This is a genomic window from Notoacmeibacter marinus, from assembly GCF_002238045.1.
GTDB lineage: Bacteria > Pseudomonadota > Alphaproteobacteria > Rhizobiales > Rhizobiaceae > Notoacmeibacter > Notoacmeibacter marinus.
This window is the reverse complement of record NZ_NBYO01000002.1, coordinates 170,056-225,683: the sequence shown is the minus strand read 5'-3', so window position 1 is coordinate 225,683 and position 55,628 is coordinate 170,056. Positions and strand designations below refer to the sequence as shown.

At 60.6% G+C, this 55,628-nt stretch carries 58 protein-coding genes, 1 tRNA gene and 1 pseudogene (2 of these 60 only partly in view); 25 read left to right on the top strand and 35 right to left on the bottom strand.

Annotation, left to right across the window (positions count from 1 at the left end; all coding sequences use genetic code 11):
- Positions 1–42, top strand: partial view of a 3-carboxy-cis,cis-muconate cycloisomerase gene (locus tag B7H23_RS09265; RefSeq protein ID WP_094077153.1) — the final stretch only. The gene continues 1,059 nt to the left of window position 1, outside the view; the window shows 42 of its 1,101 coding nt (coding positions 1,060–1,101); its start codon lies off the left edge, out of view; the stop codon is at positions 40–42.
- Between the two features lie 21 nt (positions 43–63).
- Here B7H23_RS09265 and B7H23_RS09260 read toward each other — a convergent pair whose 3' ends face one another.
- The 7 genes from B7H23_RS09260 to B7H23_RS09230 all read right to left on the bottom strand — a co-directional run bounded on the left by B7H23_RS09260 (position 64) and on the right by B7H23_RS09230 (position 6,157).
- Positions 64–1,194 (bottom strand): quaternary amine ABC transporter ATP-binding protein, encoded by a 1,131-nt coding sequence (locus tag B7H23_RS09260; RefSeq protein ID WP_240535042.1) that lies wholly within the window; start codon positions 1,192–1,194, stop codon positions 64–66.
- Positions 1,191–2,081, bottom strand: coding sequence for an ABC transporter permease (locus B7H23_RS09255; protein ID WP_094077152.1), 891 nt, complete (start codon positions 2,079–2,081; stop codon positions 1,191–1,193). The genes B7H23_RS09260 and B7H23_RS09255 overlap by 4 nt, the downstream gene beginning before the upstream one ends.
- Before the next feature lie 98 nt (positions 2,082–2,179).
- Positions 2,180–3,199, bottom strand: a complete 1,020-nt coding sequence (locus B7H23_RS09250; RefSeq protein WP_094077151.1) for an ABC transporter substrate-binding protein — start codon at positions 3,197–3,199, stop codon at positions 2,180–2,182.
- A gap of 273 nt (positions 3,200–3,472) precedes the next feature.
- Positions 3,473–4,207, bottom strand: coding sequence for a transporter substrate-binding domain-containing protein (locus tag B7H23_RS09245; RefSeq protein ID WP_158215801.1), 735 nt, complete (start codon positions 4,205–4,207; stop codon positions 3,473–3,475).
- Between the two features lie 71 nt (positions 4,208–4,278).
- Positions 4,279–4,926, bottom strand: coding sequence for an energy-coupling factor transporter transmembrane component T family protein (locus B7H23_RS09240; RefSeq protein ID WP_094077149.1), 648 nt, complete (start codon positions 4,924–4,926; stop codon positions 4,279–4,281).
- On the bottom strand, positions 4,923–5,600 hold the full coding sequence (locus B7H23_RS09235; RefSeq protein WP_094077148.1) for an energy-coupling factor ABC transporter ATP-binding protein: 678 nt from the start codon (positions 5,598–5,600) through the stop codon (positions 4,923–4,925). The genes B7H23_RS09240 and B7H23_RS09235 overlap by 4 nt, the downstream gene beginning before the upstream one ends.
- Positions 5,597–6,157 carry a biotin transporter BioY gene (locus B7H23_RS09230; RefSeq protein WP_094077147.1) on the bottom strand — a complete coding sequence of 187 codons (561 nt, stop codon included), beginning with the start codon at positions 6,155–6,157 and terminating at the stop codon, positions 5,597–5,599. Before B7H23_RS09230 ends, B7H23_RS09235 begins: the two co-directional genes overlap by 4 nt.
- Before the next feature lie 505 nt (positions 6,158–6,662).
- On the opposite strand from B7H23_RS09230, the pseudogene B7H23_RS16235 reads away from it, so the two are divergent.
- Positions 6,663–7,361: pseudogene (locus B7H23_RS16235) on the top strand (transposase); the annotation flags it as partial.
- 66 nt (positions 7,362–7,427) lie between these two features.
- On the opposite strand, the gene B7H23_RS09220 reads toward B7H23_RS16235, so the two are convergent.
- From B7H23_RS09220 to B7H23_RS09180, 9 genes are all read right to left on the bottom strand, one after another.
- Positions 7,428–8,429 (bottom strand): ABC transporter permease, encoded by a 1,002-nt coding sequence (locus tag B7H23_RS09220; protein WP_094077145.1) that lies wholly within the window; start codon positions 8,427–8,429, stop codon positions 7,428–7,430.
- 10 nt (positions 8,430–8,439) lie between these two features.
- Positions 8,440–9,195 carry an ATP-binding cassette domain-containing protein gene (locus B7H23_RS09215; RefSeq protein ID WP_094077144.1) on the bottom strand — a complete coding sequence of 252 codons (756 nt, stop codon included), beginning with the start codon at positions 9,193–9,195 and terminating at the stop codon, positions 8,440–8,442.
- Between the two features lie 18 nt (positions 9,196–9,213).
- Entirely contained in the window at positions 9,214–10,365 is a 1,152-nt protein-coding gene (locus B7H23_RS09210; protein WP_240535086.1) for an ROK family protein, read from the bottom strand.
- 156 nt (positions 10,366–10,521) lie between these two features.
- Positions 10,522–11,166 (bottom strand): nucleoside/nucleotide kinase family protein, encoded by a 645-nt coding sequence (locus B7H23_RS09205; protein WP_158215800.1) that lies wholly within the window; start codon positions 11,164–11,166, stop codon positions 10,522–10,524.
- Positions 11,159–12,007 carry a PfkB family carbohydrate kinase gene (locus B7H23_RS09200; protein WP_094077694.1) on the bottom strand — a complete coding sequence of 283 codons (849 nt, stop codon included), beginning with the start codon at positions 12,005–12,007 and terminating at the stop codon, positions 11,159–11,161. The genes B7H23_RS09205 and B7H23_RS09200 overlap by 8 nt, the downstream gene beginning before the upstream one ends.
- Positions 12,004–13,077: a class II fructose-bisphosphate aldolase gene (fba, locus tag B7H23_RS09195; RefSeq protein WP_094077141.1), complete on the bottom strand. Its 1,074-nt coding sequence runs from the start codon at positions 13,075–13,077 to the stop codon at positions 12,004–12,006. The genes B7H23_RS09200 and fba overlap by 4 nt, the downstream gene beginning before the upstream one ends.
- A gap of 10 nt (positions 13,078–13,087) precedes the next feature.
- Positions 13,088–14,575: a family 43 glycosylhydrolase gene (locus B7H23_RS09190; RefSeq protein ID WP_094077140.1), complete on the bottom strand. Its 1,488-nt coding sequence runs from the start codon at positions 14,573–14,575 to the stop codon at positions 13,088–13,090.
- Between the two features lie 77 nt (positions 14,576–14,652).
- The gene (locus B7H23_RS09185) at positions 14,653–15,714 is read right to left on the bottom strand and encodes a sugar ABC transporter substrate-binding protein (RefSeq protein WP_094077139.1); all 1,062 of its coding nucleotides are present in this window, start codon (positions 15,712–15,714) and stop codon (positions 14,653–14,655) included.
- Positions 15,715–16,013: 299 nt separating this feature from the next.
- Complete coding sequence (locus tag B7H23_RS09180) at positions 16,014–16,352, bottom strand: pyocin activator PrtN family protein (protein WP_094077138.1); 339 nt, start codon at positions 16,350–16,352, stop codon at positions 16,014–16,016.
- Positions 16,353–16,417: 65 nt separating this feature from the next.
- On the opposite strand from B7H23_RS09180, the gene dusA reads away from it, so the two are divergent.
- Positions 16,418–17,425, top strand: coding sequence for a tRNA dihydrouridine(20/20a) synthase DusA (gene dusA, locus B7H23_RS09175; protein ID WP_094077137.1), 1,008 nt, complete (start codon positions 16,418–16,420; stop codon positions 17,423–17,425).
- A 33-nt stretch (positions 17,426–17,458) separates the two neighbouring features.
- Positions 17,459–18,280 carry a sulfite exporter TauE/SafE family protein gene (locus tag B7H23_RS09170; protein WP_094077136.1) on the top strand — a complete coding sequence of 274 codons (822 nt, stop codon included), beginning with the start codon at positions 17,459–17,461 and terminating at the stop codon, positions 18,278–18,280.
- Between the two features lie 18 nt (positions 18,281–18,298).
- Here the strand turns inward: B7H23_RS09170 and B7H23_RS09165 are convergent, their stop codons facing one another.
- Together B7H23_RS09165 and B7H23_RS09160 are read right to left on the bottom strand one after the other, a co-directional pair.
- Positions 18,299–18,997, bottom strand: a complete 699-nt coding sequence (locus B7H23_RS09165; protein ID WP_094077135.1) for a retropepsin-like aspartic protease family protein — start codon at positions 18,995–18,997, stop codon at positions 18,299–18,301.
- On the bottom strand, positions 18,991–19,215 hold the full coding sequence (locus tag B7H23_RS09160; protein ID WP_094077134.1) for a DUF1289 domain-containing protein: 225 nt from the start codon (positions 19,213–19,215) through the stop codon (positions 18,991–18,993). Before B7H23_RS09160 ends, B7H23_RS09165 begins: the two co-directional genes overlap by 7 nt.
- Positions 19,216–19,370: 155 nt before the next feature.
- On the opposite strand from B7H23_RS09160, the gene B7H23_RS09155 reads away from it, so the two are divergent.
- Positions 19,371–20,363 carry a nicotinate-nucleotide--dimethylbenzimidazole phosphoribosyltransferase gene (locus B7H23_RS09155; protein ID WP_094077133.1) on the top strand — a complete coding sequence of 331 codons (993 nt, stop codon included), beginning with the start codon at positions 19,371–19,373 and terminating at the stop codon, positions 20,361–20,363.
- A gap of 34 nt (positions 20,364–20,397) precedes the next feature.
- On the opposite strand, the gene B7H23_RS09150 is transcribed toward B7H23_RS09155, so the two are convergent.
- Positions 20,398–21,939, bottom strand: coding sequence for a sensor histidine kinase (locus B7H23_RS09150; protein ID WP_094077132.1), 1,542 nt, complete (start codon positions 21,937–21,939; stop codon positions 20,398–20,400).
- A 211-nt stretch (positions 21,940–22,150) separates the two neighbouring features.
- On the opposite strand from B7H23_RS09150, the gene B7H23_RS09145 reads away from it, so the two are divergent.
- From B7H23_RS09145 to B7H23_RS09135, 3 genes are all read left to right on the top strand, one after another.
- The gene (locus tag B7H23_RS09145) at positions 22,151–22,762 is read left to right on the top strand and encodes a glutathione S-transferase family protein (RefSeq protein ID WP_094077131.1); all 612 of its coding nucleotides are present in this window, start codon (positions 22,151–22,153) and stop codon (positions 22,760–22,762) included.
- A 16-nt stretch (positions 22,763–22,778) separates the two neighbouring features.
- The gene (locus tag B7H23_RS09140) at positions 22,779–23,429 is read left to right on the top strand and encodes a uracil-DNA glycosylase family protein (RefSeq protein ID WP_094077693.1); all 651 of its coding nucleotides are present in this window, start codon (positions 22,779–22,781) and stop codon (positions 23,427–23,429) included.
- A 94-nt stretch (positions 23,430–23,523) separates the two neighbouring features.
- Entirely contained in the window at positions 23,524–24,000 is a 477-nt protein-coding gene (locus B7H23_RS09135) for an Lrp/AsnC family transcriptional regulator (RefSeq protein WP_094077130.1), read from the top strand.
- A gap of 12 nt (positions 24,001–24,012) precedes the next feature.
- On the opposite strand, the gene B7H23_RS09130 is transcribed toward B7H23_RS09135, so the two are convergent.
- From B7H23_RS09130 to moaA, 7 genes are all read right to left on the bottom strand, one after another.
- The gene (locus B7H23_RS09130) at positions 24,013–24,894 is read right to left on the bottom strand and encodes an NAD(P)-dependent oxidoreductase (RefSeq protein WP_094077129.1); all 882 of its coding nucleotides are present in this window, start codon (positions 24,892–24,894) and stop codon (positions 24,013–24,015) included.
- A 79-nt stretch (positions 24,895–24,973) separates the two neighbouring features.
- Positions 24,974–25,801, bottom strand: coding sequence for an ABC transporter permease (locus B7H23_RS09125; RefSeq protein ID WP_094077692.1), 828 nt, complete (start codon positions 25,799–25,801; stop codon positions 24,974–24,976).
- A 38-nt stretch (positions 25,802–25,839) separates the two neighbouring features.
- Positions 25,840–26,556, bottom strand: a complete 717-nt coding sequence (locus tag B7H23_RS09120) for an ABC transporter permease (protein WP_094077128.1) — start codon at positions 26,554–26,556, stop codon at positions 25,840–25,842.
- A gap of 89 nt (positions 26,557–26,645) precedes the next feature.
- The gene (locus B7H23_RS09115; protein ID WP_094077127.1) at positions 26,646–27,404 is read right to left on the bottom strand and encodes a transporter substrate-binding domain-containing protein; all 759 of its coding nucleotides are present in this window, start codon (positions 27,402–27,404) and stop codon (positions 26,646–26,648) included.
- 96 nt (positions 27,405–27,500) lie between these two features.
- Positions 27,501–28,136, bottom strand: a complete 636-nt coding sequence (gene mobA, locus B7H23_RS09110) for a molybdenum cofactor guanylyltransferase MobA (protein ID WP_094077126.1) — start codon at positions 28,134–28,136, stop codon at positions 27,501–27,503.
- 234 nt (positions 28,137–28,370) lie between these two features.
- On the bottom strand, positions 28,371–28,856 hold the full coding sequence (locus B7H23_RS09105; RefSeq protein ID WP_094077125.1) for a hypothetical protein: 486 nt from the start codon (positions 28,854–28,856) through the stop codon (positions 28,371–28,373).
- A 111-nt stretch (positions 28,857–28,967) separates the two neighbouring features.
- Complete coding sequence (moaA, locus tag B7H23_RS09100; RefSeq protein ID WP_094077124.1) at positions 28,968–29,978, bottom strand: GTP 3',8-cyclase MoaA; 1,011 nt, start codon at positions 29,976–29,978, stop codon at positions 28,968–28,970.
- 108 nt (positions 29,979–30,086) lie between these two features.
- Between moaA and B7H23_RS09095 the strand changes: the two genes are divergently transcribed.
- The 3 genes from B7H23_RS09095 (at position 30,087) to B7H23_RS09085 (ending at position 32,176) form a co-directional block, all read left to right on the top strand.
- Positions 30,087–30,437, top strand: coding sequence for a gamma-butyrobetaine hydroxylase family protein (locus B7H23_RS09095; protein WP_094077123.1), 351 nt, complete (start codon positions 30,087–30,089; stop codon positions 30,435–30,437).
- On the top strand, positions 30,434–31,048 hold the full coding sequence (locus B7H23_RS09090) for a pyridoxamine 5'-phosphate oxidase family protein (RefSeq protein ID WP_240535041.1): 615 nt from the start codon (positions 30,434–30,436) through the stop codon (positions 31,046–31,048). The genes B7H23_RS09095 and B7H23_RS09090 overlap by 4 nt, the downstream gene beginning before the upstream one ends.
- A 75-nt stretch (positions 31,049–31,123) precedes the next feature.
- Positions 31,124–32,176 (top strand): DUF3179 domain-containing protein, encoded by a 1,053-nt coding sequence (locus tag B7H23_RS09085; RefSeq protein ID WP_206608884.1) that lies wholly within the window; start codon positions 31,124–31,126, stop codon positions 32,174–32,176.
- 60 nt (positions 32,177–32,236) lie between these two features.
- On the opposite strand, the gene B7H23_RS09080 is transcribed toward B7H23_RS09085, so the two are convergent.
- Both B7H23_RS09080 and B7H23_RS09075 read right to left on the bottom strand, forming a co-directional pair.
- Positions 32,237–32,854, bottom strand: a complete 618-nt coding sequence (locus B7H23_RS09080) for a L,D-transpeptidase (protein WP_094077121.1) — start codon at positions 32,852–32,854, stop codon at positions 32,237–32,239.
- A gap of 152 nt (positions 32,855–33,006) precedes the next feature.
- Positions 33,007–34,644 carry a fumarate hydratase gene (locus tag B7H23_RS09075; protein WP_338044333.1) on the bottom strand — a complete coding sequence of 546 codons (1,638 nt, stop codon included), beginning with the start codon at positions 34,642–34,644 and terminating at the stop codon, positions 33,007–33,009.
- 244 nt (positions 34,645–34,888) lie between these two features.
- Between B7H23_RS09075 and B7H23_RS09070 the strand changes: the two genes are divergently transcribed.
- Positions 34,889–36,934 (top strand): L,D-transpeptidase family protein, encoded by a 2,046-nt coding sequence (locus tag B7H23_RS09070; RefSeq protein WP_094077119.1) that lies wholly within the window; start codon positions 34,889–34,891, stop codon positions 36,932–36,934.
- Positions 36,935–37,062: 128 nt separating this feature from the next.
- A tRNA-Val gene (locus B7H23_RS09065) sits at positions 37,063–37,137 on the top strand.
- A 5-nt stretch (positions 37,138–37,142) separates the two neighbouring features.
- Here B7H23_RS09065 and B7H23_RS09060 read toward each other — a convergent pair.
- Positions 37,143–37,841: an HAD family hydrolase gene (locus tag B7H23_RS09060; protein WP_094077690.1), complete on the bottom strand. Its 699-nt coding sequence runs from the start codon at positions 37,839–37,841 to the stop codon at positions 37,143–37,145.
- Between the two features lie 133 nt (positions 37,842–37,974).
- Between B7H23_RS09060 and rpiA the strand changes: the two genes are divergently transcribed.
- From rpiA to B7H23_RS09035, 5 genes are all read left to right on the top strand, one after another.
- Complete coding sequence (gene rpiA / locus B7H23_RS09055) at positions 37,975–38,676, top strand: ribose-5-phosphate isomerase RpiA (protein WP_094077118.1); 702 nt, start codon at positions 37,975–37,977, stop codon at positions 38,674–38,676.
- A gap of 15 nt (positions 38,677–38,691) precedes the next feature.
- Positions 38,692–39,261: a DUF2059 domain-containing protein gene (locus tag B7H23_RS09050; RefSeq protein ID WP_094077117.1), complete on the top strand. Its 570-nt coding sequence runs from the start codon at positions 38,692–38,694 to the stop codon at positions 39,259–39,261.
- Positions 39,262–39,355: 94 nt separating this feature from the next.
- Positions 39,356–40,753, top strand: a complete 1,398-nt coding sequence (gene gor / locus B7H23_RS09045) for a glutathione-disulfide reductase (protein ID WP_094077116.1) — start codon at positions 39,356–39,358, stop codon at positions 40,751–40,753.
- A gap of 85 nt (positions 40,754–40,838) precedes the next feature.
- The gene (locus tag B7H23_RS09040) at positions 40,839–42,521 is read left to right on the top strand and encodes a class II 3-deoxy-7-phosphoheptulonate synthase (protein ID WP_094077115.1); all 1,683 of its coding nucleotides are present in this window, start codon (positions 40,839–40,841) and stop codon (positions 42,519–42,521) included.
- 193 nt (positions 42,522–42,714) lie between these two features.
- Positions 42,715–43,068, top strand: a complete 354-nt coding sequence (locus tag B7H23_RS09035; RefSeq protein ID WP_094077114.1) for a diacylglycerol kinase — start codon at positions 42,715–42,717, stop codon at positions 43,066–43,068.
- A gap of 65 nt (positions 43,069–43,133) precedes the next feature.
- On the opposite strand, the gene B7H23_RS09030 is transcribed toward B7H23_RS09035, so the two are convergent.
- The gene (locus tag B7H23_RS09030) at positions 43,134–44,348 is read right to left on the bottom strand and encodes an NADP-dependent isocitrate dehydrogenase (RefSeq protein ID WP_094077113.1); all 1,215 of its coding nucleotides are present in this window, start codon (positions 44,346–44,348) and stop codon (positions 43,134–43,136) included.
- Between the two features lie 141 nt (positions 44,349–44,489).
- Here B7H23_RS09030 and B7H23_RS09025 point away from each other — a divergent pair, with 141 nt between their 5' ends.
- The 3 genes from B7H23_RS09025 to murI all read left to right on the top strand — a co-directional run bounded on the left by B7H23_RS09025 (position 44,490) and on the right by murI (position 47,082).
- On the top strand, positions 44,490–45,386 hold the full coding sequence (locus B7H23_RS09025; RefSeq protein ID WP_094077112.1) for an alpha/beta fold hydrolase: 897 nt from the start codon (positions 44,490–44,492) through the stop codon (positions 45,384–45,386).
- A gap of 119 nt (positions 45,387–45,505) precedes the next feature.
- The gene (locus tag B7H23_RS09020) at positions 45,506–46,285 is read left to right on the top strand and encodes an RNA methyltransferase (RefSeq protein WP_094077111.1); all 780 of its coding nucleotides are present in this window, start codon (positions 45,506–45,508) and stop codon (positions 46,283–46,285) included.
- Positions 46,282–47,082 carry a glutamate racemase gene (gene murI, locus B7H23_RS09015; protein ID WP_094077110.1) on the top strand — a complete coding sequence of 267 codons (801 nt, stop codon included), beginning with the start codon at positions 46,282–46,284 and terminating at the stop codon, positions 47,080–47,082. The genes B7H23_RS09020 and murI overlap by 4 nt, the downstream gene beginning before the upstream one ends.
- Positions 47,083–47,085: 3 nt before the next feature.
- Here murI and B7H23_RS09010 read toward each other — a convergent pair whose 3' ends face one another.
- Positions 47,086–47,973, bottom strand: coding sequence for a DMT family transporter (locus B7H23_RS09010; protein ID WP_094077109.1), 888 nt, complete (start codon positions 47,971–47,973; stop codon positions 47,086–47,088).
- 232 nt (positions 47,974–48,205) lie between these two features.
- On the opposite strand from B7H23_RS09010, the gene B7H23_RS09005 reads away from it, so the two are divergent.
- The 4 genes from B7H23_RS09005 (at position 48,206) to ttcA (ending at position 52,534) form a co-directional block, all read left to right on the top strand.
- A complete protein-coding gene (locus B7H23_RS09005; RefSeq protein ID WP_094077689.1) occupies positions 48,206–50,164 on the top strand; it encodes a PhoX family protein in 1,959 nt (652 codons plus the stop codon).
- 145 nt (positions 50,165–50,309) lie between these two features.
- On the top strand, positions 50,310–50,735 hold the full coding sequence (locus B7H23_RS09000) for a (R)-mandelonitrile lyase (protein ID WP_094077108.1): 426 nt from the start codon (positions 50,310–50,312) through the stop codon (positions 50,733–50,735).
- Between the two features lie 207 nt (positions 50,736–50,942).
- Positions 50,943–51,560: a 30S ribosomal protein S4 gene (rpsD, locus tag B7H23_RS08995; RefSeq protein ID WP_094077107.1), complete on the top strand. Its 618-nt coding sequence runs from the start codon at positions 50,943–50,945 to the stop codon at positions 51,558–51,560.
- Positions 51,561–51,652: 92 nt separating this feature from the next.
- Positions 51,653–52,534: a tRNA 2-thiocytidine(32) synthetase TtcA gene (gene ttcA / locus B7H23_RS08990; RefSeq protein ID WP_094077106.1), complete on the top strand. Its 882-nt coding sequence runs from the start codon at positions 51,653–51,655 to the stop codon at positions 52,532–52,534.
- A gap of 3 nt (positions 52,535–52,537) precedes the next feature.
- Here ttcA and B7H23_RS08985 read toward each other — a convergent pair whose 3' ends face one another.
- The 4 genes from B7H23_RS08985 to purL form a co-directional block, all read right to left on the bottom strand.
- On the bottom strand, positions 52,538–53,848 hold the full coding sequence (locus tag B7H23_RS08985) for a multidrug effflux MFS transporter (RefSeq protein ID WP_240535039.1): 1,311 nt from the start codon (positions 53,846–53,848) through the stop codon (positions 52,538–52,540).
- 84 nt (positions 53,849–53,932) lie between these two features.
- Positions 53,933–54,268 carry a Grx4 family monothiol glutaredoxin gene (gene grxD, locus B7H23_RS08980; RefSeq protein WP_094077687.1) on the bottom strand — a complete coding sequence of 112 codons (336 nt, stop codon included), beginning with the start codon at positions 54,266–54,268 and terminating at the stop codon, positions 53,933–53,935.
- Between the two features lie 100 nt (positions 54,269–54,368).
- Positions 54,369–54,611 carry a BolA family protein gene (locus B7H23_RS08975; protein ID WP_094077686.1) on the bottom strand — a complete coding sequence of 81 codons (243 nt, stop codon included), beginning with the start codon at positions 54,609–54,611 and terminating at the stop codon, positions 54,369–54,371.
- 70 nt (positions 54,612–54,681) lie between these two features.
- Positions 54,682–55,628 carry the 3' end of a phosphoribosylformylglycinamidine synthase subunit PurL gene (gene purL / locus B7H23_RS08970; RefSeq protein WP_094077105.1) on the bottom strand. It continues 1,294 nt past the right edge of the window, so the window shows 947 of its 2,241 coding nt (coding positions 1,295–2,241); its start codon lies beyond the right edge, outside the window; its stop codon occupies positions 54,682–54,684.

The window sequence follows — 55,628 nt, the reverse complement described above, 5'->3', positions numbered from 1 at the left end:
CTGCTCGGTCAGATCGAAATGATGGGAAATCTAGCAAAGTGAGAAAAGGAAAGCCGTTGCGCGTCAGGCGGCTTCCGTTTTCTTCACCTCCTCATCATCTTCGTTTTCCGGAATGCGTGGCACCAGTGCCCGCACGACATCTTCCATATGAAGATTGCCGACCAGTTGCCCGTTCTTGAGAACGAGATAATCGCGATCTACCTCGCCGCGCGACCGGGCGATCACTTCTTCCAGCGTATCGTCATGGTCGATGAGGTGATCCTTCGCCTCGATCTGGGCCGCCTGTTCGGCTGTGGCCGGACCTTCCAAAGGTTCCATCACCGAGCGGACCCGCAGGACGCGCGCGCGATTGATGTCGGCGACGAAGTCTTCAATATAGGGATCGTTCGGATGAAGCAGGATATGCTGCGGCTCGCCCTGCTGAATCACTGCGCCATCTTTCAGAATAACCAAGCGGTCCGCCAGCTTCAGCGCTTCGTCCAGGTCGTGCGTGATGAAGATGATGGTCTTGTTCAGATCCGTCTGCAGTTCCAGAAGAAGGTTCTGCATGTCGGTGCGGATCAGCGGATCGAGCGCCGAGAAGGCTTCATCCATCAGGAGAATTTCGGCATCCGTCGCGAGTGCCCGCGCCAGCCCGACGCGCTGCTGCATGCCGCCGGATAGCTGGTTCGGATAGCTGTCTTCATAACCGGCAAGGCCGACCTTTTCAGTCCAGCGGCGGCTCGCCTCGGTCGCTTTCTTCTTGTTGATGCCCTGAACCGTCAGCCCGTAGGCGACATTTTCCTCGACCGTTCTGTGGGGAAAAAGGCCAAAGCGCTGAAAAACCATCGATGTTTTGTGGCGCCGGAAGTCCATCAGCCGTTTCTGATCGAACTCCAGAACGTTCTCGCCATCGACGATGACTTCTCCTGCCGTCGGATCGATCAGTCGGTTGATATGACGGATCAGGGTCGATTTTCCCGACCCCGACAGGCCCATAATGACCTGCAACTTGCGTGCGGGAATATCGACATTGATGTCCTGAAGACCAAGAACATGGGCATGCTTTTCCAGCAGTTCCGTCTTGCCCATGCCGTTGCGGACATTGTCAATATGAGCTTGCGGGTTATCGCCGAAGATCTTGTACAGATTGCGGATCGAGACTTTGACCTCGCCTCCCGTGGAGGCAGGCGCGATAGTGTTAGCCTTGTTCAATGGCCAGCTCCCTCTTCACGATGGCTCTGCATTCGGCGACCGAAGCGCTGCGAGACACGGTCGAAAATGATCGCAAGCGCTACGATGGCCAGCCCGTTCATCAGACCGAGCGCCAGATACTGGTTGGAGACCGCCCTAAGAACCGGCACACCAAGGCCCGCCACGCCGATCAGAGAAGCGATGACCACCATGGATAGTGCCATCATGATCGTCTGGTTCACGCCGGCGAAGATGGTCGGCAGCGCCAGCGGAATCTGAACGCCGAACAGCTTCTGCTTGTAATCCGCGCCGAAGGCCGTCGCGGCTTCCAACACTTCCTTGTCGACCAGCCGAATGCCTAGATTGGTCAGACGCGCCATCGGGGGCAGGGCGTAGATGCAGACGGCAATGAGACCCGGAACCTTGCCGATTCCCAGAAGCATGACGACCGGGATGAGGTAAACGAAACTTGGAATGGTCTGCATCACATCCAGCACGGGTGTGATCGCCGCCTGAAACTTGTTGGAACGGGCCATCAAAATGCCCACCGGTAGGCCGATGGCTATGCATATGATGGTCGCGACCGAGACGATGGCCAGGGTCGCCATCGTGTCTTCCCACATGTCCAGATAGCCGATCACCATGAAACAGACGATCGTGGCGATCACCATGGTGACGGATCGCGCGCCGAACCAAACCAAAGCCGCAATCGCACCCAAAACAATGGGCCATGGCGTATTGACCAGGAGCCTTTCGAACCAGACGAGAAAGTGCAGAAGCGGATCGAAGAAATTTTCCAGCCCCTCGCCATAGGTGCGCGAGAACTCGCGGAAACCGCCATCGATCGATTTCTTCAGATCGCGAAGGTCTGAACGCCCCATCGTCGGGAATTCGTCTAGGAATTCCATTATACCCCACCCATTGTCTTATTGCCCTTGCCCCGCCGAACGGTCCCGGTGAAGAAAAAAGGAGCCGCCCGACGGGCGACTCCCTGAAATTCGTAGCCTTAGAGCTTTTCCTGAACCTTCTTCGCCACGTCCTCTGAAACCCATTCGTTCCAAAGATCCTTGTGCGTTTCCAGGAAGTAGAACGCGGCGTCCTCGCCGCTGGCCTGCTCGTCCTGCATGTAGACCAGCATCTCGTTCATAATCTCGCCGGGGAAGACACGTTTGGAGAGGTACTCCTGGGCCGGACCGGACTTTTCGGCGAATTCGTCGGTGATGACGGTCCGCACCTCGGATTTGGTCCAGGCGGTCTTCTTCGGGTCTTCGCAATCCTGCTCGGCAAGCGCGATGCAGCCGTTCCAGTTCTCATCGCCGGCATATTCGGCTTCGAACGGTAACAGCACCATCTTGTACTTGCCGATCATCGCGGTCGGCGACCAGTAATAACCGAACCAGGGTTCGTCACGCTCATTGGCTTTCGACATCGAACCGTCCAGACCCGCGGCCGAGCCCGGATCGACCAGCTTCCAGCCCTTCTCTTCCATATCGAATGCACGATAGAGATTGGCATTGATGAGCTGGCAACCCCATCCGGCCGGACAGCCGATGAATGCGCCCTTCGATTCGTCTTCCTGGTCGGGGAAGAGATCCGGCCGCTCCAGAATCTTCTCGACCGTGTCGAGATCGGGATGCTCTTCGGCGAATTTCGGCGTCACCCACCAGCCTTCGCCCAGATCGGTGATCGGACCGTCATTGACGATCTTCAGTTCACCTTCCTCGATACCCTTTTCCAGAAGGTCGCGAACCGCGTTGATCCACAGTTCGCCAGCCACTTCCGGCTCGCCCTTCTCGTTCATGGATGCGAAGATGGTGGTCGTTCCGCCGGTGACGAGCTGCACGTCGCAGCCATAGCCCTCTTCCAGAATGATCTTGTCGACATTGGCCATCAACTCACCGGAGGGCCAGTCGAATTCCGCCATCGAAACACTTCCGCAGCTGGAATCCTGAGCGGCAGCGCCTGTTGCGCTGAACGCGAGAGCAGCCGCGCCGGCGGCTAGGGTAAGAAGTCGTTTGTTGATCATATGTCGTCGTTCTCCCATAATTTTTTTGATGGATCGCGCATGTAGTTCGAGCCCGATCAAAAGGATTAGTTGTGTTACCATAACGCTTCTCAAAGCCAAGGCAACCGGGGCGCTGGTTCACCTTGCGTCCCCCGAAGGCTCCGCTGCGAAGACTATTTTCCGTTCTGCGGCGTCTACTTAGTCAGGCCGAGCCGGAGCATCAGATGCCGTTCGAGAAAGTCTTTCCTATTCTACGAAGCAAGTCAGTCTTTCTATCTCCGAATCGTCCGTCATTCAGTCCGTGGGCGGTGCAATCTTCACCGTATCGTCGCCATTTGCACGCAGGCGCTCGGCGATGAAGCCACTGCTCTTGGCCTCTTCGATGAAGCTAGATAGTGCGGCCAAAGCGAGCGGGCGGCCTTTGGGAGCGCACATTGCCTGATGGATCGAGATGAAGCTGCCCGGCAGGATGTTGATGTCGTTGCGGTTCGCATAGCGCGCTTCCAGTGTCTGCCGGACGCCCGCCACCGCGTCGTGTCCGCCGCGATCGAACTGGTCCAGGGAAGCGCCTGGCGTTTCGGCGCGAACGATTTCCGCTGCCTTCAGCGCAGTGGACAGATAGAGGTCGTAGGCCGAGTTCTGCGCCACCAGTATCTTGGCGTGCGGCACGTCGAGTTGATCCATTTCCTGAAAGGGTGAATCGACGGGAACAGCGTAGGTACCTTCGATCTCCACGTAGGGCGCGGTATAATCCACCTTGCGCGCACGGGTTTCGTCCACGGCTAGGAATGCGACGTCCCAAACATCGCTGTCGACATCTGCGAAGGTCTTGCCGGCGCCTTCATAGATGATCGTCTCCAACTCCAGACCCGTTTGCCGCGCCAGCTCGCGCGCCAAATCGGGGGAGATACCCGCCAATTGGCCGCCATCGCCCCGGCGTGCCAAAGCCGCGTTACCGAGATTGATGGCCGCACGAAGGCGGCCTTTCGGCGCCAGTTCGGCCAGGGTGTCCTTGTCGAATGTCGTCATGATCGTCCTGTCAACACCTGCTGTTGCATTCGAAATGGCTCGCGATCGCATCCTGACAACCGCCCATATTGCTATCGGCGTGGTTCGAAGGCGGATGTGGGCCGGCGCGGGGCCTCGGCGTCGCCAAGACCGAGACCGCGCGCCTCCAAGGCTTCCGCCAGTTCGTCGGCAAGTTTCAGTGTGCGGATGATGGTTGGCCCGGCGCTTCGGAAGAAACGGTTTCGCCCGCCGCGCGCCCGCTGCGCCTCGCGAACGTCCTCGCCGGCCTGCGATATGACTGGGATGAAGCGGATCGCGAGCGTCATGGCCAGGGCGATCTGCTCCGCCGGCAAGCCAAACCGCTTGAACGGCCTCATTGCCGAAAGCATCGCATCAGACAGGGCGGCCGGTGATGTAGTGAGCGACAAAAGGGCGGCCAGAAGGATCAGGCCGCTGAAACGCAGAACGGTCTCAACGGCTTCCACCCAGCTCGCTGCAAAGACCTGAAACATCGCGATCAGCAGAATGAAGGGCAGGGCCGGCCGAAGTTGCCGGTAAAGCGTCTGCGCATCGAAACGGGCCGTCGCATAGAGCGCGACGGTTATCACGGGCACGACCGCCAGGGCCCAGCCTTCCATGAAGAAGACGATCGTGCAGGTGATCGCCAGCAGAAGCAGCTTCGTTCCCGCGCGAAGGCGGTGAATAGGGCTCGCGCCCGGACGGTAAAGCCCGTTGATCATATCATCGCCCGTTTATAGGCCGCGATGGCATTGGCAGGATCACCGTCGGCGATGATCCTGCCATCGTCCAGTACGATAACTCGGTCGAAGTCGACCAGCAAATCCAGATGATGCGTGACGAAGATGACTGTTTGGGGCAGGGCGGCGATGTGGTTTGCGATGCGCCGGCTGTGCCGCAGATCGAGAAGGGTCGTCGGCTCGTCAAGGATCAGCAATTCCGGCTCGGTCACCAGAACGCCAGCGAGCGCCACCAACTGGCGTTCGCCGCCGGACAGTTCGTGCGCCAGGCGCTCGCGCAGATCGGTTATGCCAAGCCGGTCCAGAACATTGCCGATGCGCTTTCGATGCTCGGCCTTCGCAAAACCGCGTTCCTTAAGACCGAAGGCGAGATCTTCCTCGACGATCGGATAGACGATCTGGCTGTCCGGGTTCTGAAACACGAAGCCGGTTATCCGCCGGACGGCTTTGTCATCTCGCGCCGTGTCGTATCCCGCCACCGTCACCGCACCCTCCGACGGGCGGATCAGACCGCCCGCCATCCTTGCGAGAGTCGATTTGCCCGAGCCATTCGCGCCGATCAATCCGATCCGGCGCTCCGTCAATTCCAGATCGAGCGGATGCAGAACGGTCTTGCCGTTCCGCACCAGCGTGGCGTCGGTGAAGGTGAGTTTCACGAAATGGCGCGTCCGCGCGTTTCGATGAGCGGGTAGGACCGGCGCACCATCAGGGCGACAGCCGATGCGATCGCAGCCTTGATGAAATCGCCCGGCAGGTAGGCGGCCGATCCGATGGCGGTCTTGAGCACCGAAATATCCGTCGCATAGGCCAGCCAGAGAATGCCGAGCGGATAGATGGCTAGGATGCCGCCGACCACGCAGGCCAACATCATCCAGGCGAAATTCATTCGGTTCCAGAACCGTTCGGCAAGCCAACCGACAATGCAAGCGCCGATCGGCCAGGAGAAGAGAAAGCCGGCGGACGGACCCATGAAGACGCCCAGGCCGCCCCGTCCACCTGGCAGAAGCGGCAGGCCGATGGCCACGAGAACCAGAAAGAGCAGCACGGCAAGTGCGCCGCGTTTGGCGCCGAGAACCGCGCCGGCCAGCATGACGCCGAAGCTTTGCGCGGTGATCGGCACCGCCAGTACCGGAATCTGAACGGCCGGCACAAGGCCGAGCACCGCGATGAAGGCGGCGAACAAAGCAATAAAGGAGAGACTGCGTGTATTCATATCGAACCCTTCGAAACCCCGTAGCCAAGGGTAGCCTTCATCAAAATCCCACCTTCATGCCAATCGGTCGATGCGCATTCAGTGGGACGGAAAACCTGTCGGCGGGTTCTATATTCGTTGATGTGCAAGGAGCAAGGCTTGGCAAACAGACCTTGGTATGTGCATCGCGCAAAGGGGCGTGATATAGGGCGGACATATCCAGCCTTGCCGGTCGTCCGGTACCATGTCGAAAGCCCGCAAAACGCGCGATGCCCATCCATTCTTCAGCCTTTGCCGTTGCGCCCATGATCGATTGGACGGACGTGGCGAAAAACGTCGAGAAGTCAATAAGTAAATAGTTTCAACATTCTAAAGTTGTACTTTTGCTGTACTCGGCGGCGCGTTTGACGCTGCTCTTGGCGTAGTGTTGGTTATTAGTGCATATCCGGCGCAGGTTGAATCGTTGTTGGGGTGACATGACGTTACGGTTCTGAACCAAATTCTCCAACCATGGAGGGTGATTTGGATGGGCCGTGCACTGAGCCACGATTTGCGTAAACGCGTTTTACAAGCCTCGAAGGGTGGGCTCCCTGCCCGTAGATGTGCCGAACGATTTGGCTTCGCTGCTTCGATGGCAATCCGCTGGATCGACCGCGCCGCCAAAGGCGAGACGAAACCGCGCAAACGAGAAAGATGCGCCTCGCGCCTCGAGGCACACGAAGCCTTCATCGACGCCATCATTGAGGACCACAAGGACACCACGCTTGACGAGATGGTGGTGTGCCTCGCCGATGAGCGCGCCGTGAAAATTGGACGATCGGCGCTCAGCGCCTGGCTGCGCTCGCGCGGTTGGACATTCAAAAAAGGACCACACATGCATTGGAGCAGGAACGTCCGGGCCTGCTGAAGCAGCGGCAGGAATGGTTCGATGAGCAGCTTGATCTCGATCCGGAAAAGCTCGTCTTCATTGATGGTGAGACTGACAAGCAATCGATCCGGTGAATCGATTGCCCGTCGAACGGGCTCAACACGAAGATGGCGCGCATTCGCGGCCATTCCCTAAAGGCGAGCGCTGCGGGCAGGTATCCCTCACGATCATTGGAAAACGACGACATTCACCGGCGCTTTGCGCCTGACCGGCATGACAGCGCCCATGGTGCTCGACGGCGCCATGAACGGCACAGCATTCCTAGTTTATGTCGAGCAGGTTCAGGCGCCAACGCTCTCGCCATCCGGTGCTTGGGCATCGCAACGAGCGATCCCGGCAACATCGCCGCGTTGTTCGGCGCCGTCACTTCACCACGTCCACCTTGCTTCTGTTCAGCGATATGGCGATGGCCGCGATTAAGAGAACGCCGAGGGCGACTTGGCTCCAGGACGGCGGAACGCCGGCAATCGTTAGTCCGTTGCGGACGATGGTCAGGGTGAGGGCCCCGATGATCGTCTTGACCACGCTGCCATAGCCGCCGGTAAGCGGCGTTCCCCCGAGCGCCACCGCGGCGATGGCGTCAAGCTCGATCATCAGGCCGGCCTGCGGGGTGGCGGCTCCCGCCCTCGCCAGATTGACGCACGCCGCGAGCCCGACCATCAGCCCGGCGGCGGCAAACACCTTGATCTTGAACGTCGTGACGTTGATGCCGACAAGACGCAGCACTTTCTCGTTGCCGCCGACCGCGCGCAGTTGCTGGCCGAAAACGGTTTTCTCGTAGAACGCCCACATGAAAAGCGCGACGATCGCCGCAAGAATGAAGATCGCGGGAAACTTGCCCATCGAGAGCAGCCATGGAGCTGCGACCGACGATATGTTGGTGCCGCCGGATACGCTGTCATCGGTAATATAGATCGCCGTGCCGTCCGAGACGATGATCACGACGGCCCGCACGATGATGAGCACCGCCAGCGTCGTGACGAAGGACGGGATTTTCAGCAGCGATATGATCAGACCGTTCGTCATCCCGACCAGACCGCCGGCGAAGATCCCCACGATCAGCCCCGCATCTCCGAACCACAGCATTCCAAGCGCGCCGAGAAAGGACGAGAACGCCAGGCTCGATCCGATCGAAATGTCGATCGAGCCGGTTGTCACGATCATCAATTGCGCAAAGGCCAGCAGCATCAGGACAGGCGTCTGCTGCGCGATGAACGTCCAGTTGCGCATCGACATGAATCGATCGCCCGAAATCGCCCAGAACAACAGGATGACCAGCGCAATGGCGATGAACGGAACGTAATCGCGCAACAACTCTGCGCGCTTGGGTGTCAGAAGCGGAAGGGCGGCGCTTGTATCGGTCATGTCGTCTTCCTCATTCGCCAAGCGTGATGGCCTTGACGAGGCGATCCGACGTGATCTCGTCGCGCTTGAATTCGCGCGACGTCACGCCGTGATGCGTCACCAATATTCTGTCGGCAAGACGCCGCACCTGATCGAGGTTGTGACTGATCAGGATGAACGATGTCCCGTGCTGATCGCGCACGTCCTCAACCAGTCGCTCGACCTCGGCGGTCTCGTTCGGTCCGAGGGCTGCAGTCGGTTCGTCCAGAATGACGATGTCGCTGCCCCAGGCGATGGCGCGCCCGATGGCGATGCTTTGCTGCTGTCCGCCGGACATCGACGAAATCGGCTGGGACAGGTCCTGCACGGTGGTGACATTGAGTTTCGCCAGAACGTCGCGGGTCTTCTCGCGCATCGCCCGCTCATCCACGAAGATGCCCCACTTCTTCGGAATACGCCCCAGGAACAGGTTGTAGGGCGCCGTCATGTTGGGAACCAGCGCGAGGTCCTGATAAACCACTTCGATGCCGCGCGCCTGCATATGCGAGACGCTGTGCTCGGAGCGGAGCACCTCCCTGCCCTTGATGACGATGCGCCCGCCGTCGGGAACATGCGCCCCGGCCACGACCTTGATCAACGTCGATTTACCGGCGCCGTTACCGCCGACAATGGCCAGAACCTCGCCGCGGTTGAGATCGAAGGATCCGTCGCGCAACGCCTGCACGCCGCCGAAGGATTTGGAGACATGTTCGACCAAAAGGAGCGGGGAAGCGTCATGGTTGTTCATTTGCGTTTCCTTCCCGTCTCATCCGGCTGCTTCGGCGACGCGGCTTTCCGGCTCGACCCGGGGCGAGCCAAGATATGTCTGGGCGAGGACGTCCAGATAGGCCCCACGCAACACGGTGTCTTCGCAGTGCTGGCTCAACTCGATGTTCACCGCATCAAAAATGCTGGGAAGGACCGCCTTTTTCACATGGGTCTTGATCTCGTCGAGGAATCTTTCGCCAAACCCGGCATATTCATCGCCGATCACCACCAGATCGGGATTGACGAAATTGATGCAGTTTGTGATCCCCTGCGCCAGATAGCGCGCGACTCTGTGTACCTCCTCGCTGGCAAGGTCGTCCCCTTCGGTATAGGCTTTCAGCACGTCGACAAAATCGCTGTCTGACCTCAACTGTGTGCCGCCGGCTTCGCTCGCGCGTTTGCGAATGGCGCGCAGCAGGGAAATGCGGGAGGTAAAAAGTTCAAGGCAGCCGCGATTTCCGCATTTGCACCTGTCGCCATCGACGCTGATGGAGGTATGGCCAAGTTCGCCCGCCAGACCCTGCGCGCCGCGGTGAACATGGCCATCCACGACCAGCGCGGAGCCGATTCCCTGACCGGCCGACACATACAGCATGACCTTTGCTCCCAGCACCCGGGCACGGTGGCGCCATTCGGTCAAGGCGGCCGCCTTGGCGTCGTGGGCGGAGTGAACCGGGACATCCGGGTAGCGAGCGCGAAGCTCGGGAACGAGGTCGAACCCTTGCCATTGCGGGCTTTCGGTCATCAGGATGACCCGCTCGTCACGCTCCAGAAAGGGACCCGGAACGGCAACCCCGATGCCGTCGACCTGCTTCAGTTTGGCGATATGGCTATCCAAGATGGCGGAAATCTCGCCAAAGGTCCGTCTTGCCGAACTGTCCCGCGCGATCGGGAACTCGGTTGTATCCAGAAGATCGCCTCGCAGATTGAACGCAGCGACGGAAAAGCTGCGCCGCTGCAATCTCAGGCAAAGGATGTAGCGGCCGGAGCCCGAGAAGCTCAGATTGATCGACCGCCGCCCGCGTCCGCCGCGAACAAGCCCCACTTCCTCGACGATGCCATCATCGATGAGTGGGGCGATCCCGCGGGTGACCGTCGCCTGATCGAGGCCGGTTGCGACGCTGATTTCCTTTCGCGAGCACGCCCCCATGTCTTGCAGGGCCGCGAGAATGACACGCCGGTTGTGGTTTTGAACCCCCTCAATCGACAGGCCTCTTTGAACGATTTTCATGTCTGGACCCCAGTTTCTTCGCACTGGCCCAAACATAGCGAAGATTGGTTGCAACTTGCAATGAATTGACTGGCGCTACCCATCGGCACCACCCTGAAAGAGCAGGTCGGCATGGTTCGCAGTTCTGCGAATGGCCACTGCATTCGCCAGATCGGTTTGCTCGATCTTTCTCTTGGCTTCGGCCGCGCTCTTGCCGCCGCTCTGGTGGCGGTGCATGAGGCGCCGAAGGAGCACCTCATCTGGCGCATCGATGAAGATGCGCAGGCCAAATCGGCCGCTGACCGATTTCCACGGCTCCTCGTCGCTCAGGATATAGTTGCCTTCGACAATATAGACGGTTTCATTGCCGTCGATCCGGGTGCCTTCCGGGACCGGATCGTGCCTGTGCCGCGAATATCGGGGCCACCAGAAGGCGTCTTCTCCCGACAATCGCGCAACGGCATCGACAAAGGCGCCGCCGTCGAATGTGTCGATGCGGCCCTTCACACCACGCAGTCCCTCGGCGTCGAGCCGAGCGTTGGTTTTGTGAAACCCGTCCATCGGGCAGTAGGCAACAGTTTGTCCCGCGAGCTGCAAATCCTCCGTAAGCCGCTCCGCCAGCGTCGACTTTCCGGTCGCCGGAGGCCCCGCAATGGCGACAATGAGCGGTTGCGGTCCCACGCCGATCCGCGCCGTGATCGTGCCCAGAAGGCCGGCATAGTCGGAAACAAGTTCAGGCATCCATCCAACTCCGTGTCCCGGCATGGGCGCAGGATGTTCCGGCAATCTCGTTTGCTGAGTTAAGCGCCTCGACAAACGATCCCGAGGCCAGGTAGGCGTGGCAGAAGGCGCCATGAAACACATCGCCCGCGCCGAGGGTATCGACGGTTTCCACGTCCGGTGCGGGTATCTCGCCTTCACTGCCTTGATCGTGCCAGATGACACCGGCCCGCCCGCGCGTCATAGCCCAACGGGAAATGCCGAGTTCGGCGCACATGTTGGCGAAAGCGCGCGGACCGTCCGGGCAAAACACCTCGCTGACGATCGGAATGTCCGCCAGACGCAGGAAATCAGCCGACCAGTCTTTCCAGCTTCCGCCGTCAAGGACGATGGGCCCGGTAAAAGCGCGCAACGCATCTTCGTGCGCCGCCACGAAGTGCCGTTCATACTGGTCGATCTGAATAAGATCGACATCTTCCCCGATCAGGTCGCGTCGACTCAGTACAGTTTCGCATTCCTCTTCGGCGCCGTTAACGATCATCCTGGCGCCAAGGCTGCGGGTTGAGACGACCGTCGACAGGGGAAGCTTGTAGCCGGGATCATCGCAAATGTCGTGAACCGCGACCTTTCGCGCGCCCAGATCCTGCAACAGGAGCTCCTTCATTGGCCCAGGGGCTCCGAGCGACGTGGCGAGAGAAGCCGTTCCGCCAAGATGTGCGAAGGTCACGGCCGCATTCAGAGCCGACCCGCCCGGGATCACGTCATTGGCTAGGGCCCGGACCTTTCCGTCGGGACCGGGAAAATCCTCGACCAATGCGGTGACGTCCAGCACCGAACGCCCTATGAACAGGGCCCGGCTCACGCGGCTTCCAGACATGGATCGAGACTGCCTTCGGCGTACCGCCGCGCCATGTCGGCAAGCGGAATCGGCTTGATCCGGCATCCGTGTCCCGCGGTTCCGAACCGCTCGAAGCGATCTCGAACAAGTGTTTCCAGTTCCGCCATCCCGGCCAGGATAAAGGCGCGGGGGTCGAAATTTGCGGGGTTTTCCAAGGCGAACCGCCGCATCGCGCCGGACATAGCCATCCGGCAGTCGGTGTCGATATTGACCTTGCGCACCCCGTGGCGAATGCCGCGCTCGATCTCCTCCACAGGCACGCCCCAGGTTTGCGGCATCTCGCCACCATGGGCATTGATCAAGTCTTGAAGATATTGGGGTACCGAGCTCGAGCCATGCATGACCAGATGGGTGTTCGGCACCCCGTGGTGGATCGCCTCGATCTGGCTGATGGCAAGGATGTCGCCGTCCGGCTCTCGCTTGAACTTGTATGCCCCGTGCGATGTCCCGCAGGCGATCGCCAGCGCATCGACCTTGGTTGCGGCAACAAATTCCGCGGCCTGACAAGGGTCAGTCAGAAGCTGGTCGAAATCCAACTTGCCCGCCGCCCCCGAGCCGTCCTCTTCGCCCGCCTCGCCGGTTTCCAGCGAGCCGAGTACGCCCAGTTCGCCTTCAATCGAAGCTCCCGTCCAATGGGCGATCCGTGCGACACGGGCTGTGATGTCAACGTTGTGGGCATAGCTGGCCGGCGTCCTGCCATCGCTCATAAGCGACCCGTCCATCATCGCCGAGGTGAACCCGGCGGAGATGGCGCTGACGCAGGCCTGTTCGTTATGGCCGTGATCCTGATGCAGGCAGATCGGATTCTCGGGATACATATCGGCCAGCGCATTGACGATCGCCACGATCATCCGGTCGCCGGCATAGCTGCGGCGAACATTCAGGCTGGCCTGGAGGATCACGGGCGCGTCGCAGACTTTTGCCGCGTTCATGATCGCCAGACCCTGCTCCATGTTCGAGATATTGAACGCAGGAACGCCGAAGCCGTGTTCGGCCGCGTAGTCCAGCAATTGTCGGAGGGAGATAAGGGGCATGCCTTCGCCTTTACTTCCGGAACTTCAAGTCGTGGAATGTCGCCGCGCCTTCCTGCACGAACAGCCCCCAGGCATCCGTGTTCGAGATGTCGTACACCCGGAACGATGCGACGACCTGTCCGGCGACGAAACACTCGATGGCCGACCCGTTGCGCAGAATCTGGACCCGGTAACGGCCATCGTCGGGTGTGAAGGCAAGTGGACGCTCCACCAACGGGCTGTCGATCTCCTGGCTGACTTCGATGCCATGGCGCTCCTTGAGCACGAGGCTATCCCAGAGCGGGTCCATCGCGGCGGGCCAGCGGTCGAAAAGCACACGCCCCTTCATCGGCTCGATGGAAAGGCTATAGCCGCTGTCCAGATGATCCCCTCCACGGGGTTCGATCAGGATGCCGACGGCTTCAGTGTGGGGCGCAGGCTCAATGATGACGTCGAGGTGAACATCGTCCCGGTCCGGACCATCAAGAAATGCATATCCATAGAAGCCGGTCGCGTCGCAATGCACGCCTTCGCCCCGGGTCCAGTCGCCCAGCATCGGGCGCAGGGTATGAGGTGCTTCTTCTGCATAGCTCGCATCCACCTCCTGCGGCAGCCGACTGATCAGCGTCCCGTCGGGCAGGGACATCAGTTCGCGTGGGCTGCCCAGTTCGCCGCCCCAGACCCAACTGCGTTTGGGGCCGTGATGCTTGCGGAACGGAATCCAGGCGAAACTCATGCGCCGTTCGCCATCGCTCGCCGACTTCGCAGCATAGAAACGGCGGCCGTCAAGACTATCGAGCTTACGGCTTTCCCACGGACCCTCAGGGGACTTCGCAACGCGATAAACTGTTTGCATGCGTTCCGAATAACGGCTTTCGACCAGATACCACCAATCGCCCAGCTTGAAGAGCTCGGGGCATTCCGGGCAGTGGGTCAACATGGATGACGCGAGCGGCGGGCCAACCTCCCATGCCTCGAGGTCATCGGAGGTCGCCACGGCGATGCAACCCCGGCGGAACTGCGGACCGTCCTTCAGACGGGCCGAAATCAACATTTTGAAACATCCCGCTTCGTCATCGCGGTAGACGAAGGGATCGCGCCAGTCGACGGTTTCGTACCAGCGCGAGTCGGGCGAAATCATCGGGTTCGCGCCGGATTTTTCCCACGTCGCGAGATCGGTGGAGGTCGCCTTGCAGATCGTCTGCGGCGAGGCCGACTGGCGATTGTAGCCCGTGTAGAAAAAATGGAACTTGCCTTCGTGTTCTATGACCGAGCCGGTCCAGATACCGTCGCCATCGCAATCGCCATGGGCACCGGGGCCAAAAGCATCGGGCATCACGTCCCAGGTCACGAGATCGTCAGACTTGAGATGGGCGGTCGAGACCCGTGCTCGCTCGACATATTCCCAGGCGCCGACCGGCGGCTGGGAGAAGAACAGGTGCCATGCGCCGTTATAATAAAACGGCATCGTATCGCCGGCCGCGGCGCCACGCTCCGGCGCGTATCCGAACAGTTTCATTGATTAACCCCGGTCAAACTTATGGTGCTTGGATCCCCCCCGGCCTGAAGACCGGGGGGATGACGTGCTCGGGAGGGTTATTGCACGTAGTCTTGCCAGTTTGCCTGCCAGGCGTCGATAAAGGCGGGCAAATCGGCGTTCGGGTTGTGAACCTTGCTGAGGCCACGGATCGTATCCGGAGAGAGAATGCAGCCGTTGAGGAGGCTGTTTGCGTAGGTGTCCACATTCTCAGCCGTAACCGGGATGAGGCCGACACGCGGTTGAGTGTCCTCGATCGGGTGCCCGTGCAGATAGTCATAAAGCTGGATCAGGCCGAAACCGCCGACCATCCAGTGGCCGCCGATCGAAAAATCCAGCTTGCCGTCCTTGATGAACTGCGCAACCTGCTCGTCGATATCGGTGGTGATGATGGCGATGTCGTCGCGACCGGCCTGATCAACGGCGAACTGGCTGCCTAGCCCGGCCACCGCGCCCAGCACGATAATCGCATCGACTTCCCCGGGAGCAAAACGGGCGATAAACTGCTCGGCATATTTCTGGCCATTCTCGCGGTTGAGACGATCCCAGGCCTCCGCGACCACTTCGATGCCGGCCGCGTCGAGCTCAGACTGTACACCGGCCCAGATTTCTTCGGCCGAGGTCACGCCCTTCTGGTTCCAGATCATCGCGACCTTCTTATGCCCGAGATCAGCGGTTGCCTTGCCGATCGCCTGGCCCCAAGTGTCGTTGTTCTGCGTAACCTGCGCAAGGAAGTACTCTCCCTTGTAGTCATTGTCATAATTGGAAACGACCAATCGTCCGACGGCCACGCCCGGAATCTTGTTGTCCTCCAGAAGCCTGGCGACCTGGATCCCGGCCGGAGACGTCAACGGATTGAAGATCAAACCGTCGGGACCGCTCGCGATGATCGATTCGGCCTGGGAAACGTGTTGCTCTTCCGAGTTCTGGTCGTCGAATTCTTTCAATTCGACCCCGAGCGCTTCGGCGACGCACCGTTCAAAACGGTGTCGATTGATCACCCACGGGTTCGTTTCCGGCTGGCCGAGGTCGGCGATGACCAGATCGGTCCGGGCGGCCTCCTGGGCCCACGCGCCACCAGCGAGCGGCAGCGCGACGGTGGTGGCAAGCAAAATCCTCATTAGCGTCCTAGTCATATTCTCCTCCCTGGAGACTTGTGATCGGAGTATGTTCAGGAATTGAATCCCTAATTCATGCGTATCGCAATTAAATGTTTTTTGCAAGTAAATAAAAATGGACCTCTAGACGCTTCTCGTGTCGCTTCACGACTGCCCCGGTCTGTCAAAGAGGATTGAGGTAAGTCTGGGAACGCCATCCATGTCGTCGCCCAACATCTTGGCCTTTGATACGGAAAACGAAATGTCTGAAAGTGAAGGCTGAGAAGAGAAGTGGTACTGATCGATCGGGGCGCCCAAAACTGTCATCCGGGCTTACTCGATTTTGTTCCGGTACGTTTTCTGGCGGAAAACGCGCGCCTCGGGCACTGTGACTTCACGCGCCTGTCTGGGTTAGAGGTCAAGACGTGCAGATAAATGCGTGTTGCAGATTTCTGACACTCTTCTATTCGTACAAGTGGGACGCCAATCTCTTCAGACCCAAGCTCGCGAAGAAGTTTTGGCAATGTCGGATGTGAAATGAAGTTGCGGCGAACCTCTTCGAGCGGAATGAGGGATTTGTCGTTGTGTTGAGGCATAAGCAGGAAGGCTGTGCTTGGCGGCGTTGAGATGGAACCCTTTGAAAATCGGGTAGAGAAACGCATCCTTACTAGTGAAACCCGCAATGACGATCCGTCCAATCTCACGGTGTTCTAGATGAGTGCCATAAATGATTGATAAGTATCATAAATTCGCCATTGCACCGATGATCGATTGGACGGACCGGCACTGTCGATACTTTCACCGGCAGCTGACCCGCAGGGCGCTCCTCTATACAGAAATGGTGGTGGCCGATGCCATTATTCATGGCGACCGCGACAGGTTGCTGGCCTTCGATGTCGCTGAACACCCCGTTGCGTTGCAGATCGGCGGGTCTGACCCGGACAAGCTGGCCGAAGCCACGCGGATCGGCGTCGATTTCGGTTACGATGAGATCAATCTGAATGTCGGCTGCCCGTCGGACCGTGTACAGTCCGGCGCATTCGGCGCCTGTCTGATGCGCGACCCGGCTCTCGTGCAGCGCTGCGTCACCGCAATGAAAAGCGCCGCCCGCAATGTTCCGGTGACGGTCAAATGTCGTATCGGCGTCGACGAACAGCAGCCGGAAACCGTACTGCCCGATTTTGCCGGGCAGATGCGCGCAGGCGGCGCAGACGGGCTTTGGGTTCACGCACGCAAAGCGTGGCTGCAGGGCCTGTCCCCGAAAGAAAACCGCACCATTCCGCCGCTCGATTATCCGCTCGTTCATGCTTTGAAGGCGACGCATCCCGACTGGTTCATCGGCATCAATGGCGGTATCGCTGGAATTGGCGAAGTGCGTGATCATCTGAAGCGCATGGATGGAGTCATGGTCGGACGAAAAGCTTATGGCGAGCCGGCCTTCCTGACCGCGGTCGACACGCTCTTCGGCAATAAGCCCTCCGATCCCGATTGGGCTGCGATCATTGATGCGATGATGGCGTATGCCGCCCGGCACATCGAGAGGGGCGGGCGGCTGTCTGCGGTGACTCGCCACATGGTGGGGCTGTTCACCGGTATGCCTGGAGCGCGGCGCTGGCGGCAGATCCTATCGACAGAAGCGACCCGGCCGGACGCTACCCCGGAAATTATCGCGCAGGCTTTCGAAGCCGTCGATCGTCATGCCGGCGAAACGATGCCGGCTTTCGCCGTTGCATAAGCCTCGCTCCCGGAGTTCGCTTTCGTGAACGCGATGGATCTTCTGACGCCGGAACTGTTCGGTTTTGCGGCTCTTATCATCGTGTCAGGCCTTCTCGCCGGTTTCCTGGCCGGTCTGTTCGGCATAGGCGGCGGCGCCATCCTCGTTCCGGTTTTCTATCAGATGTTGACCATCGCTGACGTCAGCGAAGCCGTTCGGATGCATGTCGCCGTCGGCACGTCGCTCGCGATCATAGCGGCGACGTCGCTGCGCTCCTTCGTGTCGCACCGCGCCTATGGCCAGATGAACGATGCGCTGCTGAAAGTGTTCATCGTGGCGGTGCCGGCGGGCGCACTCTTCGCCAGCGCCGTGACCGCGTCGATTTCCGGCGCGAGCCTGCGCGCCATCTTCGCCACCATCGCGATCGTCATCGCGATTCGCCTTCTGTCGGGCCGCCTGACATTTTCTCTGGGCGACAGCCTGCCCGGCACATTCGGCCGCAGCGTAGTCGGATTTTTGATCGGGCTGCTTTCGGCCCTGATGGGGATCGGCGGCGGGGTTCTGACAAACACCTTCATGACCCTCTACAACCGACCGATGAAAGAGGCGGTTTCGACCTCCGCGGCGGTTGGCGTCCTGATCGCCGTGCCGGGCCTGTTCGGCTATGTCTGGGCGGGCTGGGGCGCGGCGGCTCTCCCGCCTTTTTCACTCGGCTTCGTCAATGTTCTGGCCGCGATTATCGTGGTGCCGGTGACGCTGCTGATGGCGCCGGTCGGCGTCGCTATGGCGCACCGATTGCCTGAACGATCCATGCGGATCGGGTTCGGTCTGTTTCTGCTCGTCGTGTCCGCACGGTTCTTCTATTCGCTGATCTGACAGACGCAGCTTGCCTGCCTAGCCCTTCAGAACGAGGCGGTCGCGTCGAAATTCGAAGGCTTCGAGCGATCCCAGAAAGTTCATGCCGAGCAGAGACTGACTGAGCTGCGCATCCTTTGCCACCATCACGGTGACATCGCGGCGCTCGATCCCACCGACGGAGAAAAGCGAGATATTGGCGCGGGCGGCAAGGGTGGGTCCGTTCGCCGTCATGACCGGCAGGATGAAACGGAGATCGCGCGGATCGATCCCAACCCGTTCGGCGTCGCTCTGGCGCAGAGTCGTGGTCGTCGCGCCGGTATCGACCAGCATACGCACTTGCGCCTTGTCCAGCGTCGCCTGTGCGTAGAAATGGCCGCCAAGCCCTTTTTTCAGCGTAACGGTCGGGCGACCGTCTTCCGATACGGACGTGACCGGCGTGCCTGGCGACAGGCCGGACGTGATATCCAGCGCGAAGCTTTCCAGTTCGTCACGCCGCTCATAGCCGATCACAAGGACGAGCCCGATAACGACCCATGTCGCGAGGCTTCGGAAGAGCTTTCCGAAAGGCATGCCGGAGAACAGGATGACCGGCGCCAGCATGGCCGCCCATAGGGACAGATAGATGACCCGCGCACCGTCTTCGGCCGGCAGGCCGATCGCCTCCATCAGGCCGCTTTCCAGCATGTAGACGATCAGCAGCACGCCGATGCCGCCTATGGCGATCCATTTCAGCATTTGCCGGCGCTGTCCTCTCTCCTCGGTCCTTCGTTCATCGCGATGCCGGCCCTTGCCATACGTGACGGCAGTTCGGCCATTATACCCCGTCGCGTCCGATCATCCATGCCGCCCCATGTCGCGATTTCGCTTCGCGTGCGGCCGCAGCCGACGCAAAGGTTCGATATCTCGTCCACGGTGCAGATGCGATTGCATGGTGAGAGGGGTGCTGGGTTCAAGGCTTTTTCTCCGGCTTGTCAGATGGGGATGCGGGCCGACTGCCGCAAGTTCGGCCCTGGAGCGCTCCCTTGTCGGCGGTGGGCAGAGACAGTATGGGCGGGACCGCGATCCTTATCCGAACCGGCCGAACCGGCCGTTCCAATCGGGAGATACCATGGCGTCCGGCCTTCCCTTCGACGATTTCCGCAATCTGCTGACGATGTTGCCGACGCCTGACCATGCCGCCGGCCAACGTGTGGAAACGGAATTGCGAACCAGAGCGTCAGGTCAGAACCTCGGCCGTCTGGCCGATATTGCGCGCTGGTATGGAACATGGTCGGGCAGGCCGCTGAAACCGGTGTCACGGCCGCTCTGTGCGGTCTTTGCCGGCAATCACGGCCATGCGTATGCACCGGATACGCCCTGGGATGCAGCGCGAACGCAGGCGATGGTCGATCTGGCCGCGGCTGGCGGCAGCGCCGTCAACGGCGCTTGCGTGGCGCAGGATGTAGGCCTTCGCATTCTCGACCTCGCGCTCGATCATCCGACCGCCGATATTCGCGCCGATGCCGCACTCGACGAACGGGCTTGTGCGGCGACCATGGCGTTCGGCATGGAAGCCATGGCCGGCGGCAGCGATCTTCTGGCCATCGGCGCCATGGGCGAGGGCAGCGATGTGTCCTCGGCGGCTCTTCTGACGGCGATGTTTGGCGGCTCAGCGGATGTGTTCGTCGGCGAGGCGACGGACGATCTGTCGGCGGCCCGCGAAGCGGCGGTGAAGGCCGCGCTGCGGCAACACAAGGGGCACCTGTCCGATCCCTTCGAAGCGCTCCGCCGGCTTGGCGGGCGCGAACATGCGGCGATGGCCGGCCTTCTTCTTGCGTCACGGCTGGAAAGCGTGCCGGTGGTCGTGTCGGGTCGAACAGCGCTTGCCGTACTGACCGTCCTGCACAAGGCCAACGCCATGGCTGTCGGCCATTGTATTCTTGCCGATCCGGGACGTCAGCCGGGCGCTGCCCGCGCTGCCCGACGATTGGGTCTGACGCCACTGCTGGATTACGGCATGGACACCGACGATGGCGCTGCCGCGGTGCTGGGCGCAGGTCTGGTCAAGACTGCGGTGAACATGGCATCGGTCATGGCGGAGCCCGTTCAGGCCGAACGATAGCGCCATTTAGCACTGCCGCTCGGCAGCATCGCGGTCAGCCGTCGATTGTTTCTTCGGCTTCAGCCGGCATTGGGGCGGTGTCGGCGGCCAGGGGAGGCGGGTCGACCACCACTCTCTTCTTCGGGAAACTCGCAATGGCGGTTGTGCCGTGGCGCAGTTCCGAGCGCAGGAAGAACTGGCCATCGTGCATATGCATGATGGCCTGAACGATAGGCAGGCCGAGCCCCGCACCCTGTTCGGCGCTTTTGATAGCGATCGACCCTTGACCGAAGGCGGACAGGACCACCGGTATTTCCTCTTCCGCAATGCCTGGGCCGTCATCGGCGACGGAGACATACTGCCCGCCTTTCGTCGTCCAGCCGGCCTTGACCGTGATGCTACCCCCGGCGGGGGTGAATTTGATCGCATTGGACAAAAGGTTCAGCAGAACCTGGCGGACGGACCGCTCGTCGGCGATCAGGGGCGGTAGGCCGGGCTCGATCTTGACGTCGAGCTGGACATCCTTGTTGCGCACCCGAAGCTCCATCATGTGGCAGCACTCATCGATCAGATAAGAGAGCGATAGCGCGGCCTCGTTGATCTGATAGCGGCCGGCCTCGATGCGGGAGAGGTCGAGAATCTCATTGATCAGTTCGAGCAGGTGTTCGCCTGAAGCATGAATGTCGCTGGCATATTCGCGATAGGTATCGTTTTGCATCGGACCGAGAATTTCTTCGGCCATCACTTCGGAGAAGCCAAGGATCGCGTTGAGGGGCGTACGCAGCTCATGGCTCATGGAGGCGAGGAACCGGCTTTTCGCCAGATTGGCCTCTTCAGCGCGACGGCGGGCTTCGTCGGAGATGCCTTTCGCCGTTTCCAGTTCAGCGATCAGCGAATCCTTTTCAGCGCGATAGGAGATTTCCAGCAATTGGCTGGCATGCAACTGCCGGGCCATGAAAATGAAGAAGACGAGGCCGATGATCATCATCAGCGCCAGCATGGCGCTGGTCGGGTCGCCGTTTCGGAACGCTTCGAGACAGAAGGCGCTGACGGCTGGCGCGAAGGAGAGCAGGAGGACGCCGCGAATCGAACTCATGATGAAGGCGCTTGCCGCCAGAACCAGCAGCAGGGTGGCGGCGCGGAAGACCATGTCGCCGGCAACCGCGGTGATCTGCCAGGGTACGAAGACGAACGCGACCCATGGCAGGCTGGCGACGATGTGGGTCAGCCGGAACCACTGCCGATAGGCGTTGAGATCGACCTTGCTCTCCGGCAGCCGCAGCACCTGCCAGGCAACGATCTGACGCGGCACAAAGCAGATCAGCGCGCCCAGCATCCAGACCAGTGCGACCGAAGGCGTGCCGCGATAAAGGCCGAGCGCGACGACTGCCAGAACGATGGCCGGAAACAGCAACGCCGTGGACCGGATGGTCCGTGCATTGATGAGCAGAAGCGTGCGCGCGAAATGCACGTCGCCGGAACGTTCGCGCATCTTGTCGCGCTGCTCGCGCAGCGTTCGGGCCAGCGTTGCGTTGCGCGAGCGCTTGCGTCTATCGACAATGATCTTGTCGGTCGTGCCGACTTCGGTGAAGGACATATGGATCAACGTGACAGAGTTCGGCCATGCTCGCACCTGCCCCACCGGGAGCAGCCGCAGCAACTCCACAATTGTGAAGAGGCACGGTTAAGATCGTGTTTCGGCAATGTGTCCCGTCATTCCTTCGATCGGTGGAAAGAGCGGTCATCCTGTTGCAAGCCGTCCCGAACTGCTACGGATGAGCGATGAAACTGTCTGGGGGAGATGCAAGATGAAGCTGTTCGATGGCGGTATGGCGCCCAATCCGAGGCGGGTGCGCATCTACCTTTCCGAAAAGGGGATCGAGGTTCCGCTGGAGCCGGTGGATATGGGCGCGCTGGAACATACGGGCGAACGGGTTGCGCAGCGTAACGCCCTGAAGCGACTGCCGGTTCTCGAGCTCGACGATGGCACGATCCTGACCGAAACCATCGCGATCTGCCGCTATTTCGAGGAGATGAACCCCGAGCCGCCCCTTTTCGGCACTACCGCTCTGGAGCGGGCGCAGGTGGAGATGTGGCAGCGTCAGATCGAGCTGCACTTCTTCTACCCGGTCGCGCAGGCGTTCCGGCACACCCATCCGGCAATGAAGGATTGGGAAACACCACAGATCGAGGAATGGGGCGCTGCAAACCGCGAAAAGGCAATGGACTATCTGCGCCTTCTCGACGAGCACCTGGCGGATCGCGAATTTCTGATCACGGACCGTTTTACGGTCGCAGACATCACCGCCATGGTCACCGCCGGTTTCATGAAGCCGGCGCGCATTGCCATGCCGGAGGATGTGCCGAACGTGGTGCGCTATGTTGAACGAATGCAGGCGCGTCCGAGCTATAAGGCCTGATTTGGTTTCGCGCCGAATGGATGCCCACGATCTCGACGGAGGTCTGTCGCTCGACGGTTACCTATCGGCAATCCGTCGTTGCACAATCTGCCGCGACGACCCGCTCGGTGGCCCCCTGCCGCACGAACCCCGGCCGACGCTAAGTGCTTCTTCAGCCGCGACGGTCCTTGTCGCAGGGCAGGCGCCCGGACTGCGGGTGCATGAAACCGGCCAATCCTTCAACGACCGGTCGGGCGACCGGTTGCGTGAATGGATGGGGATCGATCGGCGTGTCTTCTACGATGAATCGCGGATCGCCATTGCGGCGATGGGCTTTTGCTTTCCCGGCTATGACAGCCATGGCGGCGATCTGCCGCCGCGCCGCGAATGTGCTCCTGCGTGGAGGGACGGGCTGATGGCGCGGCTACCGAATATCCGGCTTATCCTTTGCATCGGACTTTACAGCCAGCGCTACCATCTCGGGACGTTGCGCCAGCCGCGAATGACCGACACCGTCAGAAACTGGCGCGCGATCCTCGCCGCCACCGAGGCGGAGCAGGGGCGGGCGGTGCTGCCATTGCCCCATCCCTCCTGGCGCAATACGGGCTGGCTGAAACGCAATCCATGGTTCGAGCAGGAACTGGTACCCGCGTTGCGGACGCGATTGCGGACCGAGCTTGATCTTTGAGACCATGCAGGGCAGCTTTGCCGTCGCGCGCTTGCCCGTTAGTCGGGTTTGCTGCAAAAGGCGCTTGGAATCGCACGCAGCCGCAGAGGACGAGATGGACAGACTGGATCGGAAGATTCTGCGCATCCTGCAGGAAGACACCACTCATGCCGTTGCCGACATCGCCAAGAAGGTTGGCCTGTCGACGACGCCCTGCTGGCGGCGCATTCAGAAGCTGGAAGAGGAAGGCGTCATCAAACGGCGGGTCGCCATTCTCGATCCGGTCCAGGTCAACGCCGCGGTCACGGTGTTCGTGTCCATCCGAACCAATTCGCACTCCGTCGAATGGCTGAAGCGGTTTGCCGAAGTGATCTCGTCTTTTCCAGAAGTGCAGGAATTCTATCGCATGAGCGGCGATGTGGACTATCTTCTGCGCGTGGTGGTGCCCGATATCGCGGCCTATGACGCTTTCTATCGCAAACTCATCGAAAAGATCGAGATCAGCGACGTCTCGTCCGCTTTCGCAATGGAGCGGATCAAATACACCACCGAACTGCCGCTCGACTATATGGCGGTGGAAAAGGGCGAATAGTCTGCCCCACGGTCATTCCTTATCGAATGAATCGAGCCGCGCAATCAGGGACGACGTGTCCCAGCGATTGCCGCCCATCTTCTGCACATCCTTGTAGAACTGGTCGACCAGCGCCGTAACCGGAAGGCTGGCGCCCACTTCCTCGGCCTGCTGCAGTACGATGGCCAGATCCTTGCGCATCCAGTCCACGGCGAAACCGTGGTCGAACTCACCCCGATCCATCGTTGCGTGGCGGTTTTCCATCTGCCATGAACCGGCCGCGCCCTTGGAAATAACCTCAATCAGTTTCTCAACATCAAGGCCCGACTTCTTCGCCAGATGAATGGCTTCCGAAAGGCCCTGAACCAGACCGGCGATCGCCGTCTGATTGCACATTTTGGCCAGCTGTCCCGATCCCGTCGGGCCCATGAGGCCCACCATCTTCGCGTAGCATTCGATCACGGGCTTGGCTTTGGCGAAGGTGACCTCTTCGCCGCCGCACATGACCGTCAAAACCCCGTTCTCGGCACCGGCCTGTCCGCCCGAGACGGGCGCGTCGATGAAGCCGACGCCCTTTTTTTCGGCTTCTTTGCCGATCTCCTTGGCAAGAATGGCGCTGACGGTGGTGTTGTCGATCAGAACGGTGCCTTCGTTCATTGAGGAAAGGGCGCCATCCTCACCGAGAACCACGGAGCGTAGATCATCATCATTGCCGACGCAGGTGAAGACGAAGTCGGCACCCTTTGCGGCTGCGGCAGGCGTGTCGGCCCGCGCGCCGCCATAGGTTGTCGCCCATTCGTCGGCCTTCGCGGCAGTCCTGTTGTAAACCGTGACGTCATGGCCGCCTTTCTGCGTAAGGTAGCCCGCCATCGGGAATCCCATGACGCCCAGACCGATGAATGCTGCTTTGGCCATGCCACTTCCCCTCATCAACGGAATCAAGTCGTTCCGACGAGGATTCCGGTTTGCTGAATATCTTATTGATATTGCTGATCTATCGTTTCAAATGCCTCGTCAGCCGCTCTTCGAGAACGTCCCAGACCCGGCGAAGCACTTCGACAATCGCCAGATAAAGCAGGGCTGCCCAGAGATAGGCCTGGAAGTCGAAGGATCGCGAGAAGACAAAGCGGGTCTGCCCCATCAGATCGTAGACGGTGATGACGGCAACGATGGCCGACGCCTTGATCATCAGGACGATCTCGTTGCCATAGGGTCGGAGCGCCACGATCAGTGCCTGCGGCAGGATGATCTTTCGAAAGGTGATCCAGCGCGACAGGCCCATTGTCTTTGCCGCCTCGCGCTGGCCGCTCGGAACGGTGCGGATTGCGCCGCGCAGGATTTCCGCCTGGTAGGCTGCGGTGTGAAGCGAGAAAGCGAAAATGGCGCAATACCAAGCTTCCCGGAAAAACCACCACAGTCCGATGCTCTTCAGTTCTGCGTTCAGCGCACCGAGTCCATAATAGACCAGAAAGGTCTGTGCGATCAGCGGTGTGCCGCGAAAGAAGGTCGTATAGAGGAGCGCTGCGCCGTTAAGGATCGGATTGCCGGAAAGACGCGCCAACGCCAGCGGCAAAGACAGAAGGCCGCCAATCGTGACCGATATGCCGACAAGAAGCAGGGTGGTCCAAAGCCCGTCCAGGTAGCGTGGCCCGTATCGGGTCATGAATTCGGGCGAAAAGACGCTGACGAGGTAGAACACCAGAAGGGCCAGCAGTCCGAGCCAGACCGCAGCGACTGCGTAGCCGCCGAGCCGGGCGATCGACCAGCCGCGTGGAGCCGGGGCGGGTGCAGGGCGCGCCTCGATACTCAGGGCTGGTGGCATGCCGGCGGTCATCTCACCGGTTGGAACCGATGGCGCGCTCATGAGCGAACCAGCCCGCGGTCGAACCGCTTTTCCAGCCGGCCGATCAGCAGGGTGAAGACAAGCGACAGCATCAGGTAGATGAAACAGGCGACCGAATAGAAGAGAAGGGCTTCCTGGGTCACACGAGCAGCGATGGAACTTTGCCGCAAAATGTCGGAAAGGCCGATAACGGAGACCAGCGCCGTGTCCTTGAGCAGAATGAGCCACAGATTACCGAGACCGGGCAGAGCCAGCCGGAACAGCTGGGGCATGATGACCCGCCGCATGGTCGTCAGTCGTCCGATTCCGAGCGAGCGGGCCGCTTCGGATTGGCCCCCAGCAATGCCGGAGAAGGCGGAGACGAAAACCTCGCTGGCATAAGCGGCGAAGACAAGACCCAGCGCGACCATGCCGGCGACAAAGGCGTTGATCTCGACCACGGCCGGGATACCCATCAATTTCAGAGCTGCCGACAGGCCGATCTGCACGCCGTAATAGATCAGGAACAGCGTGAGCAGTTCAGGCAGGCCACGAAAAATCGTCGTGAAAAGCGTGGCGCTGAAACGCAACGAGCGCTCTTCACTGCGCCGCCCCAGTGAAACGAGGAAACCGAGCGTCAGACCGAGTGGGAGGGTCGATAGCGCCAGACAAACCGTCAGGACGGCGCCCCAAAGAAGCTGGTCGCCCCATCCCTCAGCGCCGAAGCCAAGCAAAGGCAGGATACCGTTCTCCATCCACTACGTCCCCGTCTGCTGAAACAAAACCGCCTGGCCGGACAGGTCGTTATCCGGCCAGGCGAAAATTCGGGTTCCGAACCCTAGCATCAGCCTCCGTAAATATCGAAGCCGAAGTATTTTTCGTTGATCTTCTGATAGGTGCCGTTATCGCGGATCGCCTTGATGGCCGCGGAGAACTTGTCAGCCAGATCCTGCTCGTCCTTACGCACGGCAATGGCGATCTGATCGTCCTGAAGGAGCGGTTCGCCGACCACCTCATAGCCTTCGTTCTGCTTGATGAACTCGTCCTGCACGCCGAAATCGGCCACGACGCCATCCAAGCGACCATTCTTCAGATCGAGATAGGCCTCTTCCTGCGTCGGATAGGGCTTCATCGTCACATCGCCCATCTCTTCGGTCATGAAGGTTTCGGCCACGGTGCCCTGCTGAACGCCGATGGTCTTGTCGGCCAGGGTTTCAGCCGTCGCATCCTTGATGTCGCCATCGCTGGCTGCAACCAGGCGCAGGGAGTTCGTATAATAGGGCTCGGAGAAGCTGACCTGCTCCTGCCGCTCCGGGGTGATGCTCATCGATGCGACAATCGCGTCGAACTTGCCGGCCTGCAGAGCGGGAATGATGCCATCCCAGTCCTGCGTGACGAATTCGCATTCGGCGTTCATCTCTTCGCAGAGCGCGCGGGCGATATCGATATCGAAGCCCTCGAGCTCATTGTTGGAATTGAGCTGGTTAAATGGGGGGTAAGCGCCTTCACTGCCGATCTTCAGGCTCATTTTGTCCTGGGCAAGGGCAGCCGGAACGGTGAGCGCCACAACGGAAAGGGCAAGAAATGTTCGGCGTAACAACATAGGTATACGATCCTCCTTTGTTGCGATGGCTGAATGCCATCGCTGATTATCCCTGATGAATTAGTCGCAGACTGCGAGGGGAAAAGGCAATCCCATTTACGTGCCTTTTCTGTTGGCACCTTTCTGCTCCGCGATGACTGCCCGCCGCCGCGCCTGTTCCAGATCCTGCGGCGTGTTGATGTTGAAGAACGGGTCGTCACCCTCGGAGCCATGAAAGTCGGCCAATGCGAAATCGTGCCGGTGAATGAAGCCAAGGACTTTGTAACTCTCCGATTTATCCAGCCATTCTCTCAACGCTGGACGTATGGCGAGTGGCCAACGGCAAACGGTCGGATGGCGGCGACCATCCGACGTGGCGAGGACGATCCGGTCCGTGGCGCCTTCCGACGCAAGCTCCAGCCGCAAGACGAGATCGAGCGGCAGGAATGGCGTGTCTCCCGATACCGAAACGATGTGAGATGGTGGGTTCTGCTGCTGTACCGCCCATTCCATCCCCGCCAGAACGCCTGACAGCGGCCCCAGCCGTTTTTCGTCCTCCAGAACCGGCAGGCCGTAATGCGCGTAGCGATCCGGATCGCCGTTCGCACTGATGGCGAGCTGGCCGACCTGAGGCGCGAGCCGCTCGATCACGTGGTCGATGACTGGCCTGTCATCGAGGTCGAGGAGCGGCTTATCGCCGCCGCCCATCCGCCTTGCTTCTCCGCCCGCGAGGACAATACCTGCCGGTTGCATTTTCGCAGTGTCCCTTCTGGTCCGCAGGCCCGTTAATGGCCTAACGCATCATATCGAGAGCAATCTCGCTACTTTTGCAACCTTTACAAGAGTTTCCTTTGAAATGGATCTTCTGCACCCGCCGCGACCAGCGGAAGCAAAATCCGCCAGCGTACAATCCTGTTGTCTGCATCAGCGATGGTTGAATGGAGGGCAATCTATGCGGTGGCCATGCCCGTCCGGTATTTCGAGAATTTACGGTCCCGTCAGGGTTCGCATGATCCGGCCGACCTGCGGGTCTATGACCGGTTTCTGTGAGGTGGGGTAGCGTAAGATCGCAGTATGGAGAACACCGCCGGCGCCGCGCTCTGTGCGCTGATAGAAGACGTTGCCATTTTCATCGAAACCGGAAATGGCGAACCAATCGCGGGTCACACGATCCAGCGTAATCTCTTCGAGCTGCTGCCGTGCCTGGGCGGCCAGGTCACGATAGTCGTCGCTGCGGCTGCCATAGACAATCAGTTCCGCCTCGTCGGGGCCAAGGAACGTCTGGCCATCGCCATTTGCCGGCGGAGTCAGCGTGTCGAACAGATCAGTCGGGAAGCGGATGGTGGTGCCGAAGCGGTCGTTCCGATAAGTCAGCGTATCGGCAACAGCCGGCAGCGTAAACGCAGCGAGAGCCAGCACCGCGAGAGCGATGCGGCAGCGGCGGGCGGGACGGATGGGTAAGATCACGTTCATGTCATTCTCCGGCCTTGTCGAAGAGCCAATGCGTGGCGAGCGGAATGGATGCGTCCATTCGCGATGACGACGCTTTCCATTCCTACTCTCGAGGGATTCGTGCAGCCCGGCCTAGCCGCCAGTCACGCTCATATGCCTGGCGACGGAGGGTTTTGCCGTCCGGTCGATCACGAAATCATGGCCCTTCGGCTTGCGGCCGATGGCATCATCAATCGCCCGTGTCAGCAGTTCGTCGCTTTCGGACGCCCGCAGGGGGGCTCGAAGGTCGACGGCGTCGTCCTGACCGAGGCACATATAGAGCGTGCCTGTGCAGGTCAGCCGGACACGGTTACAACCTTCGCAGAAATTGTGCGTCAGCGGCGTGATAAAGCCGAGCCGCCCGCCGGTTTCGGCGATTTCGACATAGCGCGCGGGGCCACCTGTCTTGAGGGGAATGTCGCGGAGCGTCCATTGCTCTTCAAGCTGTTCGCGAAGAACCGAAAGCGGCAGGTATTGATGGGTCCGGTCGGCGTCGATCTCGCCCATCGGCATCGTTTCGATGACGGTGAAATCCATCCCCTGACCATGCGCCCATTCGATCATGGCGGGCAGTTCGCGATCATTGAAATCCTTCAACGCGACGGCGTTGATCTTGATGCCGATACCCGCGTCCTGAGCGGCGGCGATGCCCTCCATGACCTTGCCGAGATTGCCCCAGCGGGTGATCTGGCGGAACTTGTCGTGGTTGAGGGTATCGACCGAGACATTGACCCGCCTGACGCCGCAATCGGCAAGCTCCTTGGCATATTTCGCCAACTGGCTGCCATTGGTCGTCAGGGTAAGTTCCTCGAGATCGCCCGTTTCAAGATGGCGCGACAGGTTGCGGACCAGACTCATAATGTTCTTGCGAACGAGGGGCTCACCGCCTGTCAGGCGAAGTTTGCGTACGCCCTTGGCGACGAAGGTCGAGCAGAGACGGTCCAGTTCCTCCAGCGTCAGCAGGTCCTTCCTAGGCAGGAAGGTCATGTTCTCCGCCATGCAATAGGTGCAGCGGAAGTCGCAGCGATCCGTCACCGAGACGCGCAGATAGGTTACATGCCGACCGAACGGGTCGATCATGGCTGGCTGAGTGTTACCGGACATTGTGAAGGCCCTTGTCGTTATCCTACAGTCATTGCGCACCTTGCGCTGGCCGTATCCTATCAATATGCCTAGTTTCCGCGTCCTGCAACCGAGTGGAAGGAACATCCGGTGGCCACGGCACCGAAAGCCATTCGCGTTGCCCCGGACCGGCGTTCGCTCAGTATTGATTGGCCAGATGGCGCAACAGCGAAATTTCCGGCCGAAATGCTCCGCGTCTTCAGCCCGTCCGCCGAAGTTCAGGGTCATTCGACCGATCAGCGAAAGCTTCAGTCGGGTAAGAAGGGTGTGCTGATCTTAACCGTCAGCCCCGTCGGCAATTACGCCGTGCGTATCGGGTTCGACGATATGCACGATACCGGGCTCTATACCTGGACATTCTTCGCCGAACTTGCGGGTTCGATGGAGGAGCGATGGTCCGCTTATCTTGCCGAACTGGAAGAAAAGGGGCTGAGCCGTTGAAATGGCAAGCTGTTGATAGCGAGACGCTGAACCAGATCTACGGCGAGCCGGCGCCAGCCTCCATCGTCAAGGAAAAGGATCGGTTGATTCCATCCTACCGAAGGGTGGTCGAGGCTTCTCCGTTCTTTGCCATCGCCAGCGTCGGCCCGGACCGTCTGGATTGTTCGCCGCGTGGCGAGCGGGGTGGCGCTGTTATCATCGCCGATGAGCGGACGCTGATCATTCCAGACTGGCGCGGCAACAACCGGATCGACACGCTTCGCAACATTGTCGGCGATCCTCGCGTGGCTCTGCTTTTCCTGGTTCCTGGATCGGCCACGACCTTCCGCGTCAACGGCCAGGCCATCGTATCGTGCGATCCCGATCTGCTGGATTCCCTGCAGCAGAACGGCAAAACGCCCCGCAGCGCCATCGTCGTTTCGATCCAAACGGCTTTTTTCCAGTGCGCCCGGGCCGTGATGCGGGCCGATCTCTGGAATCCAGCGCATTTTTCCGAAGCGGAAACCTTGCCGACAGCGGGGCAGATGCTGGCCGAGGCGAGCGACGAACGTGAGGGCGGCGAGGCATACGATCGCGCCTGGCCGGAACGCGCCGCAAGAACGCTCTTCTGATCCTGCCCCGGCGCGCCACGACGTAACGTTTCTCTTCGATCCTCCGTAATTCTCATGGAGAATGGGAGAGGACGAATGAACAAAACAATGGCAGCACTTTTGGCCGGTCTGCTATGCGCCGGTCTCGCGGCCGTTCCGGCTTCCGGGCAGGGCAATGACTCAGCGACCACCCAGATTGCCGGTAGCGGGGAATGGAAAACCGATTTCGACAAGGCCATCGTGCCGCTTTCCGAAATTCAGTCCGGCGGGCCGCCGAAGGACGGTATTCCCGCCATCGACAAGCCTCGCTTCGAGCCAGCTTCGCAGATCGACGATCTCGGCAAAAGTGAGCCGGTCATGGTGCTGCGCCATGGCGGGGAGGTGCGCGCCTATCCGATGCGCATCATGATGTATCACGAGATCGTCAATGACGAGGTGGCCGGCACGCCCGTGGCGGTGACCTATTGTCCGCTCTGCAATGCGGCGATCGTCTTCGACCGTCGGATCGACGGCAAAGCGACGACCTTCGGCACGACCGGCCGGCTGCGCAATTCTGACCTCGTCATGTATGACCGGGCGAGCGAGAGCTGGTGGCAGCAATTCACCGGCGAAGCCATTGTCGGCCGCCATGCCGGAGAGGTGCTGGACTCGCTTCCTTCGTCCACCGAGGCGTTCGGCCCGTTCCGCAAGGCCAATCCGGACGCGAAGGTTCTCATCCCGAACAATCCTGAGCTTCGCCCTTATGGCCGCAACCCGTATGTCGCTTACGACACGACGCGCCAGCCTTTCCTCTATCGTGGCGATCTGCCGGAAGGGATGCCGGCCATGGCGCGTGTCGTTGTGGTGCCGAAAGAAGGCGGCGGCGAGCCGCTGATCGTGGCGCTGGACGCTTTGCAGAACGGCCGCTTCGAAAAGGGTGGCGTGACGATCCGCCAAACGGGAACCGTCGCCTCGGCGCTAGACGATGCCCGTATCGAACAGGGCAGGGCGGTGATGCAGATTTTGGTCACGCGCGGCGGGCAGCCAGCGATTGCGCACGAGACCTTCGCCTTCGTCGCGCATGCTTTCCACCCGAACGTGCCGATCATCGGCCGGGAAACCATGAAAGCGCCGACCTCATCGGTCGAGCATCCGTCACTCCGGCCCTGAATGCGAAAAGGGTCGCCAGTGGCGACCCTTCCGATAATGGTAAGACGAGATCGGCCGGCCTTACTGGCGCACCACGACCCGCGTGCCGACGCCGACGCGCTTATAGAGATCGACCACATCGTCATTGGCCATGCGAATGCAACCGGAACTCATCGCCTGGCCAATCGTCCAGGGTTGGTTGGTGCCATGAATTCGATAGATGGTCGAGCCGATATAAAGGGCGCGGGCACCCAGCGGATTTTCCGGCCCGCCCGGCACGAAAGCCGGGAGCGTGCGGCCCGTCTGGCGCTTGACGCGGGCGCGCATCACCGCCGGCGGTGTCCAGCCAGGCCATTCCGCCTTGCGGGTGATCTTATGGGAGCCGGACCAGCGGAATCCGTCGCGACCGACACCGACGCCGTAGCGGATGGCCTTGCCGTTGCCGAGCGAATAATAGAGCCGGCGTTCCGCGGTATCGATGTAGATCGTGTTGGCCGGATATTTGTCGAACTTCACCGTCTTGCGCTTGATCGGGCTTTTGTCCGAGCGAAACTTGCCGTGGCTGATCGGTTTCTGGCCGCCACGCAGGAAATTCGCAAAGCTGCTTTCGGCAGACGCCGGCGAGGTGGTGACGGTAGCGCCGGACAGGGCAAGGCCAAGGGCCAGCAGTGCGGCGGCGGCGGTTCTCATCAATTTCATAATTTGGCAGTCCCCCGATTCTCAGATCTCGCCACGACCTTCCGCAAGGACCGGTTAAGGGTCAAATAACAGGACGATCACATTTGCGTGAACCGCTCGACCGAAATGCCGAACGTTGCAAATCAGCCATAGTGCGGGATGCAATTGCGACGTCAGCTCAGATTGAGGGCCTTGAAGAAATCATTGCCCTTATCGTCGATAACGATGAAGGCTGGGAAATCTTTCACCTCGATCTTCCAGATCGCCTCCATGCCGAGCTCCGGATACTCCACGACTTCGACACTCTTGATGCAGTCCTGCGCAAGGCGCGCGGCGGGGCCGCCGATGGAGCCGAGATAGAAACCGCCGTGCCGTCCGCAGGCTTGGCGCACCTGCGCCGAGCGATTGCCCTTGGCGAGCATCACCATGGAACCGCCGAAGCTCTGGAACTGGTCGACATAGGAATCCATGCGCCCGGCCGTGGTCGGGCCGAAGGAACCGGACGCATAGCCTTCCGGCGTCTTGGCCGGCCCGGCATAGTAAATCGGGTGGTTCTTGAAATAGTCGGGCATCTCTTCGCCGGCCTCCAGCCGGGCGCGGATTTTCGCATGGGCCAGATCGCGCGCCACGATGATCGGCCCGGTCAGCGAAAGGCGAGTCTTTACCGGATGTTGCGAGAGCGTCTGAAGGATCTGATTCATTGGCTGGTTGAGGTCGATCCGCACGACATCGCCGCCGAGATGGGCGTCCTCGATATCCGGTAGGTATTTGCCAGGATCGCGCTCCAACGCCTCGATGAAGATACCGTCCCTGGTGATCTTGCCCTTGGCGTGACGATCCGCCGAGCAGGACACGCCGATGCCGATCGGCAGCGACGCACCGTGGCGCGGCAGGCGGATCACGCGCACGTCATGGCAGAAATATTTGCCGCCGAACTGCGCGCCGACACCCATCTGCTGGGTGAGCTTATGGACCTCGGCCTCCATCTCCAGATCGCGGAAGGCGTGGCCGCTTTCGGAACCCTCGGTCGGCAAGCCGTCCAGATAGCGGGTCGAGGCCAGTTTGACGGTCTTGAGGTTCATTTCGGCGCTCGTGCCGCCGATGACGATGGCGAGATGGTATGGTGGGCAGGCGGCGGTGCCGAGCGTCAGGATCTTCTCCTTGAGGAACTCGATCATTCGATCGTGCGTCAAAAGGGAAGGGGTGCCCTGGTAGAGGAACGTCTTGTTGGCCGAACCGCCGCCCTTGGCGACGAAGAGGAACTTGTAGGCGTCTTCGCCTTCCTCGTAGATGTCGATCTGCGCCGGCAGATTGTTGCGGGTGTTCTTCTCCTCGAACATCTTCAGCGGCGCCAATTGGCTATAGCGCAGGTTCTTCTTTTCATAGGCGTCGAGAATGCCCTGGCCGAGTGCGTCGGCATCGCCGCCTTCGGTCCAAACACGCCGGCCTTTCTTGCCCATAACGATCGCCGTACCTGTGTCCTGGCACATCGGCAGGATGCCGCCGGCAGCGATATTGGCGTTTTTCAAGAGATCGAAAGCGACGAAGCGGTCGTTCTCGGTCGCCTCGGGATCGTCCAGAATCTTGCGGAGCTGTTCAAGATGGCCGGGTCGCAGAAGGTGGTTGATGTCGGCGAACGCCGTTTCGGAGAGCAGGCGCAGCGCCTCCGGCTCGACCGTCAGCATCTCCTCGCCGCGAAACGAATCAACCGAAACGAAATCATCGGTGAGCTTGCGCCAGGGCGTCTCGTCTTTCCCGGATAGCGGAAAAATATCGGTGATCGCGGCTTCGGCCATGGAGTGCTCTCCCATCTACGCGATTGGCTTGGTATGGCGGGTCTTTAACGGTCCATGCGAAATTTGCCAATCAGCCTTTAGGGTTGCCGGAATGTCACGATCTGGAAACCATTTATGGAGGAATGACACATAGCTTTAGCGATCAGGACCGTTTCCGGTAGGATGACGGGAACGAATGCACGGGTCCGCTGCGGCATCCATAGCGTATCCCAACGTCGTTCCAGCCTGACTTTCGCGTCAGTTGAGCAAGGAAGATTTGATGTTCTCTCGCCGACCTTCACTGAAAACGCTTGTCATTGTCGCTTTCGGTCTGGGCATTGCGATGCCGGTCGATCCGGTCTTGGCCCAGCGCGCCGACGTTCGGCTCATATCCGAGCGGGGCGGCCTGCCGGGCGTTTTCAGCCGCATCTTTCGCGGCGGTAACGATCGCCGCATCATCAGACGCGCGCCGGAACGTCGTGTCATTCGCCGTGCGCCGGAACGTCGCGTCATCCGTCGTTCGACGCAGCGGGCCGCCCCGCGGCGAGCGGCTGCTCCGATCAAGAAGGTCGCGCCGCCGACCTTCAAGAATTTCAATGCGCCGGCGATGACTTCCGTGGATTTCGCGGCGCTGCGGGTGATCCGTCCGGAGCGTCCCAATCTCGTCGCCAGTGGCCTTTTCCTGGGGCTCCTGCCACGCCTGGAAAGCTATGAGTTGAAAACCGAGCCGGAGGTTGGCGAGGCACTCACGGCGTTTTACGCCAGCCGTCCGCAATCTCTCTGGCTCGATGGGCTCACGCCGAACCGGAATGCAAGAGCTGCGTTGGCGCTGCTGGCTTCTGCCGAGGACGATGGCTTGCGCGCTGCGGACTACGCGCTTGGAATACCGGTTCCGGGTGGCGAGCCGGTTATCGCGCAGTCTCTTGCGATACCGATCACCGCATCCGGTGACCGAAAGCCGCAAATGCCGAAGCTCACACCGAGCCCGGAAACGACGGGCGCCATCGATTCCGAACGCAGCAGGGATAGCGCCAGGGATCTGGCCGTTCGTTTCGAGATGGCCTTGTCGGCGCGGCTGCTGCGCTATGGCCGCGACATTGCGATCGGGCGTCTGGACGCCAATGCGCTGTCCGGGTTTCACGATCTGCCTCGTCAGTCTTTCGACGGCGTGGCGCTGCTGAATGCTGTTGCCGACGGCGAGACGCCCGCCACTGCAGCACGACGCCTGGCGCCGAAGGATCCTGCTTACGCTCGCCTGCTGACAGAATTGGCCGATCTTCGCAGCCAATCCTCGCAATTGCCGAGGATCGAAGGACGGGTGCTCTGGAAGGTCGGCGCGAACGATCCGCGCTTCGCCGATTTCCTGACGATTGTCGAGGCCACGGCTCCATCCACGCTTCTGGACGAATATCGCGATGTTCTGATCGCTCATCGAGGCGAAACCTACACGCCGGAACTCGTATCGCTGGTGAAGGCCCTGCAGGAGAATGCCGGTCTCAAGGCCGATGGCGTGATCGGGCCGCGGACGATATCGGGCCTCGTGCCGGTCAGCCCAGCCGAGAAGATCGAGAAAATCGAGCTGGCGCTCGAGCGGCTTCGGTGGCTACCGCGCGAACTCGGAGAGCGCAGGGTCTTCATCAACCAGCCGGAATATGTCGCGCGCTATTACGAAAACGGCGTCGAGGACACGCAGATGGCCGTGGTTGTCGGCACGAAGACCAATCAGACAAACTTTTTCTATGACGAGATCGAGACGGTTGTCTTCAGGCCCTATTGGGGTTTGCCGCGCTCTATCATCGTCAACGAGTATCTCGCCAAACTGAGGGCCGACCCGGGCTATTTCGACCGGCGCGGCTATGAGGTCGTGAAGGGCGGACGCCAGGTCTCCTCCTCCGCTGTGAACTGGTGGGCTTCGCCGTCAAAGCTCAATATCGGTGTCCGGCAGAAGCCCGGACCGAAGAACGCCCTCGGCGAACTGAAAATCCTGTTTCCGAACCGGCACAATATTTACATGCACGATACGCCGACCAAGCATTTGTTTGCGCGGTCGACGCGAGCCTATTCCCATGGGTGCGTGCGTTTGTCCGACCCGCGCCTGATGGCCGCGAAGATCCTTGGAACGGACACGTCGAATATCGTATCGCGTCTCGGTTCGGCGACGAATGGCGAGCGACAGGCTGTCAGCGGCAATATTCCCGTCTATCTCGGCTACTTCACCGCCTGGCCGGACAGGGAAGGACGTGTGAATGTGTTTGACGATGTGTACGGACGCGACGCGCATCTGCTGAAGTCGCTCGACAAGGTGAGCGGATCGCGCACAATTTGAGCGCCGACGTCTCTTCCTTTAGCGAGGACGCACAGCATTTCATCGGGACGGACGCTTGACGAGATAAAGCCGGCGCTCGTATAGGACGCGCGATCCATGGCGGCGGGGACCTCGCCAAGCCATGCGGCGGGCGGTTAGCTCAGCGGGAGAGCACTCGCTTCACACGCGAGGGGTCACTGGTTCAATCCCAGTACCGCCCACCATTTTCTTATCGATCCTGCACTTCCAGACTGGAGATCAGTTCGTCGGCGAGCGCCAGCGTCAGTTCGTCGAAATGGTCGATCGTGCGATCCGGATCGAGATCGGCGACCGGCACATCGCTGTAGCCGAACGTGACGGCGACGACCGGAATGGCGGCAGCCTTCGCCGTATCGATGTCAGTGCGCGAATCGCCGATCAGCAGGCTACGCCGCGGATTGCCCCCCGCCATTGCGATCGTGTCTGTCAGATGGCGCGGATCGGGCTTGCGATAGGCAAAGGTATCGGAGCCGGCAATGGCCGCCAGACGGCTGTCCAGTCCCAACCCGCCAAGAAGCGGACGGGCCAGGTTCTCGAACTTGTTGGTGCAGACAGCCAGTGTCCATCCGGCTTCGGCGAACCGTTCCATCGCATCGACGGCACCGGAGAAGGGCCGGCTGCGACCGGGTATGTGCGATCGGTAGTGTTCGATAAAGAGGTCGAGAAGGTTTGCCAGCGTCTGTTCGGACAAGTCGGCATGGCGCTCTTGCGCTTCGAAGGCCCTTTGCAGCATAACCCGCGCGCCGCGTCCGGCGAAATGGCGAATATCCTTCTCATGCGCCGGTTGCAGGCCATGGGAGATGAGGCAATGATTGAGCGAATCGACGAGATCGGGTGCGGTATCGACGAGCGTGCCGTCGAGATCGAAGACGATGGTGGGGCGCACGATTTTCTCCTGCCGAAAGATGCTGTGTTCGTGGGTTCCCTCATTGCCGTCGTCCGGCTCAAGGTCAAGGCAGGCTTTGACCGCCTGAACAAAGCTGTTAATCGGAAATTTCACGCAACGGATCGGAAAAAAGAGAATGGATGCAGAAGCGCTGAAGACGGAAGCGGCGCGCGAAGCGTTGAACGAGGTCAGCGATGGAATGAAGCTCGGAATCGGCACCGGTTCGACTGCGGAAGCCTTCGTTCGGCTTCTTGCCGAACGGGTCTCGGATGGTCTGTCGGTCATCGGCGTGCCGACATCGGAGCGAACGGCTGCATTGTGCAAGGAACTTGGCGTGCCGCTCTCGACGCTGGAAGAGGTGCCGTCCCTCGATCTGACCATTGATGGGGCCGATGAAATCGACCCGTCCCTTGGCCTGATCAAGGGCGGCGGCGGCGCGCTGCTGCGCGAGAAGATCGTCGCCGCGACGAGCGATCGGATGATCGTGATCGCCGATGAAAGCAAGATGGTCGATACGCTCGGCCATTTTCCCCTGCCGATTGAAGTCAACCGCTTCGGCCTGGCCGCTACGCGGCTTGCCATTGGAATGGCTGCCAAGTCGCTCGGCCTGTTCGGCCCATTGGATGTGCGCGGCGGCGCCGACGATCCGTTCATCACCGATGGCGGTCATTTGATTATAGATGCATCATTTGGCCGCATTCCGGATTCAAGAGCCCTTGCAAGATCGCTCCAGGACATTCCAGGTGTCGTCGAGCATGGTCTTTTCCTCGATATGGCGGATCTGGCTGTTATTGCCGGTTCGGAAGGCGTAAGACGCTTCACGCCGCTCGCAGTATAATGATGGAGTTTTTCGATGCCGACACTTCGTAGCGTAACGTTTCTGCTGGGCGCCCTGGCTATGCTGCTGACCGGTGCCGCCCATGCGCAGGCCGTGACCGATGGTCAGAAAGAGCAGGCCCTGCGGCTGATCGACGCGATCCACGTGACCGATCCCTTTGCGGATGCGCCTATCAAGGACGCACTCGTCATCGAATCGCAGATCGTTGTCGCCTATCCGAATCTGGCCGATCGCATCAACGATATCGTGCAGGAAGAAGCGCTGAACCTGGCTGACCGCTATCGTGCGTTCAAGGGCGAAGCCGCGCTCATCTACGCCAAGGCCTTTACCGAGGAAGAGCTGAAAAAGCTGGCGGATTTTTTCTCCACCGATGTCGGCCAGAAGATGCTGAACGAGCAGGAAATCATGTTCCGCGAAGTCGGTCGCGCTGCCGAGATCTGGCGCGACGGTTTCCGCAAGGACCTGGCTGCTGCCGTTCAGAAGCGCGTCGAAGATATTGTCGGCGCGGATAGGGCGGCGCAATCCGAGGGCGCCTCAACTACGCAGACCCCCGGCGAAGAGCCTGCCGAACAGCCGGCCAATTGACGAACGGGCTTATCGGACTTGAATTCAGCCGGCGCGGAACCCGTCTTTCGCGCCGGTTTTCGTTTTGCCTTCCATTTATTGCTGAGGACATCTGATGCAGCGCTATGATTATGATCTGTTTGTCATCGGTGGGGGTTCGGGCGGGGTCCGCGCCGCGCGCCTGGCCGCCAAGCTCGGCAAGAAGGTCGCGATCGCTGAAGAATACCGGCTTGGCGGAACCTGCGTCATTCGCGGCTGCGTACCGAAAAAGCTCTTTGTTTACGCCAGTCAGTTCAACGAACATTTCGAAGATGCGGCAGGTTATGGATGGACGGTCGGCAAAACGCAGTTCGACTGGTCGACCCTGCTGAAGAACAAGGATGCGGAGATCGATCGGCTGGAAGGTCTCTACGCCAACGGGCTGGAGGAGGCCGGCGCCGATATTTTCTGCGGGCGCGCCGTGCTGGAAGATGCACACACTCTGCGTCTTTCGTGCCAGGATATGGTGGTGACAGCCGATCAGATCGTCATCGCCACAGGCAGCAGGCCCAGCGAACATGTCGCACTGCCCGGCCTCGAGTTGACGATCGACAGCAACGATGCGTTCCATCTCGAAGAACTACCGAAGTCCATTCTGATCTATGGCGGCGGTTATATCGCAGTGGAGTTCGCGAATATTTTCCACGGGCTCGGCGTGGAGACCACCCTGCTTTATCGGGGCGTGGAGATTCTCAGCCGTTTCGACAAGGACGTTCGGCGCGGCCTGCACGACGCCATGGCGCGGAAGGGGATCCGCATCATTACCCGCGACAATTTGCGGAAACTGGACACGCGCGAGGACGGCCGGATCGACGCCTGTCTTCACAATGCCGACGAGGCTCTGCCTTTCGATCAGGTCATGATGGCGATCGGCCGTACACCCAATACGAAGGGCCTTGGACTGGAAGCCGCCGGTGTGGAAAGCGACCAGAACGGCGCCGTCTGCGTCGACAGGCTGTCGCGGACCAATGTGGAGAACATCTGGGCGTTAGGCGACGTGACCGATCGCGTACAACTAACGCCCGTCGCAATTCATGAGGCGATGTGCCTTATTCAGACGCTCTATCACGACAATCCAACCGAACCGGACTATGGCTGTATCCCGACAGCCGTGTTCTCCCAGCCGGAGATCGGCACGGTCGGCCTGTCGGAAGACGATGCCTGCGAACAGTACGAAGAGATCGAGATCTACAAGGCTTCGTTCCGGCCGATGCGCAATACGCTGGCCCAACGCGACGAGCGCATGCTGATCAAGATCGTGGTCGATGGCGACAGCCGGCGTGTGCTGGGCTGCCATATTCTCGGACCGGATGCGGGCGAGATGGCGCAGATCCTTGGCATCGCCGTCAAGGCGGGCCTGAAGAAAGATGATTTCGATTCCACCATGGCGCTGCATCCCTCCGCTTCCGAAGAACTGGTTACGATGTATGAACCGACCTATCGCATTCGCAGCGGCGAACGCGTGACGGATTGAATTTTCTATTCATTTTGTTTTACGGGTTGAATAGATGCGCTTTCTCGCGTAAGTGCTTCGGCGAACGGTCGAGGGACATAAGAAGATGGTCGACATACCCAGCCTGACGGGGCGCCAGATACGCTATATTCGCGCCATGCTGGATTTGAGCCAGAGCGAAATGGCACGACGCGCCGGCGTATCTCAGCCGACGATCAACCGCATGGAAGCCGATAGCGATCGCGCCTTCGAGACCATCGCAGCGATGAAAATTCGTGCCTTGGCGGACGAGGCAACGCTCGCCATTCCGTCTCACAGCGCCTTTGCCGATCCAAGCCGCGCGCCGGCTCGGCCACGCGTTGCGGCCGACAACGACATCAAAAGCAATTCGAAGAAGGAGGGCCGTTCCGTGAGCATCGAAGCATGGTCGCCGTCGTCATGGCGTGAAAAACCGATCAAGCAGGTCCCGGTCTATCCTGATCCCACGGTTCTAGAAGAGGTGGAAGGTCGTCTCCGCTCCTATCCGCCACTGGTTTTTGCCGGAGAGGTTCGTTCGCTGCGCGATAAGCTGGCGGAAGTGTCCGCCGGCCGCGCCTTTCTTTTGCAAGGGGGTGATTGCGCCGAAAGCTTCGCCGAGCACGGGGCGGACAATATCCGTGACTTCTTTCGTGCCTTCCTACAAATGGCGGTCGTCCTGACTTTTGCTGGCGGCAAGCCGGTGGTGAAGGTTGGCCGGATCGCCGGGCAGTTCGCCAAACCGCGTTCGTCCGATACGGAAAGCAAGGATGGCAAGTCGCTGCCGTCCTATCGCGGCGACATCGTCAACGGGATCGATTTCGACGAGGCGTCGCGCATTCCCGACCCGCTTCGCCAGGAGATGGCCTACCGCCAGTCGGCCGCAACGCTGAACCTGTTGCGCGCGTTCGCGCAGGGCGGTTACGCGAGCCTGGAAAACGTCCATAAGTGGATGCTGGACTTCGTGACCGACAGCCCGCAGCGCAACCGTTATGAAGCCCTGGCTGCGCGTATCTCCGAGACGATGGACTTCATGACCGCCATCGGTATCAATTCGGACAATTACCGTCGGCTGCGCGAGACGGACATGTATACCAGTCACGAAGCGCTTCTGCTGGGTTATGAGGAAGCGCTGACGCGAACCGATTCCACAAGCGGCGATTACTATGCCACGTCCGGCCACATGATCTGGATCGGCGACCGGACGCGTCAGTACGACCATGCCCATATCGAGTTCTGCCGTGGGGTGAAGAACCCGATCGGCCTGAAATGTGGCCCGTCGACCGAAGACGACGATCTGATCCGGCTTATCGATCGCCTGAACCCGAACGAAGAGGCGGGGCGTATCACGCTGATCGGCCGCTTCGGCAGCGACAAGATTGGCGAGCATCTGCCGCGTCTGATCCGCCGGGTCGAGCAGGAAGGCCGGACCGTCGTCTGGTCGTGCGATCCGATGCATGGCAACACGATCTCTGCCGGCAGCTACAAGACGCGACCCTTCGAACGGATCACGCGGGAGGTCCAGACCTTCTTCGACATTCACCGCGCCGAGGGTACCTATCCGGGCGGCGTGCATGTCGAGATGACGGGCAAGGACGTGACGGAATGCATGGGCGGCGCACGGGCCATCGGCGAAGCCGACCTCGCCAGCCGGTATCACACCCATTGCGATCCCCGGCTCAATGCGGAGCAGGCGCTGGAACTGGCGTTCATGATTGCCGAACTGCTTCGCAAGAACCATACTGAACAACAGAAACTGGCCGCAACGGGCTGACGACCTCCAGCCTGCGACCGTTCAAGCGCCCGCGCCGTTCGCTGAACGGTGCGGGTGTTTTCTTTGGCCTACCGTCATTTCGCCGCTTCGTGCCTTAGGCGAAGATCGTTACGCTCCAATATTTCCCGATATAGGTAGCCATGGCCTACGGCGTCGGTTATTTCCGCCGAAAAGACCGCTCTTGGGGCAGATCATGAAACGGCTTATCGACGCCTTCTGGAACTCTATCGACGGGTTCCGGTTTCTTGCTACGCATGAGAAAGCTTTCAGGCAGGAATGCGTGCTTCTAATCGTCGCGCTGTTTGCGGCGCTGCCAATATCGGAAGATTGGCGCGGCTATGCGCTGCTGATCTCGGTCATTCTGATCCTGATGCTGGTCGAGGCACTCAATACGGGCATCGAGAAGGCCTGCGACGCGCTATCGACCACGTTCGACGAGCGGATCAAGGCGGCCAAGGATTGCGGTTCGCTGGCGGTGCTGATCGCGTCTATCATCGCGGCCTGGACCTGGGGCCTCGCCGTGATCGACTGGTGGCTCGGATACTGAGGCCGAAACGAAAAGCGGCTCCCGAAGGAGCCGCGTCGTGTCGTTCAATCGGTAAAGGCCGAAATCTATCGGCCCATCGCCTTCTGTAGGTTCTCGTCGATCTTGTCGAGGAAGCCCGTCGTGGACAGCCAGGGCTGGTCCGGACCGATCAGCAGTGCCAGATCCTTGGTCATAAAGCCGCTTTCCACGGTGGATACGCACACCTTTTCCAGCGTTTCGGCGAACTGGTTCAGCTCGTCATTGCCGTCCAGCTTGGCGCGATGCTTGAGGCCGCGCGTCCAGGCGAAGATCGAAGCAATGGAGTTGGTCGAGGTTTCCTTGCCTTCCTGGTGCTGGCGGTAGTGACGGGTCACAGTGCCGTGCGCGGCCTCCGCTTCGACCGTCTTGCCGTCCGGCGTCATCAGCACGGAGGTCATCAGGCCGAGCGAGCCGAAGCCCTGCGCGACGGTGTCCGACTGCACGTCGCCATCGTAGTTCTTGCAGGCCCAGATATAGCCGCCCGACCATTTCAGGTTGGCCGCCACCATGTCATCGATCAGGCGGTGCTCGTAGGTGATGCCGGCTTCCTTGAACTGATCCTCGAACTCGGCCTCGTAGATCTCCTGGAAGATGTCCTTGAAACGACCGTCATAGGCCTTGAGGATCGTGTTCTTGGTGGACAGATAGACCGGATAGCCACGCTGCAGGCCGTAATTGAGCGAGGCGCGGGCGAAATCACGGATCGAATCGTCCAGATTGTACATCGCCATGGCGATGCCGGAGGAGGGCGCATCGAACACTTCGTGCTCGATCTCGGTGCCGTCCTCGCCGATGAACTTGATGGTCAGCTTGCCGGCGCCGGGGAATTTAAAGTCGGTGGCGCGGTACTGGTCGCCAAAGGCGTGGCGGCCGACGATGACCGGCTCCGTCCAGCCCGGCACGAGACGCGGCACGTTCTTGCAGATGATGGGCTCGCGGAAGATGACACCGCCGAGAATGTTGCGGATCGTGCCGTTCGGCGAACGCCACATCTTCTTCAGGTCGAATTCCTCGACGCGCGCCTCGTCCGGCGTGATGGTCGCGCATTTGACGCCGACACCGTGCTCCTTGATGGCGTTGGCTGCATCGATGGTGATCTGGTCGTCCGTCTCGTCGCGCTTCTCGACGCCCAGATCGTAGTAGAGCAGATCGATATCGAGATAGGGGTGGATCAGCTTGTCCTTGATGAACTGCCAGATAATCCGCGTCATCTCATCGCCGTCCAGTTCGACGACCGGGTTCTCCACCTTGATCTTCGCCATCAGTATCGGTCCCTCTATTTATCGCTGTCTTCGGCCTTTGCGCCGTTCGTGGTGGCCCCATAGCAGCCACGCGCGCAGGTGCAAAGTGTCTGAACGCAGCTATCGGCCCGCCCGATCAGATGGCCACATGAGGGTAGAGATATGACACAGCGACAAAGCGTCGAGGCGAACGGCCTTTCCATCGCCTATGAAGTCGACGGACCGGAGGACGTGCCGCTGCTTTTGTGCCTGCATGGTTTTCCGGAATATCGCGTAGCATGGGCCGATGTGGCGACGCTGCTGCAATCGGATTTCCGAATCGTCCGGCCAGATCAGCGCGGTTATGGAAAAACTGCCAAACCAGAAGGCGTTGAGGCGTATCGCACTCACCATCTGGCGGCCGATATGTTCGCCCTGATGGAGGCCATCGCACCCGGCCGGACCTTCTTTCTGGCCGGTCACGACTGGGGCGCATCAGTAGCCTATGCCATGGCCTTCGCGAAGCCCGATCCGATCGATCGGCTGGTGATCGCCAACGGGCCCCATCCGGTAACGTTCCAGCGCGCGATCGTCGACGATCCGGCGCAGCGGATAGCCAGCGCCTATATCCCAAAGTTGAAGGCCGAAAACGCAGAAAAACGGCTTGCGGAGGACGGCTATCGCCGTCTGCTGAACATGATGGAAGGTTTTTCGAACTGTGATTTTCTCGACGAGGAAAAACGACGGGCCTATCGCGACGCCTGGAGCGAGCCCGGCGCGCTGACCGCCATGCTGAACTGGTATCGCGCATCGCCCGTGATCGTTCCGGCGGAAGGCGAGGAGGTGGCCGATGTGCCGCTGCTCGACATCGACCCGGAGCGGGTGCGCGTGCGAATGCCGCATCTTCTGATCTGGAGCGAGGAGGATGCCGCGTTGCGTCCGTCCGTGATCGACGGCCTGGAAAATTATGTGGACGATCTGCGGCAGGTGTTCGTGCCGGGCGCGGGCCATTGGGTGCTGCATGAGAAGCCGCAAAAGGTCGCCGAACTGATGCGGGCATTCCTCGGCGAAGCCTCGTGAGTTCGGTCACGAGTGTCGCAGATTATCCCGCATGTTTTGATCTCGCTCTTGCAGTCTTTGGCTTTGTCTTCGCGACCGCTTGATGTATCGCCTGCGACGATCAACAGGGAGAAGACAGCATGGCCGACATTGCGGCCGGTGAGATGACGCCGCCGAAACCTGCCATCGTCCTGGTCGAGCCGCAACTCGGCGACAATATCGGCATGGTCGCGCGGGCGATGGCCAATTTCGGCCTTTCCGATCTGCGCCTCGTCACGCCGCGCGATGGCTGGCCGAACGAGCGGGCGCGCGCCACGGCGTCCAAGGCTGATCATGTGATCGATGCCGCGCGGGTCTATGATGACCTCGCGAGCGCCATCGCCGATCTCAATTTCGTGCTGGCGACGACGGCGCGTCAGCGCGACGGGCACAAGGAAGTGCTTGGCCCGGTCGAGGCCTGCCAGCGGATCGGCACACTGGGCGAGGGCGGTTCGCGGAGCGGCATTTTGTTCGGCCGGGAGCGCTGGGGTCTCGAAAATGAGGAGATCGGCCAGGCCGATGCCATCGTCACCTTTCCGGTCGATCCGGCCTTCGCCTCTCTCAACATCGCCCAGGCCGTGCTGCTGATGGCGTATGAACTGTCGCGTGGGCGCAGCGCGCAGACCAACTTCTCGGCGCCCGAACGGGAGCCGGCGCAGAAGCAGGTTCTGAACGCCATGTTCGACTGGCTGGAGCCGGCGCTCGACCAGCGCGGCTATTTCCGCACCGAGCAGAAAAAGCCCAAAATGATGGAGAACCTTCGCGCCGTCCTGACGCGGCCGGGTTTCTCCGCCGACGAGATCGCCGTGCTGCGCGGCGTCTTCACCGCGCTCGACCGGTTCCGCCCACGCAAAACGCAAAGCGAAGGCGACGATCGGTGACGACAAAAGGCACGATCCTCTATTTCGACAGCGGGATCGGCGGCCTGTCGGTCGTCAAGGAAGCCCGCATTCTGCTGCCGGATTATCGGTCGATCTATGTGGCGGACGATGCGGCGTTTCCCTATGGCGCTTGGGAAGAGGCCACGCTGCTGGAGCGCATGGCCGGTCTGTTCGGCCAGCTGATCGAGGAGCACCGCCCGGATCTGATCGTCATCGCCTGCAACACGGCCTCGACACTTGCTATCGACGCACTGCGCGACGCCTTTCCCGACCAGGCGTTCGTCGGCACCGTCCCGGCCATCAAGCCGGCGGCTGAGCGTACGGTCTCCGGTCTCATTTCAGTCCTTGCCACGCCGGGCACGGTGAAGCGGCAATATACGCGCGACCTGATCGATCGTTATGCAAGCTGCGTGCATGTGCGGCTTGTCGGCAGCGAGAAGCTGGCCGCGCTGGCGGAAAATTACATGCGAACCGGCTTTGTCGATGAGAGTGCAGTTCGCGAGGAAATCGCCCAGTGCTTCGTCGAACGGGACGGCAGACGAACCGACATCGTCGTGCTGGCCTGCACGCATTATCCGTTTCTGGCGAACCGGATGCGCAAGGTCGCGCCCTGGCCGGTGGACTGGATCGATACCTCCGAGGCCATTGCGCGACGGGCTCTGAATCTCATTACCGAGATGAAGCCGGATAACTTTTCGGATGCACCGGATCTGGCCGTCTTCACCTCGGGCCGGACGCCGCAGGAACTGCGGCGGCTGGCGCAGGGTTTCGGCTTTCAGGTTCGCACGGGGCCCTGACCGTCACCGGTTGAACAGGAAGGCCGTGCCGATCACCACCAGAACCGCGCCGGCAAACGCCCCTGCGGCGGGCCGCTCGCGGGTGGTGATCCACAGGAGCGGCAGGATCAGGACCGGCGTCGTCGCCGTCAGCGTCGAGACGATCCCGACCTCGCCGCCGATCAGCGCGAACAGAACCAGTGTCATGCCGAGCGCCATGGCAAGCAAAGAGGACAGCACCACGACAACCAATGTCCGCCGATCCAACGGCGCTTGCTGGCGTGTTGACCGGACGAACAGCATCAGAATGCTGAGGGCGATCGCGCCCGTGGCGAGGCGGACGAGGGATGCGGCGATGGGGTCGACGCCGGTCTCCATGATGGGACGCGCGATCAGCGATGCGGCAGCCTGACAGAAGGCCGCGATCAGCCCCAGCGCCACACCGACTTCGAGGCGGCCATGGGTGGTCTCGAAAATGTGCCGCTGGCTTGCACGACGTCCGAACAGCACGGCCAGAATGACGCCGATCAGCGTCAGGCCGATGCCGAAGATGGCGAAGGATTTCAGCCGTTCGTCCAGCACCACCCAGCCGAGAATGACGGCCATGGGCGCGTTCAGCGAAAACAGAATGGCCGTCAGCCGGGGACCGAGGCGGTTCATGGTGGCGAACAGCGCCCAGTCGCCCAGAAAGATGCCGATGATGCCGGACAGAATGAGGCCGCCGGTCGCGTTGAGTGAAAGCGTTGCCCAGGTTCCGGCAAAGAGAACCCAGGCTCCGAAGAGAACCGAGACGATCACCAGCCGAAGCTGCACGAAGGCGACTGCACCGAGCCGGGTGGAGGGACCATGCGAGATGATTCCGGCAAAGGCCCAACAAAGGGCTGCGCTCAACGCGGCCAGTTCGTAGATCATGTTGCGGTCGCCTTCACTCGCCTCCGGCGGGCAGCCTGAGAAGCTGGCTCTTGTCGATGAGGTTCGCGCGGAAGTCCAGCGCGGGATTGCCACGAATGGTCTTTACAGTGTGGTTCGCGATCACCGGTTTCGGCGCAATACGGAGGACGGGCCGTTGTTACAGACGTGTCACGCAGCTGAGGTAGTCGAACAGCCGAACGCGAGAACCGTCTTGCAGAACGAGGAGTCGATCATGTCGAAAATCATTCAAACGCCAACCGAAAAACGCGAAGCCACCGAAGATGTCGGCCGCAATATCGCCGACAATCCGACCATGGGCGACATCATCAACCGCCGTTATTCCCGCCGTGGTTTTCTGCAGGGCACGCTGGCGACGAGCGCCATTGCCGTGACCGTCAGCCCGCTGGCCTTGATGGCGGCGGGGGATGCGCAGGCCGAAGGGATGAGCACCTTCTCCTTCGACGAGATCGCTGCCGGTGTGGACGAGACCCATCATGTCGCACCGGGCTACAACGCCAAGGTCCTGCTGCGCTGGGGCGACCCCGTCCTTGCCGATGCGCCGGAGTTCGATCCGAACAACCAGTCCGCCGCCGCGCAGGAAAAGCAGTTCGGCTACAATAACGACTATGTCGGCTTCATCCCGCTGGATGGCAGCGACGATCGCGGCCTGCTGGTCGTCAATCATGAATACACCAACCCCGAACTGATGTTTCCGGGCGCGGCTGTCGAGCGCGACGACGAGATCGTTATCGACGAGTGGACCAAGGAGATGGTCGACATCGAAATGGCCGCCCATGGCGGAACGGTCATCGAAATCCAGAAGGGCGAGGACGGCTCGTGGTCGCCGGTGCGCGACAGTGCGAAGAACCGTCGCATCAGCGTCAGCACGCCAATGGAAATTTCCGGCCCTGCCGCCGGCCACCCACGCCTGCAGACCAGTGCCGATGCCAGCGGACGCAAGGTGTTCGGTACGATCAACAATTGCGCCGGCGGCGTGACCCCATGGGGCACCTACCTCATGGCTGAGGAAAACACGCACGGCTATTTCCTTGGCGAACTGCCGGCCGATCACAAGGAAGCGGCCAATTACGAGCGCATGGGCGTGCCCGGCGGCTGGTACAATTGGGGCAAGTTCCACGACCGGTTCGACCTGTCCAAGGAGCCGAACGAGCCGAACCGCTTCGGCTGGATCGTCGAAGTCGACCCCATGAACCCCGACGCCACGCCGAAGAAGCGCACCGCGCTCGGCCGTTTCAAGCACGAAGGTTGCGAGACAATCCGCAACAAGGACGGCCGCGCCGTCTCCTATTCGGGTGACGATGAACGCTTCGATTACGTCTATAAATTCGTGTCGAGCGGCACGATCGACGACGAGAACCGCGAAGCGAACATGGATCTTCTGGACGACGGCACGCTCCATGTCGCACGGTTCGATGAAGACGGTACGGTGGAATGGATGCCGCTCATCCATGGCGAAGGGCAGTTGACGGCCGAGAACGGTTTCGAGAGCCAGGCCGACGTTCTGATCGAGACGCGTCGTGCCGCCGATCTTCTGGGCGCGACCAAGATGGACCGGCCCGAGGATGTTCAGCCCAACACCGAGACCGGCAAGGTCTATGTCATGCTGACCAACAATACCAAGCGCAAGGAAGGCGATACGAACGCGGCCAATCCGCGCCCCGAAAACGCCTTCGGTCATATCATCGAGATCAGCGAGACCGATGGCGATTTCGCTTCGACCAAATCGACCTGGGGCATCCTGCTGAAATGCGGCGATCCGTCGATTGCCGAAGTGGGCGCGACCTTCTCTCCGGCGACAACCGAAGATGGCTGGTTCGGCATGCCGGACAATTGCGCGATCGATGCCGATGGCCGCCTCTGGGTTTCGACGGACGGCAACAGCGAAAAGAAGACCGGCCGGACGGATGGCCTCTGGGCTGTGGGAACGGAAGGCGAGGACCGCGCCACGTCGCGTCTGTTCTTCCGCTGCCCGGTCGGCGCGGAAATGTGCGGCCCGGTCTTCACGCCAAAAGGCGAAACGCTTTTCCTGGCTGTCCAGCATCCGGGCGATGACGGGCTGGCGACTTTCGAAAACCCGGCCACGCGCTGGCCGGACTTCAAGGACAATCTGCCGGTGCGTCCGTCCGTCGTGGTCGTCACGAAAGAAGGCGGCGGCAAGATCGGCATCTGATCCGAAGCCACATCTGCCGATTCGAACCGGAGCCGCGCATGGTCATGGGATCATGCGCGGTTCTTTGTTGGCCCGCTCTCTTTCGAGCCGTGACATCGCCTGAATTTAAGTCGAAGATCGTTCAAAGAAGGCACGGGGGACCGACATGGAAATCAAACGCAGCGGATCGCAGCCATCGAAAGCCGCACCCGGCGAATGGTTCACCGGCACGGTGCGGATGGACCCGTTGCATGAGCCGCCCGATCCGGCGCGGGTCGGCATGGTTCTGGTCACCTTCGAGCCGGGGGCACGAACGAACTGGCATACCCATCCGCTCGGCCAGACGCTGATCGTCACCGCGGGGTGCGGCTGGGTGCAACGCGAAGGCGGCCCGGTCGAAACGATCTCGCCGGGTGATGTGATCTGGTTTGCACCGGGCGAAAAGCACTGGCACGGCGCGACCGCAACGGCGGCCATGAGCCATATCGCCATCCACGAAAAGCTGGATGGGCGAACCGTGGACTGGCTGGAACCGGTCGATGATACGGCGTATGAGGAAGGCGCTTCCAAATCGCTGTACGAAACGCGCTGATTGTTGACAGCGGCGCCGTTTCTTTCTAGAGGCAGGCCATCACCGGCTCTTTTGCGAGGGCCGGTGTTTCATTGACGTGTCCCGTGGCCTTCTACCGCAAAGCGTGCGTGGGTCGGCCTGTCAGTCCGAGAGATCGGGCAGAGGAGGGCGCGTTTCCTTCGACCATTACTTGAAGTCGTGGTCAGAACGTATTGATAGGGAAATGCGATGAGCAAGCGCGAATCTGCGAAATACAAACTCGATCGCCGCATGGGCGAGAACATCTGGGGCCGCCCGAAATCGCCGGTGAACCGCCGCGAATACGGCCCCGGCCAGCACGGTCAGCGCCGCAAGGGCAAGCTGTCCGATTTCGGCGTACAGCTGCGCGCCAAGCAGAAGCTCAAGGGCTTCTACGGCGACATCTCCGAAAAGCAGTTCCGCCACATCTATGATGAAGCCGTGCGCCGCAAAGGCGATACGCCGGACAATCTGATCGGCCTGCTCGAAAGCCGTCTGGATGCCGTCGTCTATCGCGCGAAGTTCGTTCCGACCGTTTTCGCGGCGCGCCAGTTCGTCAATCACGGCCATGTTCTGGTCAATGGCAAGCGCGTGAACATTCCGTCCTATCGTTGCCGCGCCGGTGACGTGGTCGAGGTTCGCGAAAAGTCCAAGCAGAACGTCGCGGTTCTGGAAGCGGCCCAGCTCGCAGAGCGCGACGTGCCGGATTATGTCGAAGCCGATCACAACAAGATGACCGCGACCTTCGTGCGCGTGCCGAGCCTGAACGACGTGCCCTACGCCGTCGTTATGGAGCCGAACCTGGTCGTCGAATTCTATTCGCGCTAAGCGCGGACATCTATTGAATTTGGGAGAAGGGCTGCCATTCGGCGGCCCTTTTCGTTATGGGCTGATGGAAGACAGTCAGTTCGGCAAACGATATGGATCGACCAGTGACGACCAAAGCAATCGACGCAAACGAGGGCTGCCACCCGCTCTTTCGGCGGGCACCTGGATCGGTTGAATTCAACAAACTCCGCAAACGGCTGATCCGTCAGGTTAGGCAGGTTCTGGACGATTACAGTATGGTGCGGCCCGGCGAGCGCTGGCTGGTTGCGCTATCGGGCGGCAAGGACAGTTACGGCCTGTTGGCGATCCTCCTGGATCTCAACTGGCGGGGTCTGTTGCCAGTCGAGATTCTGGCCTGCAATCTGGATCAGGGCCAGCCGAACTTTCCGAAACATGTCCTTCCGAATTGGCTAAACACCAACGGCATCGCCCACCGGATCGAATATCGCGACACTTACTCCGTCGTCACCGACAAGCTGCCTGACAATGCGACCTATTGCTCGCTCTGCTCGCGGCTGCGGCGCGGCCATCTCTACCGGATCGCGCGGGAGGAAGGGTGTTCGGCGCTGGTCCTCGGCCATCATCGCGAAGACATTCTGGAGACCTTCCTGTTGAACCTCTTTCACGGCGGACGGCTCGCTGCAATGCCGCCGAAACTGCTGAACGACGAGGGCGATGTAGAAGTGCTGCGCCCACTCGCCTTATGCGCCGAGGCGGACATGGCAAAGCTGGCGGAGGCGCTGGCCTTTCCGATCATACCCTGCGATCTGTGCGGCTCGCAGGACGGCTTGCAGCGCAATGCCATGAAGGCGATGCTCGACGATATCGAACAGCGTATGCCGGGCCGTAAGGACACGATGATCCGGGCGCTCGCCAATATCCGACCCAGTCAGATGCTCGATCGGAATCTTTTCGATTTTGTCGGACTGGCGGCGCCGTCTGCGGTAGCCAGGGCAGCCGACGCGGCCGAATAAGCCTTAGCGCTCGCCACTGCCGAAGAGGTGGCCTCGTTCGCCGATCAGGATGATTGCCAGCGTAGAGATTGAGACAACGGCGAAGCCGATCGCGACCGGCACCAGGTCGCCATTCCAGAGCTGGCCGACGATCGTGCCGACAATGCCGCCGATCACCGTCTGGCTGAAGCCCAGAATCGATGATGCGGACCCTGCGACTTCGCCGACCTCTTCCATAGCCAGCGAATTGAAGTTCGCCCCCATCAGTCCGAAGCTCACCATGATGAGGGTGGATAGAACCATGAAAAGCCAAAGCGGAACGTCGATGGTGGCCGCCAGTACGACGAAGCAGAGCGTCGTCGCGATCTGGACGCAAAGGGCCGTATGCGAAATCACCTTCTGGCCGAGCTGTCGGACGAGCCGCGAATTGGCGTAAGCCGTGGCAGCCATGAAGCTCGCGATGATGGCGAAAGCGATCGGAAACCAACTGCCGAGACCGTAATATCCATCCAAAATCGGCTGGGCGATATTGATATAAGCGAACAGAACGGAGAACGCGCCGGCGGCAGCGAACGCGTACCAGAAGGTGGAATGGGTCGTAACCACTATACGGAAGGCTTCCAGCACGCCTCTTGCCGTCAGGGGGCGGCGCTTCTCCATCGGAAGCGTCTCCGGCATCCGGAACCAGGTCCAGAAACCCGAAATGAGCGCGATGAGCGCCATCGCGGCGAAGATCCACTCCCAATCGGCGAAAATCACGATAATTTCGCCGGCCATCGGGGCGACCACCGGCACGATCATGAAAACCATCAGGACCAGGCTCATCGTGGATGCCATGGCGCGGCCCGAATGGGTGTCACGTATAATCGATAGCGCGATGATCCGCGTGGATGCTGCGCCGATACCCTGAACGACCCGGGCGACGAGTAGCCATTCATAGGTCGGGGCGAGGGCGCCCGCCGCAGCGCAGAGAATATAGGCAGAGATACCGAAAACGATCGGCATTTTACGGCCGAACCGGTCCGATATCGGCCCGAAAATCGGTTGCGCCGCGCCGAAGCCGATCAGATAGGCCAAGATCGTGAACTGGGTGTCGGTGGCGTCCTGAAGCTGAAAGCTGTCGGCGATCGGGCGGAAGGCTGGCAGAATGATATCGATGGCCAGGGCATTGAGCGCCATCAGCAGCGCCAGAATGGACACGAACTCCGCTCGACCAATGCCGTTTGGAAGCGCGGACATTCCAGCATTGGGCGATGCGTCCGGCAATTCAGCCGTCTGGTTGTTATAATTGCCGGTCGTCTGGTCCATGAGAACGCCCTGGCCGCGATGCGGCATAAGTTCCACTCACTCCAAAAAAAGCCACAGGCGCCGGAGATCCGACGCCTGTCTGCACATTCTGGCTGATATTGCTGGAGGCTTTTACGCGGCGCCTTTCACCGCGATATTGTTTTCGGCGAAATGGCTTTGCAGTTCGCCGGCCTGGAACATGTCTCGGATAATGTCGCAACCGCCGACGAACTCACCCTTCACGTAAAGCTGAGGGATAGTGGGCCAGGATGAGAATTCCTTGATCCCTTGACGAAGTTCGTCCGAAGACAGGACGTTGATGCCCTTATATTCCACGCCGAGATAATCGAGAATCTGAACGACCTGGCCCGAAAATCCACACTGCGGAAAGCCCGGCGTCCCCTTCATGAACAGTACAACGTCGTTGTTCTTGACTTCGTTCTCGATCCAGTCGTTGGTCTCGGCCATCATCGGCTCCTCATCTGAGCGGCCCTGCCGCTTGAACATCGTGTTGCTGAAATAGTCCTTCGGCGCACGGGACTCAAGTCGCCGCGTCTACCGTGAACGCTCAGCCCTTGGCTTCCGGAACACTTGTCTGCAGGGCAAGGGCATGCAACTCGCCGCCCATTTTGCCTTTCAGCGCCTGATAGACCATCTGGTGCTGCGCCACGCGGCTCTTGCCGCGAAAGGCCTCCGAGACGACCTCCGCCGCGTAGTGATCGCCATCGCCCGCCAGATCGCGAATCGTGACCTCCGCATCCGGCAGCGCTTCCTCGATCAGGCGTTGAATATCACCAGCGTTCATCGGCATCGGCGCCACGCTCCTCTCATCGTTCGCCAAGCAGACCATGCCGGCGGATCGTTTGCAATCTGGTTCCGTTTCACTCCGCGGCAGCCGGGCGGTCGACCGCTTCATGGCCAGCCATATAGTCCGGGAACCAGCTTTCGTGCGCCGCTTTCATGCTAGCGACATCGAGTTCGATGATGTCCGTCACCATGAACGCACTTCCGCCGGCTCTGCCAAGCCGCCGCACCGGTACATCCGCACCGGCAGCATTACTTTCAAATTCATCTGCGCCATCGGCGGGCGCCGCAACGACGTAGCGCGCCTGATCCTCGCCGAACAGCCGTGCGCGGACCGGGTCTTCCCCCAGATTGTCGATGACGACGCCCAATGAAGCGCCCATCGCCATCTCCGCGAGGGTCACGGCGAGGCCCCCGGAAGAGATGTCGTGGCAGGCGGACAGCTGGCCGGAACGGATTGCGCTGCGCACGAAAAGTCCGTGTTTCTTTTCTTTTTCCAGATCGACCGGCGGCGGCGGGCCGTCAATCTTCAGGGCGACATCGCGCAGAAAGGCCGATTGGCCAAGATGATACCCATCATCGCCGACGAGAAACAGAACATCGCCATCCTTCATCATGTCGATGCGCGCCATGATGTTCCAGTCGTCCAGGAGGCCGACCCCGGCGATGGTCGGCGTCGGCAGGATCGCCACGCCATTGGTCTCATTATAGAGACTGACATTGCCGGAAACGATGGGAAAGGCGAGCGCCTCGCAGGCTTCGCCGATACCTTCGATCGCACCGACAAGTTGTCCCATGATCTGCGGCTTTTCCGGATTGCCGAAATTGAGGTTGTCAGTCGCGGCGAGAGGCTCGGCGCCCGTGGCGTTGATGTTGCGCCAGCATTCGGCGACGGCCTGCTTGCCGCCTTCATAGGGGTTGGCTTCGACATAGCGGGGGGTGACGTCGGATGAGAAGGCAAGCGCCTTTGTCTCGTGACCCTCTACGCGGACGACGCCGGCATCGCCGCCGGGGCGCACCAGCG

Bases quoted from the DNA above. Each gene is read 5' to 3' on its own strand.
- grxD (WP_094077687.1), bottom strand. From the start codon at position 54,268: ATGGCCGAGACCAACGACTGGATCGAGAACGAAGTCAAGAACAACGAC.
- B7H23_RS09170 (WP_094077136.1), top strand. From the start codon at position 17,459: ATGGATCTTCTGACGCCGGAACTGTTCGGTTTTGCGGCTCTTATCATC.
- B7H23_RS09080 (WP_094077121.1), bottom strand. From the start codon at position 32,854: ATGAAATTGATGAGAACCGCCGCCGCCGCACTGCTGGCCCTTGGCCTT.
- B7H23_RS09250 (WP_094077151.1), bottom strand. From the start codon at position 3,199: ATGATCAACAAACGACTTCTTACCCTAGCCGCCGGCGCGGCTGCTCTC.
- B7H23_RS09075 (WP_338044333.1), bottom strand. From the start codon at position 34,644: ATGGGAGAGCACTCCATGGCCGAAGCCGCGATCACCGATATTTTTCCG.
- B7H23_RS09130 (WP_094077129.1), bottom strand. From the start codon at position 24,894: ATGGCCAAAGCAGCATTCATCGGTCTGGGCGTCATGGGATTCCCGATG.
- B7H23_RS09245 (WP_158215801.1), bottom strand. From the start codon at position 4,207: ATGACGACATTCGACAAGGACACCCTGGCCGAACTGGCGCCGAAAGGC.
- B7H23_RS09145 (WP_094077131.1), top strand. From the start codon at position 22,151: ATGAAGCTGTTCGATGGCGGTATGGCGCCCAATCCGAGGCGGGTGCGC.
- B7H23_RS09125 (WP_094077692.1), bottom strand. From the start codon at position 25,801: ATGCCACCAGCCCTGAGTATCGAGGCGCGCCCTGCACCCGCCCCGGCT.
- B7H23_RS09150 (WP_094077132.1), bottom strand. From the start codon at position 21,939: ATGTCCTTCACCGAAGTCGGCACGACCGACAAGATCATTGTCGATAGA.
- gor (WP_094077116.1), top strand. From the start codon at position 39,356: ATGCAGCGCTATGATTATGATCTGTTTGTCATCGGTGGGGGTTCGGGC.
- B7H23_RS09220 (WP_094077145.1), bottom strand. From the start codon at position 8,429: ATGACCGATACAAGCGCCGCCCTTCCGCTTCTGACACCCAAGCGCGCA.
- B7H23_RS09205 (WP_158215800.1), bottom strand. From the start codon at position 11,166: ATGCCTGAACTTGTTTCCGACTATGCCGGCCTTCTGGGCACGATCACG.
- B7H23_RS09120 (WP_094077128.1), bottom strand. From the start codon at position 26,556: ATGGAGAACGGTATCCTGCCTTTGCTTGGCTTCGGCGCTGAGGGATGG.
- B7H23_RS09035 (WP_094077114.1), top strand. From the start codon at position 42,715: ATGAAACGGCTTATCGACGCCTTCTGGAACTCTATCGACGGGTTCCGG.
- B7H23_RS09215 (WP_094077144.1), bottom strand. From the start codon at position 9,195: ATGAACAACCATGACGCTTCCCCGCTCCTTTTGGTCGAACATGTCTCC.
- B7H23_RS09185 (WP_094077139.1), bottom strand. From the start codon at position 15,714: ATGAGGATTTTGCTTGCCACCACCGTCGCGCTGCCGCTCGCTGGTGGC.
- B7H23_RS08985 (WP_240535039.1), bottom strand. From the start codon at position 53,848: ATGCCGCATCGCGGCCAGGGCGTTCTCATGGACCAGACGACCGGCAAT.
- B7H23_RS09255 (WP_094077152.1), bottom strand. From the start codon at position 2,081: ATGGAATTCCTAGACGAATTCCCGACGATGGGGCGTTCAGACCTTCGC.
- B7H23_RS09000 (WP_094077108.1), top strand. From the start codon at position 50,310: ATGGAAATCAAACGCAGCGGATCGCAGCCATCGAAAGCCGCACCCGGC.
- rpiA (WP_094077118.1), top strand. From the start codon at position 37,975: ATGGATGCAGAAGCGCTGAAGACGGAAGCGGCGCGCGAAGCGTTGAAC.
- ttcA (WP_094077106.1), top strand. From the start codon at position 51,653: ATGGATCGACCAGTGACGACCAAAGCAATCGACGCAAACGAGGGCTGC.
- dusA (WP_094077137.1), top strand. From the start codon at position 16,418: ATGATTGATAAGTATCATAAATTCGCCATTGCACCGATGATCGATTGG.
- B7H23_RS09025 (WP_094077112.1), top strand. From the start codon at position 44,490: ATGACACAGCGACAAAGCGTCGAGGCGAACGGCCTTTCCATCGCCTAT.
- B7H23_RS09210 (WP_240535086.1), bottom strand. From the start codon at position 10,365: ATGGGGGCGTGCTCGCGAAAGGAAATCAGCGTCGCAACCGGCCTCGAT.
- B7H23_RS09135 (WP_094077130.1), top strand. From the start codon at position 23,524: ATGGACAGACTGGATCGGAAGATTCTGCGCATCCTGCAGGAAGACACC.
- B7H23_RS09180 (WP_094077138.1), bottom strand. From the start codon at position 16,352: ATGCGTTTCTCTACCCGATTTTCAAAGGGTTCCATCTCAACGCCGCCA.
- moaA (WP_094077124.1), bottom strand. From the start codon at position 29,978: ATGTCCGGTAACACTCAGCCAGCCATGATCGACCCGTTCGGTCGGCAT.
- B7H23_RS09105 (WP_094077125.1), bottom strand. From the start codon at position 28,856: ATGAACGTGATCTTACCCATCCGTCCCGCCCGCCGCTGCCGCATCGCT.
- B7H23_RS09030 (WP_094077113.1), bottom strand. From the start codon at position 44,348: ATGGCGAAGATCAAGGTGGAGAACCCGGTCGTCGAACTGGACGGCGAT.
- B7H23_RS08975 (WP_094077686.1), bottom strand. From the start codon at position 54,611: ATGCCGATGAACGCTGGTGATATTCAACGCCTGATCGAGGAAGCGCTG.
- B7H23_RS09140 (WP_094077693.1), top strand. From the start codon at position 22,779: ATGGATGCCCACGATCTCGACGGAGGTCTGTCGCTCGACGGTTACCTA.
- mobA (WP_094077126.1), bottom strand. From the start codon at position 28,136: ATGCAACCGGCAGGTATTGTCCTCGCGGGCGGAGAAGCAAGGCGGATG.
- B7H23_RS09005 (WP_094077689.1), top strand. From the start codon at position 48,206: ATGTCGAAAATCATTCAAACGCCAACCGAAAAACGCGAAGCCACCGAA.
- B7H23_RS09240 (WP_094077149.1), bottom strand. From the start codon at position 4,926: ATGATCAACGGGCTTTACCGTCCGGGCGCGAGCCCTATTCACCGCCTT.
- B7H23_RS09190 (WP_094077140.1), bottom strand. From the start codon at position 14,575: ATGAAACTGTTCGGATACGCGCCGGAGCGTGGCGCCGCGGCCGGCGAT.
- B7H23_RS09115 (WP_094077127.1), bottom strand. From the start codon at position 27,404: ATGTTGTTACGCCGAACATTTCTTGCCCTTTCCGTTGTGGCGCTCACC.
- B7H23_RS09155 (WP_094077133.1), top strand. From the start codon at position 19,371: ATGGCGTCCGGCCTTCCCTTCGACGATTTCCGCAATCTGCTGACGATG.
- B7H23_RS09085 (WP_206608884.1), top strand. From the start codon at position 31,124: ATGAACAAAACAATGGCAGCACTTTTGGCCGGTCTGCTATGCGCCGGT.
- rpsD (WP_094077107.1), top strand. From the start codon at position 50,943: ATGAGCAAGCGCGAATCTGCGAAATACAAACTCGATCGCCGCATGGGC.
- fba (WP_094077141.1), bottom strand. From the start codon at position 13,077: ATGCCCCTTATCTCCCTCCGACAATTGCTGGACTACGCGGCCGAACAC.
- B7H23_RS09040 (WP_094077115.1), top strand. From the start codon at position 40,839: ATGGTCGACATACCCAGCCTGACGGGGCGCCAGATACGCTATATTCGC.
- B7H23_RS09020 (WP_094077111.1), top strand. From the start codon at position 45,506: ATGGCCGACATTGCGGCCGGTGAGATGACGCCGCCGAAACCTGCCATC.
- B7H23_RS09070 (WP_094077119.1), top strand. From the start codon at position 34,889: ATGTTCTCTCGCCGACCTTCACTGAAAACGCTTGTCATTGTCGCTTTC.
- B7H23_RS09050 (WP_094077117.1), top strand. From the start codon at position 38,692: ATGCCGACACTTCGTAGCGTAACGTTTCTGCTGGGCGCCCTGGCTATG.
- B7H23_RS09010 (WP_094077109.1), bottom strand. From the start codon at position 47,973: ATGATCTACGAACTGGCCGCGTTGAGCGCAGCCCTTTGTTGGGCCTTT.
- B7H23_RS09230 (WP_094077147.1), bottom strand. From the start codon at position 6,157: ATGAATACACGCAGTCTCTCCTTTATTGCTTTGTTCGCCGCCTTCATC.
- B7H23_RS09165 (WP_094077135.1), bottom strand. From the start codon at position 18,997: ATGCTGAAATGGATCGCCATAGGCGGCATCGGCGTGCTGCTGATCGTC.